This is a genomic window from Massilimicrobiota sp. An134 (genome assembly GCF_002160815.1).
GTDB classification, from domain to species: domain Bacteria; phylum Bacillota_I; class Bacilli_A; order Erysipelotrichales; family Coprobacillaceae; genus Allocoprobacillus; species Allocoprobacillus merdigallinarum.
In genome coordinates, this window is the sequence record NZ_NFLH01000003.1 from 57,672 (window position 1) to 115,342 (window position 57,671).

Here is a 57,671-nt window from a genome sequence, read left to right on the forward strand (position 1 = left end):
TAAACGTCTAAATGCAGCTTCACGAACAGTCGCAAAAGCCTCAATTAATAAATCATCTAAAGTTTCACCATTTTGTAGACGTTCTTTAAAAAGATCAGTCTGATGAGCTAATTCTTCATCACTCATTGCCTGATAACGAGGCTCTAAGTCCATAATTTGTAGTGCCTGCTTTTCTAACTTCTTTAATATTTTATTATCTTGTGAAAAAGCCTTTTTAATAGAACCTAAAAAACCTTTCTTTTCCTTTTGTGGTGTTGTATTAAATTCAATCGGTTGTGATGGTTTTTTCACCACATCATCAAATGTTTCTACAACAACATCTTCATCTAAATCATCGTTTAAATCCACGATTTCGGCATTAGGATTCAATCCAAGTTCTTCTAATTCTTTGGCTTCTTTCTTTTTTAATTGCTTTCTAATTTCTTGTTTTTTACTTGCCATGAATAAATCTCCTTTCATGCATACTGAAACATTTCACATTATAGCATATAATCTTAAGAAAACAAAGTAAATATCATGTAAAATTCATGAACAAAAACAAAAAGAGATATGCTTTCTACATATCTCAATTTCATCAAATTTTTACAACATGTCTGGCTTGCAAACCACGTTCTGTTGAATAAAGCTCAAACTCTACCAGTTCACCTTCATTTAAAGATTTATATCCATCTTGTATAATTTGACTATAATGAACAAAAACATCTTTTCCTTCACCACGATCAATGAACCCAAATCCTTTTTCAGCATTAAACCATTTTACTTTACCTTGCATATTCACAACTCCTTTACTTCATGGTTGTGTCTATTATAAATGATTGATTTTAAAAAAGAACGCAGATCCTGTCGATGAATTTTATTTTTCTTTCTATCAAAGTTTATCTTTTTTATAGTCATTTCCCTGGAAATTATATTTTTTTAGCGAATAAAGTTTGTATGAACTGTTTCTTCTTTTTCTGGCAATCCTAGCTGCTTTTTACCTAACTGAATACTTTTGATAAGAAAAGCCATATTCTTACCTAAAGTACGCATCGTTTGTAATCCTTCCAAATCTTGTTGGACTTCTTCAGGTGTATTGCCGTGCACCATATTCCAATATTGACTAGAAACAATTGGCATTTGAGAAATTGTAAAGTATTTATTCAATTCATCAAAAGTAGCTGTTGTTCCAGCACGTCTGGCACTGACAACGGCCGCTCCAACTTTCATTGTTTTATCTGCCAAAGTACTATAGAATAAACGATCTAGAAAAGAAATCAGAGTGCCATTAGCACTGGCATAATACACAGGACTGCCAATGACAATACCATCACTTTCAGCAAATTTCTTTGCGACTACATTGACTTCATCATCAAAAACACATTGTCCATTTGTTTTGCATTGACGACAACCAATACAACCACGAATATCTTTTTGACCAACTTGAATGATCTCTGTTTCAATACCTTCCTGTTCTAATGTTTTTGCAACCTCATTTAATGCTGTATAAGTACAACCTCTTGGACGAGGACTACCATTAATTAAAAGAACTTTCATTGTTTTCATCTCCTATTCTGACTCTATTATAATACTTTTTCCTCATATAGAAAATGATGAAAATGTACACTTCTTTATAAGAAATGTACATTTATATTGTTTGAAAGCTTTTTGTTGATAAGACTAATAATTCGATGCATTGAGGATGGCCTGTCTTAATGAGAGATAGACAAGCTGTTAATGTTGATGATGATGTAATCACATCATCAAAAATTAAAACTTTTTTCCCTTGAAGTTCTTCTGGATGATGAATACCTATTTTATGAACAACATTTTTTCTCTCTTCAAATGATAACCCACTTTGTTTATATGCTTCTTTTTTATATAATCCTGTAAACACATGTTCTGAAAATGTATGGGCTATGGTTTCCATTGGAGCAAAACCACGTTTTTCATTTTCGACTGATGAACTCGGGGCTACTGCTATCAAATATTCATCATATTGTGTTTTGAACTTGGATAAATACGTACAAAGAAACGCATCTTTGAGGGCATAATCATAGAGTCCTTTATACTGATAGAGAAGTGTTCTAAAAAATTCATTGTATTCATAAAGAATCCTTAAAGGATAGTGATGAAAAGTTGTCTGGATATCAAGAACATGAAATTGTGATAAGCAGTTTTGACAAAGCGGTAATGGGCAAAGAAGATGAGCTAAAGATATTTGTTTCAGGAGTGGCGCATGACAAATCAGACACTCATCTGATTGAGATTTTTGATTGTATGAATGCATTGTCTAATAGAGGAGGTATGTTCATTTGATAATATGTAAACATGACCTTGAGGATGAGAAATTTTACGCCCCACGCGTCCTGCTATTTGAATCAGTGTTCTTCGATCAAATAAATCATGTTCACCATGATAAACAATAACCTGTACATCTTCTATTGTGATTCCACGTTCTAATAATGTTGTAGAAACAATCACATCAATATCGCCATTTTTTAAAGCCATCAGATTATCTTGATTATGTTTGTGTATAGATGATACACCACGAACTCTTAAATGTGTATAAGATTGTAATTGACTAGCCAGTTTATCCACATCTTGAACGAGTGGTACAAAAACAATGACTTTCTTTTTCCATTTCTTAAGCAAAAATGAAATCAATAACACTTGTAAACAATGAGGACAAATGATCAGTTGAGGTACTGGAAGATCATAGCCATGGTATCTTCTATTCATAATTAGTAATTCTTCACCATCAATATCCTCTTTGACAAATGTAGCACTTAACTTAACATAATTTCCTATACAACAACGCATAAAAATTTGTTGTAAGACAGGATTGCCATAAAATGGAAAGGCATCCACTTCATCAGCTATCATCAAATGAAATCCACTTTTTTCAAAACGATAAAGCTGGTGCATAGTACATACTATCAATTGCGCATTGATATTTTCAATATGTCCACCATAAACCAGACCAATATCTATTTGATGAAAAGCTTCTTTTATTCTTTGATAAAGCTCTTTAACCAATTCTTTACGTGGAATACAGAAACATACACGATCACCTCTTTGTAAAGCATATTGTATTAATTCAAAAACAATTTCGGTCTTGCCAGATCCACAAACTGCCAAGACTAAGGAATGATAATGATTTTGATAATTGTAAACCAATTGTCTAGATATATCCTGTTGGGATTTTGACAATTCAAAATCAAGAGAATATCTTACTTTTTGTGGAGGAAAACGTGTATGATCTTGAGTATATGGCTCATCTACCCAAACACGATGAAAAGCTATACATTGTCGGCAATAATACTTACCATGAAGCTTATATAAACGTTTGACATTTTGATTATGGCATCTTGGACATTCCACTTTTCATCACCCACCTGTATCATAGCATAGATCTATCATTAAAAATCTCAAGTTTGTCTTCTTTTTTTCTCTGATTTGTTTCATATTTTTTAAATCCATTCATACATTGTATGGGGTGAAATCTATGTGTGGTATTATAACAATCTGTAATTATTCAAAACATTTATTTGATTATGATGAGAAAATCATGACAATGACAAAGTTACTGCAAAAACGTGGTCCTGATCATATCGGCTATATGATGACACCACATTGTTTAATGGGACATACACGTTTAGCAATCATTGATTTAAAGAATGGCAATCAGCCTATTCTCTATACTCATCATGAGAAAACATATCGTATGACTTATAATGGTGAAATCTATAATATGACTCAAATCAAGAATCATCTGATTGAACTAGGTTATACTTTTCATACAATGAGTGACAGTGAAGTTGTTTTAGCTGCATATATTGAATATCAGGAACACTGTCTGGACTTATTTGAAGGTATTTTTGCGTTCGTCATTGATGATGGACAAAAGCTTTTTGCAGCCAGAGATCCACTAGGTGTCAAACCACTTTACTATACCTTACAAAAAGACACACTTGTCATTGCCAGTGAAATCAAAAGTCTTTTAAGCTATATTGGAAAAGCTGTCGTGGATGAAAATGGGGTGAAAGAATTATTAGGACTGGGACCAAGCTTAACACCAGGATTAACACTTTATAAAGATATATACGCTTTAAGACCTGGCTACTACTTATATTTCCAAAAAACACTGCATATTCAATGTTATTGGAAGCTTCATGATGAATCACATGATGAAAATTTAACTGAAACTATCCAACACGTTCGTCATCTTGTCATTCAAAGCATCCAGCATCAATTATTAAGCGATGTTCCATTATCAACCATGTTATCTGGTGGACTGGATTCTAGTATTATTACAGCCATCACTTCACAATATGTACGTCCACTTTCGACTTACAGCGTGACTTATGAAGACCAGGATAAATATTTCCATGCCTATGATTATCAGACAACAATGGATGATAGTTATATTCAACAGATGGTATCACGTTATGCAACACATCATCATTCTATTGTTTTAAAACAAACTGATTTAATAGAGGCTTTAAGGGAAGCACTCATTGCCAGAGATATGCCAGGTATGGCGGATATTGATGCAAGCTTTTTACTGTTTTCTAAAGCTATTTCAAAAGAACATAAAGTCACATTATCAGGTGAATGTGCTGATGAAATCTTTGGAGGATATCCATGGTTTTATAAAGAAGAACTCTACAACCAGCCTTATTTCCCTTGGATGCGTGATTTAGATCAGAGATTAAGTATGTTTAATGAAAAGGTTCAAAAATTAAATCTTAAAGACTATATTATTCAACGTTATCAGGAATCTTTACAGGAAATTCATACTGACAATCGTAAAAAACAGCTTATCTATCTCAATACACAATGGTTTATGCAAACACTTTTAACACGTGCTGACAGTCAAACCATGCGTGCTTCATTAGAAGTCCGTGTTCCATTTGCTTCAACTCAAATTTTACAGTATCTCTATAATATGCCTGAAGCCTATATGTTTGATCAAGGTGAAGAAAAAGGTATTCTTCGTCAGGCATTTGCTGATTTTTTACCAGATGATATTGTGCATCGAAAGAAAAACCCATATCCTAAAACTTATTCTCCACTATATGAAAAACTAATTGAAGACAAATTAAAAGAATCCCTTAAGGATCCTTCTAATCTCTTATTTCAATTCTTTGATATTCCAAAACTGGAAAACTTCATTCAATCACATGGTCAAAGCTTCACTGCACCATGGTTTGGTCAACTCATGATGGGTCCACAACTTATGGCTTATTTCTATCAAATTTATTTATGGGGAAAAATTTATCATATTCAACTTGAATTTTAAGCAGGGTATCCTGCTTTTTCAATATCTTCATAATAATAAGAATATGGATGTTCTTTGAGATATTCATCAATTGCTTTTCGACCTTTATCAGGATAATTGGTAATCAGTCCACTTACTCCCATATCTAAATACTGTTTCATTTTCTTACCATTATCTACCGTCCATATATAAATAGGAATCATTTGAGATGTTGCCTTTTGGATTAGAGATGTACTCGCACGATTCTCTTCAATCGCTAAAAAATCTATATCCATATCCCAAATACTATTATCTATATCACCAATACTTCCATAAATACAATAACCAACCCACCACTTTGGATACAAATGCTGTAAATAAGCAACACTTTGATAATGCAGTGACATAAAGATAGCTTGTGATTCAAAATGATATTTTTGTATAATCTTGACAACTTCATCTACCATTTTTCGATAGTTGTCATTGGTTGGCTTGAATTCAATCAGTAATTTGACATCTAATTGTTGTTCCTGCATTTTTTGAATCAGATGTTCTAAAGAGATAGGACTAGCCGTTAATCTCTGGTCATGTAAAGATAGATTTTCAAATTCCTGAGCCGATAATTTTGAAACGGGTGAAGAAGAGTCAGATAATCGAGACATCGTTGTATCATGATAAACAACAGGAATTTGATCTTGTGAAAGCTGAATATCAATTTCCGCAAAATCACTGCCACACTGATTGGCATTTTCAACAGCTTCAAAAGTATTTTCTATGACATATCCTGAACCTCTATGCCCGATCACATAAGGCTTATGTAATCTTGAATCTTGATGCAAATAAACGAAGCTTCCAACAATCACACAGACAATACAAATCAAACGAATCGTTTTTTTATAAGTCTGAATCCATTGAATTTGAAAAACACGCTGTTTTATTTTTTCAATCAATGATGTGAAATGATTTTGAATATTAGCTAATGTCTGTTGTAAACGGGTTGTATCCATCTGAACATCCTGAATTGTCATAAAATGCGTTTCATATTGACAAAATAGAGATGCCAGAAATCTTAAAAAGAATATCATTGCAATCACGGATAATAAAAAGACAATTATATATTGAATCACACTATAACGAAATGAAGCAAAATGAACAAAATATTTAATCAAATAAATATTAAAATCTCGATTATGTAACAATGGATAAGGCAAAAGACTCATCATTATATTTTCTATGACTACCCATACGACAATCCATAATAAAATCTGTATTTTTTGATGAAAAGTTATTTGTTTAATCATCTGATAGCTTTTCTTAACCGCTGTGATCAATGAATCATGTTCAATAACCAAATAAAATGGTACAAAAATCATAATTATGAACAGTCCATAATAAAGCATATATATAAAAAAGATCAGTATTTGTCCTAGCCCTGTTAACTGTAATTCTTTAAAGATAAAAGGAGGTATATTCCATCTAGGAATATAGTTATTCAAATACCCAACATGAACTAATGGTAATAATAAAATAAGGTATAAACCACTCAGTATAAACGTTGGTTTATGTATATTTTTTAAATCTTGAAAGCTTTTTAAAACAATATCTTTTAAATGATAAGATTGCTTTCGATATTCTAATATAACAATTTGTATCACAACATAAAGATTATAATAAACAAGAAGCATTATTGCTAATAATAGTACCAGTAAAATGATGATTCCAGGAATAGATAAAAAAACATCAATCATATTTTGATTAAAAGCAATACTGACTGAAACTTGACTCAAATATTCTTTTAAAATAAATCTTAATAAAGGACTAAAGAAAAAGAGAATCATGAGTTTATAGAAGATTGAAAACTGTAAAACATTTTTTATTAAAGCATCATATTTTTTATCTTTAAGCACCATAACTCCCCCTCTCTTTTTCTTTATCATACACAATCTTGTGACTTTGTCAAATCCATTTTTTGAAAATAATATCTATAAATCAAAAGGGTTGCTATCATACTCATCACAGCAATATAAAACTCTGGATTACACCAATCAAAGCTTAATGCTAAATTAAAAGAACCAGAAATGGTGAGGATATGCCATGTTAAAAACTCATAAATTTCCATCATCATAATACCTGTTAAACCAACATAGATCAGCATATAACTCGTTTCACCATAATGTGTCCATATACCAATCAATGTTAAAATCATACATGCCACTGCAATAGGATTATTTAATAAAATGAGTCCAGAAATATCCTGAACACCTCGCTGTCCACCAAACCAATCCATCAACATTGTTGATAAACTTATGATAAAGATCACTGTCATTAATAATTTTCTTTTCATATTAACCACCCATTATCAGTATAATGTTTCACTTCTAAAATTTTCTTAAAAAATTCTTAATATTTCTTAAAAATAAAAGAACAAGATCATTCAAGACCTTGTTCCTTCTTTAATCTTTCTTGTTTATTTTTTTGTGTTTTGATGACTTTTTGACGAGAGAACTCTTCTCTATCTTTTTCATCTAAAGATTCACTAATGAATTTCACTGTTCTTTCAAATTCAGGAATAGAAATGTTTTGCAAGGCATTAGCACGTTTTTGTGTTTTACGAATAGCATTGGCTAAACGATAAACAGCATTTTCTATTTCTGCTAATTTCACAGTTAATTCTTTAACATGATAGAAACATCTATATGCATAATCCACTTTAGAGTTTGCTCTTTCAAAACCATATCCTAGACGAAGAGGTGTTTTTTCATAACTCACTTTTGGAATTTCGACTCCCATGACGCTTCGATAAGTCACACTCAATCCTTCATCAATAGGAACAGCTTCTACAATATCACTGATAATACCAAGTGACATGTTCGCTTCCTGAAGAGCATAATAAGCTTTCTGATAAGAATCTGTAATATCATCTCTGATCAATTTGACATCATCTAATAAATTCATCATTTCCTTGATGAGAACATTTCTTTTTTTATCCATCAAGTCATAACCCAAATATGCGAGTTCTAATGACTTTTTGGTAGCAATCAAATTCCCTTTTGTTGGAAAGACCTGATTAGCCATTATCTACTGCCTGCTGTAACTCTTTAATCATTGTATCTTCTTGAAGATCAAATTGAGCTACTGCCTTTTCATGATCATAGAATTGTTCTAACACCGCATTATCAATACGATCTAATTCATTCTTAGGAAGAACAGATAATAAAGTCCATCCTAAATCTAATGTTTCTTCAATAGATCTGTTTGTATTGAAACCTTGGTTAAGGAAATGTTGTTCAAATAAACGTCCAAATTCCATATATTTTCTATCAACAGGTGTTAATTCATCTTCACCAATAACTGATGTTAATGATTTAACATCCTGAACATGTGCATAAGCTGCAAATAACTGGTTAGATACATCTGAATGATCAGCTCTTGTATATCCTTCACCAATACCATCTTTCATCAAACGTGAAAGTGATGGAAGCACACTGACAGGTGGATAAATACCCATTGAATTCAATTCAGAATCAAGTGTAATCTGACCTTCAGTGATATATCCAGTTAAGTCAGGTACTGGGTGAGTAATGTCATTGTTAGGCATTGTTAAAATTGGAATTTGTGTCACTGATCCTTTTGCTGATTTAGAAATACCAGCTCTTTCATATAATGAAGCTAAGTCAGAATATAAGTATCCTGGATATCCTTTACGTCCAGGAATTTCTCCCTTACTTGAAGAGAATTCACGTAAAGCTTCACAATAAGAAGTGACATCAGTATAAATAACCAAAACATGCATATCATGTTCATAAGCTAAATATTCAGCTGCTGTTAAAGCACAACGTGGTGTTAATGTACGTTCAATGATTGGGTCATTAGACAAGTTCAAGAACATAACAACTCTTTGCATAACCCCAGCTTCTTCAAAAGAACGTCTGAAGTATTCAGCAACGTCATTTGTAACACCCATTGCCGCAAAGACAACTGCAAATCCACTACCATCATCATCTTTAACTTTGGCCTGTTTAACGATTTGTACAGCTAATTGATTGTGTGGTAAACCTGAACCTGAGAAGATTGGTAATTTCTGTCCACGAATCAAAGTTGTTAAACAGTCAATAGATGAAATACCAGTGTTAATATAGTTTCTTGGATAAACACGAGCAACTGGATTTAATGGTTGACCGTTAATATCCATAGATTTTTCAGCATAGATTTCTCCAAGACCATCAATTGGTTTTCCTGCTCCAGAGAACACACGTCCTAAGATTTCCTTAGATACAGGAAGTTCCATTGGATGGCCTAATAATCTTGTTTTTGTATTGGCAAGAGATAAAGAGTTTGTCCCTTCAAAAACCTGTACAACAACTCTTTCTCCTTCAATTTGAACGATACGTCCTAAACGAGTTGAACCATCTTTTAATTGTAATTCGACCATTTCGTCATATGAAGCATCTTTAACATGATCTAATACGACTAATGAACCATTAATTTCGTTCAACCCTACATATTGTAGACTCATCACATTTTCCTCCTTTAGTCAATAGATGCAACTGCTTCATCAATTTCTTTATAATAATCATCAAATAAAGCTAAATTATTGTTAGGAACATCATATTTCATTTTGACAACTCTATCAAAAATACCTGTTTCCAAAATCAAACGAATTGGTTTTCCAGCACTAACAACTTCTTTACCACGTTTATATAAGTATAAGATGACTTCCATCATCTTTAATTGTTTTTCTAATGGTACATAAGTATCATCTGGATGGAATGCATTTTGTTGTAAGTAACCAACACGTACTAATTTAGCAACTTCAATCACTAATTTCTGATCATCTGGTAAAACATCAGAACCCATTAATTTGACAATTTCCATTAATTTTGTTTCTTCAGCTAAAATACTTGATAATTCCTGACGATCTCTTAAGAATTTTGGATCAACATTTTTATTGAACCATCTTTCAAGATCAGGAATATATTCACTATAACTTTGATTCCAGTTAATCGCAAAATAGTGACGTGCATAAGCTAAAGCTTTATCCAATGCCCAGAAAGTACGTACGAAACGTTTTGTATTTTGAGTGACTGGTTCAGAGAAGTCAGAACCTTGTGGTGATACAGCACCAATGATTGTGACTGAACCTTTTGTTCCATTTAAGTTATTCATATATCCAGCACGTTCATAGAATTGTGATAAACGTGATGGCAAGTATGCTGGGAATCCTTCTTCAGCTGGCATTTCTTCCAAACGTCCAGAAATTTCACGTAACGCTTCTGCCCAACGAGAAGTTGAATCTGCCATGATGGCAACATGATATCCCATATCACGATAATATTCAGCAAGTGTCACCCCTGTATAAATAGAAGCTTCACGAGCCGCAACTGGCATGTTAGAAGTATTAGCAATCAATACTGTTCTATCTGTTAAAGGCTTGTTAGATTTAGGGTCAATCAATTCTCTAAATTCTTCAAGAACCTGAGTCATTTCGTTACCACGTTCTCCACAACCTACATAAACGATAATATCGGCATCACACCATTTGGCTAATTGGTGCTGAGTCATTGTTTTTCCAGTACCGAATCCTCCTGGAATAGCAGCTGTTCCACCTTTAGCAATTGGGAACAATGTATCAATAACACGTTGTCCTGTCACTAATGGCATTGAAATTGGTAAACGTTTTGTAACCGGTCTTGCCTGTTTGATTGGCCATTTTTGTGTTAATGTACATTCCACAATTTCACCATCTGCCGTTTCAATTTTCATGACAACATCATCAATTTTGTATTGTCCAGATGGAGCCACTTCAATAACTTTTCCGTTTGTATATGGTGATACCATACATTTATGCGTGATTAAGTCAGTTTCGGGAATTGTAGCATAAATATCTCCACCTTTGACTTCATCACCGACTTTTGCAACCATTGTCACATCCCATAATTTATTTTTATCCAATGGATCAACATGGCTACCAGTTGGAATGAAAGCACCAGATTCTTTTGCAATTTCTTCTAGTGGTCTTTCAATACCATCAAAAATATTTCTTAAGATACCAGGACCTAAAGTAACAGAAATAGGTTGTCCAGTTCCATACACAGGTTCTCCTGGTTTTAATCCTGTTGTTGTTTCATAAACCTGAATTGTTGTTAATTCTTTTTTGATAGAGATAACTTCTCCAATCAATCTCGCATTACCAACATAAACCATTTCTAACATAGAAAAGGCATCTGTATCTTTGACTGTAACAACGGGACCATTGATTGAATAAATTACATTTTCATTCACACTCATACCTCCCGTTTCTATCTAATAATTAATCCAGAATTTTTATTAAACCAATCTTTTTGATTATTTAAAGCAAAATCTAAAGTTTCATCAACAACTAAAGAAGATGCTTTATTTTCAAGAATAAATCCACCAATTTGAATATCATCACTTGCTTGAACTTCAATATCAGTTCCAAAAGCTTTCACAAACGCATCTTTGTTTTTGAAATCATCATGAGATACATACATGATAGACTTAGAATCTTTAAAATCAGCAGCAACTTTCTTGATTTTTGCTTCTACAAAAGGTAAATATTCATCACTTTTGACAAAAGCTTTTAATTCATCACGTGCCTGATCAAAGATGTTTTTCACATATTCATCTCTTTTTTCAATTAATTTTTTTGTTCTTTCAATATGACTTTCAGAAATTTCTGCAGAAGCGTTAGAACTCATTTCTTCTTCTTCCTGTTTCAATTTTAAATCAGCATCTCTTTTTGCTTCTGCTTTCATAGATTCATAAGCTTCATCTTCAAGAGCTTTCACTTCATTTAAAATTGCCTGTTCTTCGCTTTTTGCCTGTCTTTCAATTTCATCTTTCATATAGAGAAATACTTGATCAATATTTTGCATAATCTATCTCTCCTATAATTTCACTCCAATAGCTTCAGATACATAACCGTCGATTGTTTCACCAATCTTAGAATTTCCATGACGGTCAGGTATTTCTGTAATGAGTGGTTTTTGTTGTTTTAATTTAATCTCTGATATAATATCTGGACACATATCAACTAATTTTGTAGTCACTAAGATAATGGCAATGGATGAATCTCTCATCTTTGACTGTAAAACTTCAAGAAAATCTTTTCTTGTATGCACAACCACACCTTCAATACCTACAAGTCTTAGTCCCATTAATGTATCAATATTATCGCTGATTAAGAAAAATTTCATATAATCAGACCTTTCTTATAAAAATTATAAAGCGTTGATAATTAAGATTGAAATCAATAACCCGTAAATGGCAACCCCTTCACCTAAGGCAACGAAAATCAATGCTTTACCGAAGTTGTTATCATTTTCAGAGAAAGCTCCAATAGCAGCAGGAGCAGCAGCAGCAACGGCAATACCTGCACCTAATGCAGAACATCCAGTTGCTAATGCAGCAGCTAGAAATCCCATACCTTGAGCTACAGTACCAACAATAGAAGCACCTTCAGCGGCAAATGCAGAACCCATTGATAAACATAAAGTTAAAGCAACAGCTCCAAAGAATCCTCCAATATGAGTCATTAAACGCCATTTTGCACTTTCTTTGCTTACTTTAGAAGTAAACATTCTCACTAATGGTAAAGATAATAAAACAACAGCAATAGCAGGTAAAATAAACATAACTAAATTCATAATTTTTTTCCTCCAAATATTTCTTTTTTATTTTTCTTGAATTGATTGAAAAGGTTTTCCCTTTCCTTCATAGTAACGAGAGAACATTTCATAGAACTCTAGACGTAATACCTGAATACCAACAATCATACCTTCCAAACACATAACGAAGATATTACCAATAATAGCGACTAAGATATATCCAAAGTTAATGATACCTGGTCCCCCTGCAACCATTTTAGCTAATGTGTAAACAACCATCATCATTCCAGCATGTGATAAAACGAATCCACCAACACGTAAGAATGACATCGTATTGGCAATGAATGTCAGCATAACTTCAAATAATTCAAAGAACGCTTCTGTAAAGAATGCCCCAAACCCATATGGGAACATCTTTTCTCCTTCAAGTTTATGACATAATGGTTCTTTTAAGAAAATCATCACCACTGGCATTGCGATTAATAATGCGATATAGACTGGTCCACCAAGTGGTAAATTCATTCCTACAAGCATATTGGCAACTAATAATAGAACTGATACGTAGAATACAAGTCCAGCTATACCATTTTGAGAGAATAACATTTCTCCCCAGTTTTTCTTCTTAAGATTTAAGAAGATATTAAATGCGATAGAAATAATAATCAATACAACCCCTGTCGCAATGGCCGACATTAACAATGTCATCGTATTGTCTGGATCCATTGGCAAGAACATTGGTTCCATAAAATGTTCAAATAATTCTTCACTACCAAAAACAGAACCAAAGACAAATCCAAAGATCGTACTTGAAATACCTAAACGCACTCCTACAGCTCCTAGCTGCATACCTTTCCATTTATAGAAGAAGTATCCAACCAGCGATAAAACAATCCCTTGTCCAACATCACCAAACATCATACCAAATAAGAAAGTATATGTAATCGCAACTAAGTTTGTTGGATCAAAGTCGGTATATGATGGAATACCATACATTTCAACAAACATTCTAAATGGTCTTGAAAACCAGTTATTTTTGAGTTTTGTAGGTGGTGTCAAACGAGAATCACTCATTGGTGAACTGATTTCTACTTTGACATCATCTAACTTTTCAAATTCTTCTTTGATATTCTTTGCATCTTTTTCTTCAGCAAAACCATAAACGGCAGCATTTTTACCAAAGACAACAACATATTTTTGAGCATCATATGTTTCATTTAATTTCTTAGAAATAGAATAAATATGATTCATTTCTTCCATATTTTCACTAAACAATTTTTCAATTCTTGAATCAAGAACCTGAATATATTGTTTAGCTGTGTCATCTTCTTCTTTTAAAACTTCTAATGCTTCGCTAGGTTTACCATGTACGAATTCAGGAATATGAATACGTTCAAAATATAATGAAGAGAAAATGTTATCAATTTCAGGAGCATTATCAGTTGTTGAAATATAACTACAATAAGTTTCTTTTGTTCCTTTATGTAAAACTTTAAATAAAAACTTCTGTTCTCCATAATATTTTAATTTATCTAAATTCATTGTTGGTAAACGACCAAAACGAATCTGTAAATATTTACAAGAGAATAATCTATCAAAATCAATATTTGCATCAATCATATGCTCTAATTGAGAGATTGTTGCTTCATTCTCTTGAATCATTGCGAGTAAATCTTCTTTGACTTTTTCAATCTGTGCAGCTTTTTCTAATACATTACAGAAAAATGTATCAGCTTGAATAATATTCATACGAACATTATCAACATCAGCACATTTTAATTGAAGATGATATTTATCCCTTGCTTCTTCCATTCTTGCAATCAAATCAGCATATGGATTTTCACGATTTAAAACCGATAACCCTTGTACTGAATCAGCAAATTTTGAAGCTGGCTCGGGATGAAAATTATCAAGATTAATGAGCTTTAATAACACGGCATCATACTGCTGTGCTGGAAATTCAATTTCCAAAAGCTTTAATTTTGCTATTGCCATATATTTCTCCCTTCCTTATTCTGCTTTTTTCTTTAAAATTGACTTTGCCAAAACAAACACAAGGCAAGCAACAATCACAATAGCAAATGGCATGATTGGTAAATTAATATGTGCTTCATACACACAACCAAAATACACAAGAAGTGCATAAACAATAATCAAACCACAAATTCCCTTCATGGAAAGGACTTTCTCCATTGTTGAATCTTGTAGATACATTTTCTTAAATGCACCAATTGTAAAAGTTCCAACAATCAAAAGAATAATTCCATCAACAAGTTTATAAACTGTTGACAATGGTAATGCTATGGCTGGATAAAGACTGATTGTATAGAAAACATCTCCATAAATAAGTCCTCCAAGCAATGCTGCTACACCAAGTGAAAGAAATAAATTTCCCATTTTTTTCTTTCTCATAAGAAGTCCAAGCAACGCAAGTATAGCTCCAACTCCTAAGTCCCCCAAAAAGATAATAAAGACTGCATAATAAAGTACTGCAATAGCGATTGTTGTATCAATCTTATCTGATTGCTTCACTTTACTTAGCATTTCAAATGGTTTGACAATTTTCGCATTGTGTACAACTGTTGGAGCCACAACTTGCTGATGATCTAAAATATCAGCTGGTAGTTCCTGATACTCCATACCGTTGATATGTTTTAACATATCTTTGAATTCCTCAATCATACGTTTTGGAATAAATCCATAAATTGCACACTTACTTTGGAAATCCACAACAAAGATTTTAAATGACTCTATTCTTTGTAAGAATAATCCTGTTGAATAAAGTTTCAACAAATCAACTTTGTGTGTTTCTCTTAAAATTGTCATCTTTTGATCCATGCGTAAGATATATTCAGTCATCGCATGAACTTCTTCTTCTAATTCCTTTTTTGCATCATTGACTTTCCCATGTACAAATGAAGGAATCACTATTTCTTCAAATCCTAACGCTTTAAATATATTGTCTACTTCCAGCAATAAGTTATTTGTAACAATATAACAACAATATACATACTGACGATCTTCACCTAATTTATTAAATATAAATGGTCGACCTTCATAATATTTAATTTTATCAAGATTTTGTCTATGAAAACGTCCAAATCTGGCTTTTACATATTGACAATTCAATAAATGATCAAGATCTACATCACTCAATGTTAATCTTGTCAAGATTTCTAATGTTTTTTCATTTTCATCTTTTTCAGTAATCAATTGATCTTGAACATCTTTGATATTTTTAATTTGAGCTTCTAAATCACTTAAATATTGATCTGTCTGATCAAGATTTAATGTTTTATCAGGAGCCAAATCTTTATTCAAATCCAACTTCATATCAGATGCAACCTGAATCAAACGATCCAATAATTTTGTATAGGCATTATCTTCCTGTAATGCATGTACTCCTTTAACATTATTGACAATCTTTGAAGCAGGTTGAGGATAAAAGTACTTGGAATCTTTGAGTGTAAATAAGACCTGATCCAAATCATGACGATCAAAAGTCATATTTAACAATATCATTTCTTCTATAGCCATATCTTGTCCCCCTAATAGATGAGCATCGCTTCAATCTGACTCGGTGCCTCTCCATATCTTAAACCTTCAATAATATGTTTAAGATTATCAATTTCTACTTGATATACAATTTTATATGTCATATAAACCAATGCACTGTCTGTTGAAAATCTCATGAAACGTCTGGCTAAATTATATCTGATCTTTTCTGTATAATATTCAATATATACAAATTCATGATCATCTACATATAATTTATATGGTGACTCAGCTAGTTTTCTTAAAAACTCACTGGCATCCTTTGTTTCAATCAGTTCATACATAACACTTTTTGGAATACGGCTATATTCCATAAATAATGTTTCTCTAATTTGATCTGGCGTGGCATTGAAATATTTCTTTAGACGATATATCTTTGTAATATTCTGTAATTCTATAGATGTATTGATCATTGTTAATAAATCTTTACGTTTTTTTCCTCTATACAGCTTATTAACGACATCAACATACTGCGCATAATAAATATGCTTTAATTCTAACTCTAACATATTAGAATCAAATCTTTCATCATCTTCAGGCTTATATTTGAGTAATGCATCATAATACTTTGTTCCTTTTAATAAAAATAACAAACTATCATAATCATTAATAGCCAATAAACCATATAGATCAAAGCTTGCATATTTATTCAAATATTCTGGAATTTCAATTTCATAACCTGTGTAATAATCAGATACAATCAATCTTGCTTTTGTTAAAATCAATTGAATCTCTAATTCCATAACACCTAAGCGATAAAATTCTAATTCCTTTTTTGAAGCAAATCTCATCAAACGATCAAGTCTTAAAAAGATTTCTTTATTTAATAAAGCTTCTAACTGACCACGATGAATATTCACTTCTTTTAAATCAGCTAATATACCACTATAAGCTGTTTCACTTTTTAAATAAGCAACTAAATCATTAATGCTTCTTCTTTTTAAAAGCTCTTCATAATTTTGTTCAGTTAATCTATGTGAATACATAGAACGAGCTTTGGCAAGAATAGCATTTGATGAAAAAGAACTCATACGCTCACCTCTTCTCTATATTTCTTTACAACGATTAACAATGGTAGAAACCCACTCATCTTTATTCTTTTCGTAAAGACTAGAGAGCTGATTTAGTGATTCTTTGTACTCTTGTTCATTTTTGACTCTTGTTTCTTGAATCTTTGCTTCTAATTCTTTTTTATGAGCATCAATTTTCACTTGATATTCTTTGACAAAAGAATCATAGATTTCTTTTTTCTTAGCATTCATATTGGCTTGAACATCTTGTTTTTTCTTCTTAGCTTCTTCAACCCTTTTTGAACACTCTAAATCTACTGAAACAATATCATCAATAATTTTGTCCAAAATAATCCCTCCTCACTTTAATCATTTATTCTCACATAGTTTACTCCTATTTTTTTAACATTTCAAGCAAAACAGTACTTTGTAAAAAAGAATAAAAAACAGTTATATCTTATCAATTTTTCTTATTATGATAAAAAAGTTATTCAAGTTTATTTTTCACTCATTTCATCAACATTTTTTAACTTTCCTATCATATATGATATTTTCATTAAGCCTTAGAATAATGAACATGTTGTCGTTTCCATTGTTAATTTTCTTTCACAATCACCTGTGTTTCTAGGCCTTGTATTCCATCAAGCTCACGGGTATCTCTTTTGATACATTGTGTCTGATATTCAAAAACAACAATAGCCATAGCATCATTGATATGATAAACGTTTACTTGCTTTGTTACTCATTCAATAGATAAATATGATTTTTGAATTCTATCAATCAAAAAATTCTGATAGATACTTCCATCCCTTCATAAACATTTGCAATAGAAATGAAACAACATTTCAATTCACTTTTAATCATAAAAAAACTGTAACATGTCTCAAAGTCCTGTTACAGTTTTTATTGTATTTATTTTGTTTGAGGTGTTCTAAACATAATATAAATAGGTACAGCCAATAAAACACTACCACCTATAATATTTCCAAGTGTTGATATGAGCATATGTAGTGGAAGCATTGACCAGTCAATTGTTGAACCTAGCTGTGTGATTCCCATTGTAAAAATACCACCATTTGCAATACAGTGTTCAAATCCTGGTAAAACAAATGTCATAACCAAAATCATAATCACAATTAATCTGGCTGTTTCATCTTTAATCTTAACTCCTGAATATGCTGCAACACAAACAATGAAGTTACACAAAATTCCTTTGATTAATAAATCAATGACATCAAAATTTAACTTAGATTCCATAATTCCCTTTAAATAAGGTTGCATAATCACTTCTTGAGCACCACTTTTAATAAATAAGAAACAAATCAAAGATATACCAATCATATTTCCTATATAACAGACAACCCACATTGGCATAATCTCTTTTAATTTCATGTCACCTCTTAATACAGGCATGATTGTTACAAAACAATTTCCAGTAAATAATTCAGCCCCTAGATAAACAATAGCTACTAAACCAATTCCAAAAGACGCAGCCACAGCGATCTTTCCAACAACACTATGGTCACTTAACATAGCTCCTAATGTATAAGATAAAATAGCAGCCAATCCCAAATATGCCCCTGCCATAAATGCTCTTACAAAGAAACGTTTTGGATCTGTTTTCATTAAATTGATTTTAATATTTGCTAATTTACAAAGTGTTTCAATATCACCAATCATAGTCCCTCTCCTTTAAACCAAAAACATTATATAAGATACGACAAAAAAAGGCAAAACTTTTTCCATGTTTTTCTAAAAAGTTCTTTCTTTGGCTTCAATGTAAATATTTTTTTAAGTTTATGTTAAAACTTTACATAAACTTAACATAATATATATGTAATATTAACGATAGTTTACAAGAAATTTGTTAAAGTATGAGTGATTAAAAATAAAGGATGGAATCAATAATGAAAAAGTTTGGAATATTAGTTATAGTCTTTATGGTTTGTTTAGCATTTCTTGGATTTTCAGCCAATGCTGATATAGAAACACAAAAAATCAGTTTAAATGGTTCAACATCTATGGAAAAAATGATTAATGCTGTTAAAGAAGGCATTGAAGAAAATTATCCAGAATTATCACTTGAACCACAGTTCACTGGTTCAAGTGCTGGGATTGAAGCTGTTCTCAATGGAACTGCTGATATTGGTAACTCTTCTCGTTATCTCAAAGATGCTGAAAAAGAAAAAGGTTTAACAGAAAATATTGTAGCCATTGATGCGATTGTGATTGTGACAGATACACAAAATAAAGTCGATAACTTAACAACTCAACAGTTAATAGATATTTATAAAGGAAAAATTCGTAACTGGAAAGAAGTTGGAGGAGAAGATCTTCCTATTGTTGTGATTGGGCGTGAGTCTGGTTCTGGAACACGTAGTGCTTTTGAAGAAATATTGAATATTGAAGAACAATGTCAATATGCCAATGAAGTCAATGAAACTGGTCCAATCATTGCAAAAGTTCAGTCTATTCCTGGGGCTATTGGTTATGTATCATTAGATGTTATTGATGAAACAGTAAAACCTCTATCTATTGATGGTGTTCAAGCCAGTGAAGAAACAATTCAAAATGGACAATATTCTTTACAAAGACCATTTGTGATGGCAACTAGAGGAGCTATCAACCAACAAAATGAAAATATTCAACATCTTTTCCAATTCATTCAAAGTGAAGACGGACAAAAAATCATACGTGCTGTTGGTCTTGTTCCTGTCGTTGAATAAAGAATCAATAAGAAAGTCTTATTTTCAATATTGAAGATAAAACTCTCTTTTTTTATTTTGTCATTAATAAAAGAGGTAGTTATGATATTGACACTTTTATTTATCTTTTATATACTAAATATCGTTCATACACTGGTTCGAGAGCCAAACCCAGTATAAAAAACTAAGGAAAAGAGATGGCTCACCATCTCTTTTCTGGCTTCTAACTGTTTTTTAGAAGAAAGGAAAATGAAATATGAAAAAGAAAACAAAAATGCAAATGGTTATTGTCATGGGAATTGTTTTCAATGTTATGGGAGCATTCATTGCTATGACACTCTCTATTCCATTTTATATGGATTCTATTGGAACCATATTGGTGGCCGGACTTTTAGGTCCTAAATATGCCATGTTAACGGGTGTATTAGGAAGTATAACGAGTGGAATCACTTTTGATATCTATTCCTTCTATTATGCTCCTGTGCAACTGTTCACAGGCTTCTTTGCTGGATTACTCTATCACGGCAAATGGCTCAAAGGATGGCGTACACCTATTGGTTCATTATTAGTTGGTATTCCAACATCATTATTGAGTGCCTGCATTACAGCTGGTTTATTTAACGGAATCACTTCTGGTGCCAGCAGCACTTTTGTTGTTGTCTTTCATCACTTAGGATTACCATTAGTATTCAGTATCTTGCTTGTTCAAGTTTTTACTGATTACTTGGATAAATTCTTTGCCGTATGTCTGACAAAGGCGATTATTGAAAGAGGACATCTTTATGAGAAATGGGGGATAGCATGGAAAGATACAGCCGCATTGAAAACAAGCACAAAAGAGAAATCGTTCTTTTAAAAGCCAGACCATGTGCCTGGTCAAAATGCACATTTTGTGATTATATTGAAGATAATTCTACATGTACAGAAGAAATGATCAAAATCAATCAGGACGTTTTAAGTCATGTCACTGGTGAATATGGTGTTTTAGAAATCATTGACTCTGCTAGTATTTTTGAATTACCTCAAGCAACACTATCACTGATTAAACAAATTATTCATGATAAAAATATTCACACACTCTTTGTAGAAAGTCACTGGATTTATCATCAACGTATTCAGGAAATCAGAGATTTCTTTGGTATTGATATGATTGTAAAAATTGGTGTTGAATCTTTTGATGATGATTTTAGAAATCGTGTTCTCAATAAGAATGCGACTTTTTCAAGCATTGAGGAATTAAAAAAATATTTTGATTCACCTTGCCTGATGGTTGGTATTCAAGGACAAACAAAAGAAATGATTCAAAAAGATATGGATATTTTAACTCATCATTTCGATTATGGAACAATCAATATTTATCGTAATAATTCAACACCTATCAAAAGAGATGAATCTTTAATTCAATGGTTTATGCAAAACTATGCCTATTTACAAGATGATCCACGCTATGACTTTTTATGTGATCCTACTGATTTTGGTGTAGGAGATTAATACAATTGAAATATACAAAAAAATGTACGACACACACATCGTACATTTTTTTATACCCATCACAATATTTATCTATATCCGTTTCCAAAAAATACCCATTCACCTTGAGAGTTTTGAACACATTCATATCTATATCCTGACACAGATGCATTTTTCCCAAATTCAGGTGGTGCCTGAAAAAAGCCTGTATGAAAATCTAAATAAACAACTATAGCATCCTGATACCCATCATGAATCAGATTCTTTTCAAATGTCTGACTTTCCATTCCATCATAATAGACATCTGTTACTGTTATACCATCTTGATCCATATTGGCAAGTGCCTTATCCATAACCAATCGAATATCCTCTCTTTTATGGATTGTATTATGACGAATTTCTCTATTAACTTCAACTGGCTGATTACAAAATATAACAATGAGTGCTATCACAACAACTATCATGAATATAATGCCTTTTGTTTTCTTTTTCATATTGATGAGCTCCTTACTTATCTTTGAAAATATAATAGACTTTTATTATATATATTATATAAAAAAGATATGAAAAACCTGTGAATATACAATTCCAATATTTTGGTTCTAAAAAAAGGATGCACATGCATCCCTATTCCATCGACTCATATCAGGTAAGTCAATACTCTATTCATCAAATACCCAATAAGAATAAGTTGTTGATAAAGTCATATTTAATTTTCTTTGTAAAGCTAATGATGCCTCGTTTCCTACGACAACCTGACAATAAGGGACTTTCTTTTGTTTCAGTAATTCATTCATCAAATAGCTTTCCAACAAAGAACCATAACCGCGTCTTTGATATTCTTTTTTGATTTCTAAAATGCCCATGCTTCCTTCTCGATGCATACCAATAAATCCAGCTAACTGGCCATCATGAAACAATCCCCATAATGCTTTCTTTTCAATACGATCTTTTATATAATCTCGATCACTCATATGATGATAAATATGATAAACATCATCAAGATAATCCTGAGTCAACAAGCGTATAGAAACATGATCAGGGATTGTGAATTCTATTGGCTGAGTTGCCATATAAACTGCCTGATAACAGGCAAAATAATCTTTTTTATGATATTCATTGATCAGTAAATCAACAACTTCTTTTTGTTTGACATTATATAATTGATATTGATCTAAATGGCATTGACTCCATAATCTTTTGAACTTGTCTATATCAGTCATAGAAATCATGATGGACTGACTTTCTCTTTCCAGCATAATCAAGCCATCATCTTCACGATAGAAAACATCTGTCATATTTAAACGTAATGGCTCAATAAAATCAATATCATCAATTGAATCTAATATCATCATTCTACCCTCCTGTATTGATTATATCATGGCAGATGACGAAAGGAAGAACGAATTGATCTTAATAATGCATAACAAATCACTAAAGCAACAATCAATATCATACATAAAATATAGACATTTGATAATTGTATAGGTTGTTCAATCAGTAATAGATAACCCCATGTAGCTGGACAAAGTTTTCCAATGGTTTCTAAAAAAGAAGGTAATAAAGAAACAGGAAACATAATACCAGATAAAATGATGGATGGTAAAAAGATGATTTGACTGACCATAGTCAGCTTGGCCTGATTATGAACTGCTAATCCTAAAATACAAGCTATACTTAATGATACCAAAACAAATAATATCAACATCACAAAATATAAAACTGGATGAATAGGACATGTTGCATCAAAAAGAAGAGGAGATAAAATATAAATCAGACCGCTCATCATCATTAAATGAATAAATGCTGATAAAAATAAAGACAAAACTGCAAAATATTCAGGTATATGATTGGCCATATACATTTTCTTAATATCTGTTCCATAAATTTCAGCAATAGATGGTGGTAAACCAATATATGCCCCCATCGAAACACCCATGACTGTCATAGATGCCATCAATGTTTCTTGAGACTCAGGCATGATGGATGTAAAAACACTGCCCATCATTAAGAAAAAGAGTAATGGCACTAAATAACATGTGATTAATAATGAACGAGAACGGATATCCATTTTCCATTGTAAATAAATCCCATAACCTAATGCTTTCATATTTCATTTCTCCTTGCGACTTCTAAAAAATGCTGTTCCAAAGTCCCACGATTGACTGTCATATCTAAAATATCGAGATTTTGTTTTTGATAGTCCTGACAGATTTGCATCAATGTCTGTTGAATATGTTGTGTCGTATAAACTTTTTCTCCTTCTTGACTATTGACCTTAATATAATAATATCGTCCAAGTTGTTTTGCTAATTCTTCTACTGTCCCTATAAAAGCCATTTTTCCTTGCCTTAAGATCCCAATACGATCACATAAGCTTTCTACTTCATTCATATCATGACTCGTCAAAACAATCGTCATTCCCTGTTTTTGACATTGGATAATATTTTCATGCAGGGCTCTACGTCCAGCGACATCTAATCCTGCAGTTGGTTCATCTAGAAAAAGCAGATCAGGATGTCCCATCAAAGCCAATGCCAGATGAAGACGACGTTGCTGTCCTGTCGAAAGTTCCCTATATGTCTGATCAGCTATTTCTTGAATACCTAATGCCTTGACTATATCTTCATCTAACTGTGCATGCTTCCATTTTGAAAACAACTTCATAGCTTCTTTCACTTTCATATAAGCAGGTAAAGCTGAAGATTGAAGCTGAATGCCTATTTGACCATGAATTTCAATCTGTCCCTCATCATATTTTAAAAATCCTTCCAGACATTCTAAGATTGTTGTTTTTCCAGCACCATTCATTCCTAATATGCCAAAGATTTCTCCTTTTTTCACATCAAAACTGACATCCTTTAAAACCTCAAGTGTCTGATACTTCTTTTTCAAATGTGAAACGTGCATAATCGTATCCATCATCATTCCCCCTCAAATGGATTATTTCCTAATTTTTGAAAATAAATTTCTAATGCCGGTTTCAAATAATCATTGACTTCATTTTGTTTTTGAATCCATTCCTGATTTTGTGCATCAGTTAAATGATCAAACTTCATTAAACGTGGTAATAAACTCATATCCCCTTGCGTAAATTCCATAATCAAATTCCAAAACTGACCAGTCATCTGCTGGACCTGTTCATCTTCTGGAGGAAGATGTTTTGCTTTCAGCTTTAAGATGTCTTCATTGAGCTGATGAAAACGTTGAATAAATTCCTGACCACTATCTTTATCAAACTGTTGACGAATATGTTCCAATGTTTCATTATCAAAATGTTTAATTAACCAATAATACTCATTATCCATTTGAAGATTCACAATGATATCTGCATATTTTTTAAAATCAACTGTTTGCATTTGATTGACTTCAACCTTTAAGGCTTTAATGGCTGATAATGTATTTTGAAGCTGTTTGATTTTTTCTTCAATCATGACTTCCTGTTGATGAAGGGCATGTTCTACTTTTTGAGGTGTATCTAAAACTTCTATTCTATTTTTAATATCATCTAAAGTAAAACCTAATGATTTTAAAGATTGAATCTGATGAAGTAAAATCATATCCTGATAAGTATAAAGACGGCGGCCTCCTTCACTTTCACTGCTAGGATGTAACAATCCTTTTTGATCATAAAACTGTAATGTGCGAACAGTTGTTCCCATCTTCTTTGCAAGTTCTCCAACTGTCATATATTTGTGATTATTCATTTTCCATCCCTCCTGCTTTTATTATAATTCATAACGTTACGTCACAAACAAGCATTTTTGTCAAAAATATATGTATAATCTCTTTGTATTTCAATATGAATTCCCCTATAATAAGATTTGGGGTGAAAATATGAAATTACTTGCTAGTGATTTTGATAATACATTATGGTTTGAAGATCATATGAAAGATGAAGATGTCAAAGCCATTCATGAATTTCAAAAACATGGACATCTGTTTGGTATTTGTTCTGGGCGAAGTTTGAGTGGTATTTTACGTCCTTCAAAACCTTATGATATTCAGTATGATTTTTTTATTTTATTAAGTGGGGGACTCATTTTAAATAAGGACTATGAACCTATTTTTGAAAGTCAGATTCCTATATCTTTAGTTAAAGACATCTATGAATTTACCGGCAAACAAAATATGTCGATTGTTCATAATGATGTGACATATCATCTTAATACAAAATTTCAAGATCATATTTTTGATCATGAAATTCATTCTTTCAATGAGCTTCCTTTTACACATATTCAGGCTTTTTCATTTCACTATCAAGATCATGAATTAGTCCTGGCTCAAAAGATGACACATCTCATTATTGACAAATACGGTCATCAAATTGAAGCTTTTCAAAATAATCAACATATAGATTTAGCAATGAAAGGCTGTTCAAAAGGAAAAGGTATTCAAATCATTGAAAAATATTTCCACTTATCACATGATCATGTTTATGGAATTGGAGATAACTATAATGATTTACCTATGTTAGATGCCATTCAACATAGTTATTCTTTTGATTATGCTCCCTTACCAGTTCAAAAGCATGCCAAGACAATTGTTTCACAATTGTCCAAGTGTATTTTAGATATTGAAAAATAATTTTATTTTTAATAAAAATAAAGCATCTTTTTTCGCTTATTTCAAAATTATTTATTCATAAATTGACAAATGTATACAAAAATGATATTATCAATGCAATAACAAAGGAGGACATTTTCATGCGGATTTATAAACATGAATATATCATAGCCGATCATATGAGAGTGTCTAGATTGTTGTCAAAGAAAACCATATCTCATGAAGAATGAGATTTTTTATTTAGAGGGGGTATCATATGAAAATTGGTGTTATTGGTCTAGGAACTGTTGGGTTTGGCGTTGTAGAAATCTTAACACAACAAAAAGAAAGATTAGAAAAGCACATTCATGAAGAAGTGACAGTTAAATATGGCTGTGCTTTAAATGAAGTGACTTTACCAGATGGTATCATCTATACCCAAGATTTTCATGATGTTTTAAATGATGATGAAGTTGATGTTGTGGTAGAATTAATTGGTGGAACAACAATTGCTAAAACAATCATTTTAGAAGCCTTAAAAAAAGGGAAACATGTTGTCACGGCAAACAAAGCATTGATTGCACATGATGGTCAGGAAATCTTTGAAACTGCAGCCAAATATCATGCTAAAATCTATTATGAAGCTGCTGTGGGTGGTGGTATTCCTGTCGTTGTTCCAGCTAAAGAAGATTTAATTGCTAATGAGATTGAAAAAATCGAAGGTATTTTAAATGGAACAACAAATTTCATTTTAACATTAATGGAAACAGATAATTTGGATTTTCAGGAAGCTCTCACAATAGCTGATGGCTTAGGATATGTAGAAGCCGATGCCAGCTTGGATTTAGATGGGATTGATGCTGCACATAAGATTTGTATTTTAACTATGAATGCTTTTGAGATTTTCTTTGATTTCAATAAGATTCAATGTACAGGTATTCGAAAAGTCACAAAGAAAGATATAGACTATGCTAAAAAATTAGGATACCGTATTAAGTTGATTGCACAGGCTAAAAAACTTGATCATGGTTATGGAATTGATGTTTCTCCTACCTTAATTGGTATAAAAGACATTGTTGCGAATGTGAATCAAGCATATAATGTAGTAGAAATCACTTGTAATTATTTAGAAAATGTGATTTTCTATGGTAAAGGTGCTGGGCGTTATGTCACTGCCAGTGCTGTTGTGAGTGATATCATCAAAACACATCAACCAACAATATGGCAACATCAATATCAATATGTAGAAGAGATTTATCCAATTACATATTCTAAATATTATATCAGATGTGATCATCCTCTAGATATTGACTATGAAATGTATTATTCTCAAGATCATGATCATATCTACATTACAAATCCTATTGAACTGAATGAGTTAAAACAACAACTTCAAGATGAAACCTATAATTTATTGAAAGTAAGGGGTTAAAATAACATGAAAATAATTGTTCAAAAATTTGGTGGAACCTCAACACGTAGTATTGAAACACGTGAACATATGTATAAAAATATTATTCGTGAACACGATAAAGGCAACAAAGTTGTTGCTGTGGTCAGTGCGATGGGGCGCTATGATGATCCCTATGCAACAGATACCCTTCTATCCATTGTTCATACAGATCAATTGACAGATGAAGAAATTGATCGTTTAACAAGTATTGGAGAAACGATTTCAACACTTGTTGTTAAAAGTGAACTGGCTAAAAAAGGCTATGTTGTAGATACGGTAACAAACGGAGAACTGGGTATTTTGACAGATTCACATCATCAAAATGCAACGATTACAACCGTAGAGGGAAAACATATTTTAGATAAACTTAAAAATGCTGATATTGTGATTTGTCCAGGATTTCAGGGATATTCTCAAAATGGAAAAATTACCACTTTAGGTCGTGGTGGCAGTGACTTATCTGCCGTTGCTATTGGTGTTGCAATAGATGCCAATGAAGTTGAAATATATAGTGATGTTAACGGTATTTATACAGCTGATCCTCGTATTGTTCCTGATGCGATGAAATTAAATTATATCAGTTATTCAGAAATGCTGGAACTTTCTAAAAATGGCGCTAAAGTTCTCAACCATCGTTGTGTACAATTGGCTGCCAAACATGATATTGTAATTCATGCAAGAAGTTCTTTCGATGAAAGTCAGGGAACATATGTGTTAGGAGATGAAAAAATTATGAAAGATCATTTAAATCAATTCATTATATCTGGAATTACTGGTTCACAAAATGAAGCGAGAATTACTCTCGTTGGTGTTGATGCCAAAGTCAATGGTGCTGGTGAACTCTTTGAAAAAATTGCTGATGCTAATGTCAATGTCAATGTCTTCAGTCAGGCATTAGTCGGTGGCGGTAGAATGGATATTTCTTTAATCATTAATGATAAAGATGTTCCTGCTGTCGTTGAAGTCATTAATGATTTAAAAGAAACATTGCAGGCTAAAAAAACGATTGTGCGAGGAAATATTGGAAAAGTGGCTGTCATTGGTGTTGGTATTAAAAATAATAAAGGTATGTTCCAAAAAGTTTATAATACACTCATGAGTCATGATATTAATGTGGAAATGACTTCTTGTAGTGAAATTAATATTTCTTGTTATATTGATCGAGATGATGTCAAAAGAGCACAGGTTTTATTACATGAAGCATTCTTAGGTTAGGAGGACTATAAAAATGAAAAAATATAAAGTTGCAATTGTTGGAGCTACTGGTGCAGTGGGTAGAGAAATGTTAAGATGTATTTTTCAGTTTCACTTCCCATTTGAAAGTTTAAAATTATTAGCTTCTTCCAGAAGTGCTGGAAAAGTGATTGAATATGAAGGACATGAATTTGTTGTTGAAGAATTAACTGAAAATTCATTTGAAGGTATTGACGTTGCTTTCTGGAGTGCTGGTGGAAGTATTTCTGAAAAATATATGCCTTATGCTGTTCAAGCTGGTTGTATCAATATTGATAATACTTCTCATTTTAGAATGGATCCTGATGTTCCATTAGTTGTTCCAGAAGTCAATGCCTATGCATTAAAAGAACATAAAGGAATTATTGCTAATCCAAACTGTACAACGATTCAAATGGTCAGTGCTTTAAATCGTTTAAATGAATATTTTGATATTGAAAGAATTATTGTGTCTACTTATCAGGCTGTTTCAGGTGCTGGTGTTGCTGGAATGGAAGAATTATATCGTCAGTCACAAGAAGTTTTAGATGGTCAAGAACCTGTAGCCAAAACATTACCTTGTGCTTCTGATAAAAAACATTATCCAATTGCTTTCAACTGTATTCCTCAAGTGGATAAATTTGATTTAGATAATCATTTTACAAAAGAGGAAATGAAAATGGTGAATGAAACAAAGAAAATCTTTAATAAAGATATTAAAGTTAATGCCACTTGTGTCCGTGTTCCAGTACTCAGAGGACATAGTGAATCTGTTTATATCGAAACAAAAAAACCAATTGATATGGATAAAGTCTTTGAATTATTATCAAATTCTCATGGTGTTGAACTCTATGATGATATTGAAAATCAGATTTATCCTATGGCAACTCTATTTATTGGTGATGAACTTGTCCATGTGGGGCGTGTCCGTCGAGATTTAGATAATGATCATGCTTTAAGCTTATGGATTGTGGCTGACCAGCTTATGAAAGGTGCTGCTTACAACTCTGTTGATATTGGCTTAAAGATGATAGAGATGGGATTGTTATAATGAGTCATAAAGTCTTCCAGATGCCCTTTTCTCAAATCTATTCTTTACTGCTTCAAAAAGCATTGAAAAAAGGACGTAACCAAGAAGAAGTTGATACAGTCATTCAATGGTTAACAGGCTATTCTCAAGATCAGATTCACGCAATGTTGGAAACACCTATAGACTATGAACATTTCTTTCTTCAGGCTCCAAGTTTGAATGAAAAAAGATTTTTAATCAAAGGTAGTATCTGTGGTGTTAAACTAGAAACCATTGAAGATCCCATGATGCAAAATATACGCTATCTTGATAAACTGATAGATGAACTGGCGAAAGGAAAAAGCTTAGATAAAATATTAAGAAAATAACGAAGTGAATTTTGTTTCACTTCTTTTTTTATTCAAAAAAAGAAGATGAACATTCATTCATCTTCTATTAATTCTTAACAATACGATAATATGTTCTTGATGTAAAGACATAGACAATCGCATAAACAATCGCCACAATAATGACTGAGATGATTGTACATGTAATAAACACCTCTGTTCCACTCAAAACAATATAACTAAACATCAAAGTTATCAAATGGAAAGCAAATGCCATGTGAATAACTGAAGCTATCAGTGGTAAAAAGAAGAAGATTAAAACTTGAGAACGAATAGTCTGTTTCACTTCTTTTGTACTCATTCCAACTTTTTGCATAATTTCAAAGCGTTTTTGATCTTCATAACCTTCTGATAACTGTTTATAGTACATAATTAATATTGTAGCCATTAAAAATAAGATGCCTAAGAAAATACCTAAGAAAAATAAACTTCCATACAATTCCATCAACATGATTCTGACTTCATATAATGAAGAACGATAGAAAGAAATGCCTCCCTGTTCTGTCTCTGTTTCTAAGGAAAAGTTATCTAAACACTTTCTTAATATGTCTTCAGCTTCTTTTTCTTGAGACTGATCCTGATATACAATAGAAAGATTTTCTGTTGGCTGGATAGTATCTCCAAAGAAATACGACATCATCTCTTGAATAGCTTCTTCATCTTTCATAATGACAATCAGATTTCTTTGGGCAGTAGGATTTTCATTAGGTAATAAATAGGGTTGATGCACAACTTCCTGAATTGGATATTTTTGTTGATCTATGTCTAAAGTATCTCCAAAGTCAAAGAAATTACTGCTCACTAAAATATTCTGACCACTTAATTGAACATTTTGATGATAGGCACGATTATATTCATCCTGTGTCATCCCTACCAAATATCCCACAACAAAATCTCCAGATTCGTCTTCTGCTAAAATATGGTCATTTCCAAAACGTACACTGACTGAATATCTTTTGGTATGAATAAAACTATCAATACCAATATCATGATTCTCTAATTCAATCTGCATTTGTGAATAAAACTTTGCAAACTCCTGATCACTTGGCAACGTTCCATCATCATAGCCATAAACTTTAAGCTGAAAACTATCCTGCTGATAAGCTGTAATTGTATCTTCAATTCCAAAATAGAGTGAGACTGTACTTGACAACATAACCAATATACATGTACATAGAATACAGATACTTGCCAATCCTACAGCATTTTGTTTCATACGATAGATTAACTGAGACACAGAAGTAAAGTGTTTTGTCTGATAATAGAAATGCTTATTTTTCTTTAAAAGTTTTAAAATCGTAATAGAACCTGCAGTAAATAAACAATAGGTTCCAATAATAACCAAGATAACAGCTACAAAAAACAAGAGCATTGCTGTTGTGGGATCATCAATCGTCACTGCAATATAATATCCTAATCCAAGTGTTACCAAACCAATGATTGTCATCAGCCATTTGGTCTTCGGTTCTTTTTCACCACTTTGAGAACCTCTTAATAATTCAATAGGGTTTGATAATTGAATTTGAATCACATGAATGAGATAAGAAGCCAAATAAATAGGTAAAAAGACAATAACGGCAACTAGAAAAGATGACCATGAAATATGAAATGTCAAGGTTGTAGATAGTCCCATTAAATGAATCAATACTAATGAAACCAGCTGACTAAAAATAATACCAAAAAGAAATCCCATAACAAATGAAATCAATGTTGTGATGATGGTTTCACACAACATCATAATCATAATGTGTTTCTTTTCTAAACCTAAAATATTGTATAAAGCTATTTCTTTTTTTCGACGTTTCATTAGGAAACTATTCATATAAAATAAGAAAATGACAGAAAAGATAACCATCACAATAATTCCTAAATTCAAGATGATCTGCATTGTACTTGAACCCGTTGCCATTTGTTCTAAACCTTTATGTGATGCTAGATAATTAATTAAATAAAACATCATAACAGTAAAGGAACTTGTTAATAAATATGGAAAATATAACTTAGAATTCTTTTTGAGATTGGTTAATGCCAGACGGGGATAAAAGAAAGATTTCATTTTATTTCCCTCCTGTCGCAAGTAATGTTAGTGTATCTGAAATACTTTGATACATTTGCTGATTCGTTTGATTTCCTTTGTAAATTTGATGGAAAACTTCACCATCTCTAATAAATAAGACTCTTGAAGCATAGCTGGCTGCTTTGGTACTATGAGTCACCATTAAAATGGTTTGCCCTTCCTGATTGACTGTATCAAAAATTTCCAACAATTGATCCGTTGACTTTGAATCAAGGGCACCCGTAGGTTCATCTGCCAGAACAAGTTGAGGATGTGTGATAAGTGCTCTTGCAACAGCGACTCTTTGTTTCTGTCCACCAGATATTTCATATGGATATTTCTCTAATAAATCCTCAATACCCAGTTTTGGTGCTAAAGCTTTTAATTTCTGTTGCATAACAGGATAAGGTTCTTTAGATAAGACAAGTGGTAAGAAAATATTATCTTTAATAGAAAATGTATCTAATAGATTAAAATCCTGAAATACAAAACCAAGATTCTTTCTTCTAAACTGTGAGATTTCTTTTTCCTTTAAATGGGTAATATCTTGACCATTTAATAAGACCTGTCCACTGGTTGGCTGATCTAATGAAGCCAGAATATTTAATAAAGTTGTTTTCCCGCTTCCAGATTCACCCATAATCGCAACATACTCACCTTCTTCGACACTAAAAGTGACATTGGATAATGCCTGTACCTGTTGATTGGAAAAACGTGTTGTATAAATTTTCTTTAAATTTTTAACTTCCAGTAATGACATTTTAACTCCTCCTTTGTACACTTATAGTTTATAAAAAAAGAGAAATATGTACCATTGATTTATCTTACAATTTCTCTGTTATAACTTACATTTCTGTAAGATTTATTCAACTTGTAAATCCTTAACATGAAAATCAATCATCACTGTTGTTCCCACTCCTTGAGTTGACTGGATATGAATAGGATGTCCTAAATACTTTAATATGCGAGCACATAAATATAATCCTAGACCACTTGCTTTTTTATCCATTCTTCCATTATATCCTGTAAAGCCTTTTTCAAACAGTCTTGGTAAATCCTCCTGTTTAATCCCAATACCTGTATCTTCAATATACAAAACTTCATCTTCAACAAAAATATGAATGCCACCTGTTTTGGTATATTTCAATGCATTAGATAAAATCTGTTCCAAAACAAAGGACAACCATTTGGCATCAGTCAAAACCTGTAAATCTATTGGATCAATTTTTAAAGTTAATTTCTTTTGAATAAAAAAAGTGGCTTGTTTTTTAATAACATCTTGAATGAGCTCATTTAAATCATAACGTTTGATACGTAAATCAGAAGAAATCTGTTCTAATTTCATATAATGTAAAGCCATATCTACATATTGTTCAATTCTTAAAACTTGTAAAAGCATATCGTTTGTTGAAGCATTTTGAGATGTAATTAAAAGTCTTAATGCAAAAATAGGTGTTTTGATCTGATGAACCCATAAAGTGAAATAATCTAACATATCCTGATTATGTATTTCATGTTGTTCTTTCATTTCTTTTAATAAATGATGGATCTGATGAATCAATAATTGATATTGAGTTTCAATATATCCAGAACTTTGTGGTAAATCTAATAAAATCATATCTTCTAATTGAAAGATTGATTCTAAATTATTCGTTTTTTGATAATAGAAAAAATAATCAATCGCAAAATAAACAATCAATAAAACCAGACATAAAATAGTCGCATAGATGACAGCTTCAATGAAAACATTATATAAATAAAGAATCAGACAAAAAATACCAATGCATGATAAATAGAGAATATAAAAAGCTTTTTTATCATAAAAATAATGCAGTAATCTATTCATAAGCCAGCTTATAACCTAATCCTTTTTTTGTTTGAATAAGATGTTCAATATGAAAATCATCTAATTTCTTTCTTAATCTATTCATATTCACACTTAAAGTATTATCATCTATAAATTCATTGCTTTGCCATAATGCCATCATTAAATCATCACGTGATACAAATACTTCTGATTTTTCAAAGAGAACCTGTAAAATCTTTAATTCATTTTTCGTCAGTTCAATAGTCTGATGATGATAAGAAATAGTTGCATCTAAGATATTTAAAACCAAATCTTTATATGTTAAAACCTGCATAGATTTAGAAAAAGAATATGTACGACGAAGTAACGCCTGAATTTTCGCTGTTAAGACATGAAAATCAAAAGGTTTTGTGATAAAATCATCTGCTCCCATAGAAATAGCCATGACAATATTCATATTCTCATTAGCAGATGAAATAAAGATAATAGGCACTGAAGATACTTTACGAATCTGTTCACACCAATGATATCCATTATAAAAAGGTAAGGAGATATCTAATAAAATAAGTTCTGGCTGTTTTTGAAGATAAAGATCTAAAACATGTTCAAAATCATCCACAACTTCAACTTCATAATTCCATGTTTCTAAATGTTTTTGAATTGCTAAAGCGATGACTTCATCATCTTCGACAATCATGATTTTTTGCATTTTCATCACCCACTCCAATTCTATTATAACATATCTTGATAAAGGTTGTGCATAGCTTTTATACGGGACTTGATGTCATCATGTAGATACTGTGGAGAAATCACTTTAATTTGAGTTTGCATCATCATAATCCAGCCAATCAATCCTTCTGAAATAGAAACATCTTCAATTGTTAATAATAAACGTTCCTGATATAAACGCTGTACTCGCATATTCAATCCAAAACGTGATACCATCTCTCTTAACTGTTTATAATCACATTCAATAACCAATGTATCACGATGATGAGATATAAACATATTCATCATCTTTTCAATTTCATTTTGGATATCAAATTGTTCCTGAACATTGATATATCCTTTATTTAAAGTCTGAATAGCACGCATACGATCAATACGATAATTGGTTAATTGTTGGGGATGTTTTTCATTATAGGCAATCATATAATAATGATTATTTTGGGAAGTTAAAGAATAAGGAGAAACAATATATTGATCATCTTTATTCCCTCTTTGTGAAGCCACCTCTATGAAGTGATGATTTTGAATATCATAGTCAATATATTGAAAAGAAATAGCTTTTTGATGTTCAATCGCTTTCATAATAACTGTTAAATTGATAAATAGAGAAAAAGAATGCTGACGTTCACTTGGTTGAAATAAGACAAGACGTTTTTGTTGATGAAAAGAAGATAGGGTGAGAAGTTTCTTTTGTAAATGTTGCTGATCTTCCCTATTTAAATCCTGATGAAAGGCAATCTGATCTAATAGAAATTGTAATTCACCATCCTCAAATATATCTTCATCTATCCTATAACCTAATTTATGATAAGAGATAATCAAATCTCTACCTATCCAACCATTAAAAAAATCATTGATTTGTTTGATACAAGAATAAACAGTTTTAATATCAATCTTCATATCCTGTTTCATTAAAGCTTCCTGTATTTCTAAAGCTGTAATGGCTTTATTTGGCGTTTGTAAAATCATCTTCAGTACATAAAACATTCTTTTTCCCATAATAGACTCCTAATGACTCATGACAAGCTGATAACTTTTCTTCCTGTTGTAATGACGCATTAATGAAAGATAATCTTTCATGCTGTAGCTACAAAGCAAATCTAAGACAACTTCATCCTGGCAATCATCTAGCTTCAATAAATATTGATAGGCTAAATGATATTCATCTTCCAATAGACATATTTTAGCACAATCCAGTGTATCTACATGATATTGATGTTCAAGAATAGAAATGACTTGAGAAAAAGACATATTCTCAAAAGGAATCAGATATCGGATCACACAATATTCTTGTAATGTTATTGTTTTTTTAGCTATTTTTTTAAAAATATCTTCTTTCAACAACAAATAATCCTGATGTGAAAACAAACTATTCATCATCATTAAATCATTTTCCATATCCTGATAATTCTGCGCCTGATATAAATGTCTTAAAGCAGCTATAAAAAGCTGTTGATAAAGTCTTTTATCATGTAATAAATGACTCAATTCTTTTTCATGTAAACAACTGGCAAATAACTCCAATACAGATGAATCTTTCATAATTTCTAATACATAATTTTTCTTTTGAACAAAAGTGATCATTTCTTGTTTTTGATAAGTTTTTTTCATATATGTCATCTCCTTGTATTATCATTATACCCATTTTATGATTTTGAAGATGACTTTATACCTATTTTAACACCTAAAAAACGGAGTTAAAACACTTTTTTTGTTTTTTTATATATAGAAAAAGATTTTGCTTTATACAAAATCTTGTCCAAATGATTGATAAATACCCTGGCCATAATAAGAAGATGGCTCATAAAGTATAGGATAGATTTTCCAGTTATCCTCAAGAATACATTGAAACCATTGTCCCTGATATGTAAAACAATATACACAATAAAGCATACCTTCTTGATATTCCATGGCTTCTTGGTAGCGTGATGAATGAAACTTATTTTTAACAAGATCTAAAATCACGGATGGACTCAATATATGATCTGTCATCCCTAAGACTTTGAATAACACTTGACAATGTTGTTTGGATATCTGATGTTTTCTTAATAAAGAATACCCCTCTTCATATGACATCTTGGATAAAGATAAAATGTTTTTTTGAATGGTCTGCCACTGTTTATAATCTTTCAATAATTCATATAATAACTGACAGTCAGGATAAGATAAATAAATCACTGTTTTTATCCATAATGTGCCTTCATTTTTAAACACAGGCATATCACTTTGATAAATCCAATAGCCACCCAGCTCCTGTTTTTTATGTTTATTCCCAGCCAAAATATAATCCTCAATATTCAATGAGAAATCTTTATATTCTTGGCCTGCACCATTTAAAGCATAACTGACTTTATGATTTTGTTCATCAATCATCTCTTTCCATAGAGGAGGTAGAGTGTTTTCATCAAGAATATAAGGATGTTCCACCGTTCCATTTCCATCACGTATTGTATATTTCAGTTCATTAAGAATTTGATTATTTGGATTGACAGCTCTTCTTTTTATAAACAAAACAATGGCTAAAACAAGTAAAAACATCATCATGATAGAATCAAAGATAATACAAACAGGCTGTGGATTCGTTATTATCCCTATGATTAATGAAAGACATACACTTAAAGCCATCAAAACATTCAACACACAATAGAAAATATGTTCTTTAAAATAAAGAAATACTCCAAAATAAATGATCCACAATAATAAATGAATACCATTCATATATGAAAATTGATATTCAACGTTAGCCATAAATGCACATATAAGAGCTCCTACGTACTCTAAAAAATACCATTTTCTATTCATATATACTCATCCTCTCTTACATTATAACAAAGATTTTGATGACATAAAAACAAAAGTTGATATTAAAATAATTTTTTATAATTTATTTATAATAAAAATATTTTTAATAATTAATTTCTAGTTCTCCTTATAAAAAAACAATGAATATCACTTACAATACTCATTGTTGCTTTCTATTGAAATATCTTTATTAAATATTGATTTTATTATACGATTATTTTTCAAATGGTTGATAAGTACCCTTTCCATAATAAAGAGATGGTTCATAAAGAGTTGGTTTCACTTTCCATACGCCTTCTCTCATTTGTAAAAACCAGTTATCATAATAATAGATACAATAAGCACAATAAATCATTCCATCCTGATGTTCCATTGCTTCCTGGTAATCTTCTTTTTGAAAACTGAATTTAATAAATGACTTTATGATATCTTGATCAAATATATTATCTTTTTGAGCAATAACTTTCAACAAACTCTTGGCAGCATCTTGTGGAATCTGATTGTCTATTAAAAATTGATAACTCTCTTTATAGGATAAGTTTAACACATGTGATATATTTTCTTGAATCATTTGCCACAGATGATCATCACAAAGCATCTGATATATATTTTTGACATCATCATGCGAAAGATAAACGACACCTTTCATCCAAAGGATTCCATTTTCCTTTAAAGCAGGCATATCACTTTCATATTTCCAAAAACCACCATAATCTTGTTGGAGATGTTTTTTTCCTACCAATACCTTATCTTTAAAACCAAATGTTGAATATTCATATTCTTGACTTCCACCATTGAGTGCATACATCACTTTATGATATTGATGTTCTATTTCATCGTTGATGGTAAGCGTCTGATCAATATCTAATCTATATGGATAAGATATTGTTCCATCTCCAGGCAAGTTTTTGTGCTGAATATCTTGAGATAATTCCATATTTTGATTTTGACGATTCCATCTCCTTTTAAAAAGCATGATGATAAAATAAAGAATAAAAGATAGGGATAAAATACTATCAAAAATAATAGGAACTGTAGAAGGATTATTGATGATTCCCTGAATTAAAGAATAATCAATACCTATTCCCGTTAATAAGCCTGATATGGGATAAAGGATACTTTCTTTAAAAAAGAATAAACAAATGAAAAAGAAGATAAAAAGAAACGGCTGTATAGTATTCATATAAGTGAAATGATATTCACTATTTAAATTCATTATACAAAAAATTCCACCAATGCATATAGCCAAGTTTCTCATCTTGATATTCATACATATCACCTCTACTTTCATTATATCAAAAAAAGCTGAGTTTTCTCAGCTTATTCGTCTAGTAATTGTTTTAATTCTGCAATTTTTTGATTATATTCTTCAATATGACGATATATATCCATGACTTCTTCATCAACAACACCTAATGTCTGAATTTGTTGATAATAATATTTTCCTAAATCACGAAAAACATCATCACGATCAGATTCTAAATTTTTCATTTTAAGCTTCAATTTGGCAGTACCAGCTAATTCCTGTGTTTTATCAATAGCCTCTTCTGTCAATTTCGCTGCTTTTTTGTGAGATCATCAAATAAAGGCATTTGTTCATTCTCCTATCCTGTATATTTTTTGATATATTGTACACCAATACCTCCAACTCCCATATGAGCACCGACAACAGCTGGAAGTTCTCTTAACTCTAATTCAACATTTCCAATTTTTTCTAAAACCATCTGTTTCACTTCTAAAGCTGAACTTTCACATAAGACATGTTCAATTGTGACTTTATATTCCTTAGCATTGACACCTAATTCAACCATACGATTCACAAGTGTAGCTTTGGCTTTAGATAAGGTTCTGACTTTTCCAAGTACATCTATTTTACCACCCAAGTCATAATTTAATTCCATCACTGGAACAATTTTCAACATGCTGGCAAGTAATGCCACTGCTGGCGTAATACGACCACCTTTCTTTAAATGTTCTAAGTTAGGGGCCATAATAATCGTTCCAGAATGTTCAATCATGTTTTCAAGAATATCTTGAATTTCACTAACACTCTTACCTTCTTGAATCAATTTGGCAGCAGTGAATACTAAATATTTTTGATTGCCTGCAGTTCCTTTTGTATCAATTAAAGTGATTGGAATACCCACCATTTCTCCAGCAACTTTCATCCCATTTAAAGTTGATGATAATCCTGTCGCAATGGGTAATCCAATAACTTCATCATAACCAGCATCTTTGATTCTTTGTAAAATATTCACCAGTTCCCCTGTTGCAGGCTGAGAAGTCATGACCATGATATCCTCTTTTTCCATAGTTTCAAAAACTTCCAAACTGGTAATGTCTTTTTGATCTAAATACGTATGATTTTTCATCGTAATACATAAAGGCACAATAAATATACCTTGATCTTCATATTGATTTAATTCTATTTGACAGCCACTATCAGCTAATACTGCAATTTTAGCCATCTCAATCCCTCACTTCCAAAAGTTAATTTTTCTCTCATTATTATAACACTTTTGACAATAAAATGAAATCATATATAATAAAGAAAGAAAGGTGTGACATCATGATTTCTATTGAAGATTATACAAGCCATACATTAGTTATTAAAAAATCTGAATTCATTTGTCATTTGATTCCCTGTAGTCAAATTGAACAGGCTAACGATATGATTACAAAATATAGCGATCCACAAGCTACACATAACTGTGTTGCCTATATTATTGGTCCTCATGAAAGAGCATATGATGATGGTGAACCATCTGGAACGGCGGGTATGCCTATGTTAAATGTTTTAAAAATGCAAGGTTTAACAAATATGATAGCGATTGTGACCAGATATTTTGGTGGCATTAAACTTGGCGCTGGGGGATTAACACGAGCATATAGTCAAAGTGTAGCTGAAGCTCTTAAAGTCGCTCATATCGTTGAAAAAGAACTGGTTGATTTATATAATATAACAGTTGATTATACATATACACGTAAACTTGAGCATTTATTAAAAGTTCATCACATCAAGTGTATAGATATTCAATATCAGGAACAAGTTTCTTATCAATGTTATTTACGTAATCTTGATTTTCTGGATATGATTCAAGATTTCACAAACAATCAGTTTCAAGCTAAAAAAATAGGCAGTGACTATATCCCAAAAGATGTTTGACACTTATATGCAAAGTTGTTATAATTTGAATATGATGAAAACAATAAGACTTGTCTGTACGCTCAACAGTCATGTCTTTTTTATTACAAGGAGGACGTATGGGGTTTTTAGAAATATTGATCATTGGTGTAGGATTATCCATGGATGCTTTTGCGGTGAGCATCTGTAAAGGGTTATCAACACGCACGCTTAAACTCAAACACGCTTTGATTTGTGGTGGTTATTTTGGCTTTTTTCAAGGCTTTATGCCCTTTTTAGGATATGTATTAGGTATTCAGTTTAAAGATAAAATTGAAAGTATTGATCATTGGATTGCTTTTATTTTATTAGCTTTAATTGGAATCAATATGATTAAAGAAGCTTTTGAGGATGAAGAAACATGTAATACAGAATTTTCACCTAAAGTCATGATTCCTTTAGCGATTGCTACTTCCATTGATGCTTTAGCTATTGGTGTTACTTTTGCTTTTTTAAATGTCAATATTTTATCAGCCGTTTCTATCATTGCCTGTACAACTTTTGTGATTTCAATGATAGGTATGAAAATTGGACATGTCTTTGGTATGAAATATAAATCTAAAGCTGAAATTGCTGGTGGTATTATTTTAATAGGTATGGGTATTAAGATTTTATTAGAACACCTTCATATTTTTGGTTAATCATTCAAATTTTATTCATATTGAGGTAAGATAATAGATAAGAGGTGAAAAATTATGAATGATGTCGCAAAATTATATCAAGTCTATATCAATAGAGAAATTCAAGTCGCTAAAAATGAAATATTAAACACAACAAGAATCAATCAAAAAATCTTATCTTTTTTACATGATTTATCTGAAGTTGCACTTGAATCAAGATGTTATTTATTTTGGGAAAAAGAAGAACCTGTCAATCATCAACAGTTATTAGAAAACTATCTTGAAGGTTTAACGATGTTAATGTCTATTGGTTATGAATTACGTATTGATAGTATTAAAAATCATACAGAAATTCCTGAAAATCAAGATCTTTATTCTTTATTTTTCAAGATTTATCAATCTATTTTAAATGTTCAAAAACAATACTCTAGTGAAGACTATCAAAATACTATTGATGATTATTTTACATTAGGTTTTAAATTAGGTATTGATATTGATGAAATCATTGACAATTATCAAAATGATTAATCCTCATTCTATGAGGATTTTTTTATATGAAAAAGCAATCACTGATGCTGTGATTGCTCATCCATTTTCTTTAATTCATTTAATAATTCTATTGTATGTGGTAACCATTGACCGATTGTTTGAATCATAATCACAATTTCATTTTTAATGTATTTTAACTGTGGTTTATCAAATAAACGATTAACCAATTCAAAAAGCTGATCACCTGCAATATGGGCTGAAAATTCCTGTGTCAACATAATTTGTACATGTCCACCTGCATCTTTGACTTCATCAATGAAAGGCTGTGTACATAAAATTTCATATTTTCTTTTCAATACAATATTATTCACTTCTCTAGGCAATGTTCCATATAAATCTTTTAATTCTTTTTCTAAAGATTGTAACTGTGTTAAATGTTGCGCTTTATATATACGTTGATAAAGATTTAATTTTTCCATATCATTTTCTACATAATTTTCAGGAATATAACCATCAACATTGACATTTTGAACAGGCACTTCTTTTTCTTCTTTTTTCTCCCCCGTTTTTTCTTCAATAGCCTCCTGAAGAATCCTCATATACATATCAAAACCAACTGTATCAATAAATCCAGCCTGTTCTCCTCCTAGTATATCACCAGATCCACGAATAGATAAATCACGCATAGCAATCTTATATCCACTACCTAATTGTGCAAATTCTTTAATCGCCTTTAAACGCTTCGTTGCTTCTTCATTCATTTGCTTGTTCTTTGCATACAATAAATATGCATAAGCCAAACGTTCACTACGACCAACACGTCCTTTAATCTGATAAAGCTGAGACAAACCAAAACGATCAGCATTTTCAATAATAATGGTATTGGCATTAGGAATATCAATACCGGTTTCAATGATCGTTGTACAAACCAGAATATCATATTCTTTATCTACAAAAGCCTGCATCACCTTTTCAAGTTCATCTTTGCTCATACGCCCATGTCCAATACCAATTTTTGCCTGTGGAACCAATCTGGCAATTTCATTAGCCACACTTTCAATATTGGCTGTCTGATTATGTAAATAGAAAACTTGTCCTTTTCGCCCAAGTTCACGTTCAATCACCTGTTTGACAAGCTGATTGCTTTTTTCCATGACATAAGTCTGTACTGGCAAACGATTTAACGGTGGTGTTTCAATTTGTGATAATCCACGAATTCCCATTAAAGACATTTGTAAAGTTCTTGGAATTGGTGTAGCAGTTAAAGTTAAAACATCTATTGTCTTTCTGATTTCTTTAATTTTTTCTTTCTGTTTAACACCAAAACGCTGTTCTTCATCAATACATAATAATCCTAAATCTTTAAAAACAACATCATTTGATAAAATACGATGTGTCCCAACTAATAAATCAATCTTTCCTTCCTTTAAATCACTTAAAATCTGTTTTCTTTGTTTCGTCGTTGTAAAACGATTTAATAAAGCAATAGTGACTGGAAAATTTTCAAAACGAGTAACCATCGTATGATAATGCTGTGAAGATAAAATCGTTGTAGGACATAGAAAAGCCACTTGCTTACCACCTAAAATAGCCTTAAAGCAGGCACGTAAAGCCACTTCTGTTTTCCCAAATCCAACATCTCCACACAACAATCTATCCATAGGACGTGGCATTTCCATATCAGCTTTAATTTCTTTGACAGCCTCTTTTTGATCTGGTGTCAGTTCATAACCAAAACATTCTTCAAACTGTATTTGCATAGCATCATCTTTAGGAAATGCAAATCCTGGCTGTTTCATTCTTTGTGAATATATTTCAATTAAACGATCTGCCAAATCATCAACTTTGTTTCTGACTCTTTGTTTTGTTTTTTGCCACTCTGTACTATTTAAAGAATGAATTTTTGGAACTTTTCCATCTCTGGAAGCATATTTTCGTACCAGTTTAAAATTTTCTACGGGAATATATAAAGTATCATTTCCTTTATAGGCAATATACAAGTAATCTTTTTTCACACCTCTGACTTCCAGTGTTTTAATACCCATATATTGTCCAATTCCATTGACATCGTGAACAACATAATCTCCAATATTTAATTCCGTATAGTCATTGATGACTTTTGCATCTTTATATTTAATGTAGCCTTTTTTCTTTTGACTGTTAACCTTAAATAACTCTTTTTCTGTCAACAGGATCACATGTTCTTCACAAAAATCTATACCTGTTGATAAATCACCCATATAAATATTAATTCCCTGATAAATATGATCATCATGACCTACCAAGGCATAAGAGAGATGATATTGATCCAATAAATCTGTCATCATTTGAATCTGATGACTATTTTCAAGACACATAAGGATTTTATTTTGAATGAGATAATCTTTGATTTGTTGAATCAATTGATTTTCATTCAATAATGGTAATTGAATTTCTCTTGTTAAAAAGGAAATTTGTTTGTCATTCGTTCTAAAATCAATAAAGTCAATATCTGTCTTTTTTAATAATGAATCTAAATTTTGAAATAATGACAATCCTTTCACCATTTTCCCCATGTCTTGTAATTCATGAGAATAGTAAAATGTTTCTTCTACGTACTGATTATAGACTGATTTTATTTTTTCTTGACTTGATGTTACAATCAGCACATCATCAAAATAACAACGTAATGACGTTGATGATGAAAACAATCCCATGTACTGATAAAGACGAGATGAATAATCATGATTCTTAATAGATTCTATATCAATAGAAATTTCTTCATCCAAATCATCCTGATAATCAGGACACTGCGTTTGACTCTGTAATGTTTCAATCTGTGAAATCACATGTTCTATTTCCTGATCATCATAAAGCAGATCGGTCGCCGGTAAGATTGTGACTTCCTGAACATTTTCTAAAGAACGTTGTGTATTTTTATCAAAGAAACGTAAACTTTCAATTTCATCATCAAAAAATTCAATACGAATAGGATTCTCATATTGGATAGAGTAAACATCTATAATCCCACCACGTTTTGAATAGTAAAATGGTTCATCAACACGTTGTATCATCTGATATCCACTATGGATAAGTTTTTCTCTTAATGTCAAAGGATCAATGGTCATACCTACAGATAAATGTAACTGAGAACTTTCAAAAAGAGAAGGATGTGGTATATAACGTAAATAGCTTTGAGTATGACAAATCACAACGATTGGCTGATGTTGCAGTAATAATGACAAAGTATGAATACGTTCTCCAACTAATTCCTGAGAAGAAGCCAAAGCTTCTACGCGTAATGATTCATCGCATGGAAAGAAAGTGACTTTTTGATGCAACAAAGGATACAGCTCCTGATATAAAAGCTGTGCCTGATATAAGCTATCTTTAATCACCAGCATTGTTTTGGGACAAGCGAAAAAAGCACTAGCAATGAGAATCGCCTCATCGCTAGCGTGAGATACAACAATCTCGCCTTTTCCTTTTTTCATTGCAAGATATGCTGAATTATTTTTTAAAATCTGAATAATCTTCTTCATATCTTTTCATCTCCTAATTAAAAGCATTCATTGCGGCTACAAAATCTTTATCAAGCATCATCTGAACAGCTTGCGTGGCTTTTTGAATACCATCTTCAATAAGTGGCTGCTGCTCTTTGGTGAAACGCCCTAACACATAATCCACCACAGGTATTTGGGGATGTTTATCAATACCCACGCGAATACGTTTAAAATTTTGTGTACCTACATGAGCAATAATACTTTTCACTCCATTATGCCCTCCAGCACTTCCACTTTGTCTTAAACGTAACTTGCCTGTTGGCATATCCATATCATCATAAATCACCAGTAAATCATCGACATCAATTTTAAAGAAGTTCATGACTTGACTTACGGCTTCACCTGAATTATTCATATATGTCATTGGTTTGAGTAAAATAATATCTTCCCCTTGATATTTTAATTTGACATATTCACCTTTAAATTTTTTTGTATTTATAGACACATGAAAATCATCTGCTAAACAATCCATCACCATAAAACCAACATTATGTCTTGTTTTCTCATATTCTTTACCTGGATTTCCTAATCCAACGATTAACTTCATATATAACTCCTATCTTACTAATATCGCTAGACAAACTCCATTCACATCTAATTGATGATCTAAAATTTTACCTTTTTCACTATGATATAAAAGTTGGAAACCATCTTCTACTTCAACCTGAAGTGTTTCTAGAGAAGCATTAAAGTATATGATAAAATCCTTATATTCTCCTTCATTTTGATGTAATGAATATTTAATCATGCGATGATTAATATTTTCTGTTTTCACATTTTTACGTATCATATCATAACTTCCATATCTAAAACAAGGATTATTTTTTCTAAGGTGAATTAAAAACTGTACAAATTGAGTTGTATCAATTTCCATATCTTTACGATTCCAATCTAATGCATTAACCTGATCACCAGCATTATATGTATTAGAAAGTCCACCTTTTGTTCTAAAGAATTCCTGTCCACTATGCAAGAAAGGAACACCTTGCGATAAAATCACTGCGGCCATCATCAGACGTGAACGTCTTTTTCTAATCTTTTCAGATTCATCATAATTCGAAATCTGTAATTTATCATAACATGTCGCATTATCATGACATTCTACATAATTAATAGATTGTGTAATTTTCGCAAACATATCTAAATTACAAATAGCTTTCATCGCATCATTTGTTTTATACGTATCACCAGAAAAATAACCTTTTGTTTCCATCTGATTCGTACCTCTTAATGTATCTCTAAAGAAATCATTAAAGAATCCAATATATGGTGTTTTCAAATTATTTTGAATCGTTGTACGCATCTCTTCATCTAAAGCTGTAGGCATATTCCATCCTTCACCATAAACAACAAATGAAGGATCTAAAGCTTTTCCTTGTGCATCTACAAGTTTCATTGTTTCCTGGTCAATGATACCCATTAAATCAAAACGGAATCCATCAATACCATACAAAACCTGCCAGCGTCTACACATATCTAAAATATATTTACGACACATCAGTGCTGTTGTATTTAAATCATTACCACACCATGAACCATTAGAAAGGCTACCATCTTCATTTCTTCTAAAGAAATAATAAGGCACTGTTCTTTCAAGAGCATTGATATTGACATCATGCATATGATTAAAAACAACATCCATCACAACACGAATACCTCTAGAATGTAATGCTTCAACCATTCGTTGTGCTTCAGTAATACGCATATAACCATCGTCTGGATCTGTCACATAGCTTCCTTCTGTCACATTATAAGCTAATGGATCATATCCCCAGTTATATAATTCCAATGGATTCTTTTCATCCACTGTCGCAAAATCAGCAATAGGCATGAGCTGTAAATGGGTAATACCTAAACATGATAAATAATCTAATCCCGTTGGATTTCCACTATCTGTTGATGTATTTAATTCTGTAAAAGCCAAAAACTTTCCTTTATTTTTCATCCCACTGGTAGAAGACATAGAAAAATCTCTAACACTTGTTTCATAAATTACCATATCAGTCATTTTCTCTAAAATTGGTAAATCAAACTGACGACATGGCACTTTTTCTAAATCCACAATAATGCTGGCACGTCCATTTGATGATGAAGAATAAGCATAAGGATCTAAAGTCACTTCATAACTGTTTGTATGTCTGATTAAATAAACATATTGTTCCAATTCTAAATCTTCGCAGACTTCAACAAAATAAACACCTTTTTTTTGCCTTTTCATTGGGAACAATTCTGTTTCTCCATTCCATTTCATGACTTTCAAAATAACACCAGTCGCAAGTGGTGCCCATACTTTGAATGTTGTTTTCTCTTTTGTATATTGATTTCCTAAATCATTATGATCATAAAAATATAATTCATCAAATTCTTCACACATAGATAGTTTTGAAAAATCTAAATAACAGCTTAAACCATAGGCATCAACAACCTTATAAACTTTTCCCATTGTAAAATTGGTATGAAATACATATTCCTGAAATCCGTCCTGACTACTATTATTCAACGAATCTCCATTCAATGGTATCAATTCATCATTTTCAATATTTTTAATATAAAATTGGCTACTAATGCCATTATAATATCCTTTAGATAAGTAAACTCTAATCTCATCAAAAGCAACTGCATAAGCTTTCATCCTTACTGCACTTTCTTCCATATAACCATCCTTTCTCTTTAACACGACTATTAACCATTCCAAGTATAACATAAACAAATCTAAAAAACTATCAAAGAATGTAACCCCTTTACTTTTCTTGTTTAGGTTTGATACTTTATATCAATTGTCATATAAAAAAACAAATATACCTTTCAATAGGTATATCTGCTTTTTATTGATGTTCTATCATCTTCATAGCTTTCATTGCTTCTCTTGCTTTATAGAAACCTTCGGCTATGTTCAATCCATGATCTCCAATTCTTTCAAAATCTGTAAGAATTTTTGTATAGACAACACTGTTCTCTGTTGTACATTTTTTATCTTTTAATCTCTTAAGCTGATTCACTGTAAACTGATGATGTGTCTTGTCTATGTTCTCTTCTATTACATCAACTTTGTCTACAATGCTACTGAACTCATCATAATTCATGATTCTCAGCTCATCTAGTATATTGACACAAAGACTGCTCATGATTCCTATCTCATCCATAGCTTCATGTGAGAATCGTCTGTCTTCACTTTGAAGTAGCTCGGCCCTTTGGGCTATATTCACCGCATGATCTCCAATTCTTTCAATGTCTGATGATATCTTCATGAATAAACCAATAGCCTGTGATCCTTCTACTGGAAATTCTGTTGAAATCGCATTTGTTGTAAAGTCTACAATATTTTTATTGAGATAGTTGATATATTCTTCATTCTTTTGTAGCTTTTCATATTTGTCTTCCTTGAACTCTATCAAAAGTTCAAATGATTTACGAACATTGTCTATTGCAACATCTAGCATGTTCTGTGTTTCGTTGAACAACTGCGTATTCGCAATAGCACTTGTTCCAATATGATAGTCGTTTGTAAAAATACCAAAGTCTAAGTATTTTAACTGCATCTTTCCTTCCAATTCTGGTTTTTCTGGTAAAATAATGAATGATAAATCGACTAGTTTTGTTCCAATTGGCAACAAGATGATTGTTGTCACAACATTAAATACTGTATGTACATTGGCAATTTGTGACACGACATTACCTGGTGTCAATGACTCCATAAACGCAGCAAATGGTGTCAGCATACTAATAATAACAAAGATAATTGTTCCTATAATATTGAATGATAAATGAATAATGGTTGTACGTTTGGCATTACGATTAGCACCAATGGAAGCCAATACAGCCGTAATACATGTTCCGATATTTTGTCCAAATAAAACATAAATGGCTGATGGTAAAGTTACAACTCCACTCATCGCTAACGCCTGTAAAATACCTACTGATGCTGATGATGACTGAATGATGGCAGTAAAGACTGCACCCACCAAAATACCAATCAATGGATTTTCAAAGTTTGCGACAATATTCGCAAATTCTGGTGAACTTCTTAATGGTGCCATAGCACCAGACATCATTTCCATTCCCATAAATAAAATACCTAAACCAGCAATAATTTCACCAATTGCATCAAGTTTCTTGCTTTTGAAAAAGGCAATCAACACAACCCCAATAAAAGCAATAATAGGTGCTAAAGCTGTAATATCCAAGGCAATCAACTGTCCTGTGATTGTTGTCCCAATATTGGCACCCATGATGACCCATACAGCATTTTTTAATTGCATAAGTCCTGCATTGACAAATCCTACTGCCATAACTGTTGTGGCAGAAGATGATTGCATGATTGCTGTGGTTAAAGCTCCTACCAGCGTTCCTAAAAAACGATTTGTTGTCAATTTTTCCAAAATTGACTTCATCTTATTCCCGGCAGCCAGCTCCAAACCAGTTGACATCATTGTCATCCCATAAAGGAATAAAGCTAGCCCACCTAGCATAGAGAATATGTTTGTCAGTTCCATCTCTTCCTCCTATTTACACACAAAACAAACTTAACATAATCTTTACATAATGTAAACATGAATTTTACAAAAAAAGATTTGATTTTATCAGCTTTTGTTAAAAAATCTTAATAAAAAAATATCAACAAAGATATTCTATCCATCAAGACTCTTTATAAATAACTATTATTCCCTATTTTCAATTTTAAATGCGTAAAAAAACCAATGAGATCTAATTCTCATTGGTTTCCATTTTTTTATCTTTTCACTCTATCTAATTTCCAGATATCCTTAACGTATTCTTCAATTGTACGATCTGATGAGAAATATCCAGATTTTGCGATATTGACAAGACACATTTTAGACCATCTTGAACGATCACGATATAATTCATCTACTTTTGCCTGAGCTTTTAAGTAAGCTTCAAAATCGGCAAATAAGAAGTATTCATCATTACGATTCATCAATTCATCAAAGATCATTCTGAATTCTTCACGTGATTCATGGAATGTTCCATCAACTAATGAGTCAACAACATGTTTAATACGTGGATCATTATTATAATAATCCCATGCGTTATATTGACCATTCCATCTTAATTCATTAATTTCATTATCTTTTAATCCAAAGATAATTACATTGTCATCACCAACACGTTCAGCAATTTCCACATTAGCACCGTCAAGTGTTCCTACTGTGACAGCACCATTCATCATAAATTTCATATTACCTGTACCACTTGCTTCTTTACCAGCTGTTGAAATCTGTTCAGAAACATCTGCAGCAGGCATAATCTTTTCAGCAATTGTGACACCATAGTTTTCAATAAAGACAACTTTTAAATATGGATTTGTTTCAGGATCATTATTCACAACATCTGCAACACTATTAATTAATTTGATAACTTTCTTTGCGAAATAGTAAGCAGGAGCTGCTTTTGCACCAAAGATAAATGTTCTTGGATAAATCTTAAATTCAGGATTCATCTTCATTTGCTGATATAAATAAATCACGTGCATGATATTTAATAATTGTCGTTTATAAGCATGTAATCTTTTGACTTGAATATCAAAAATACTATTCACATCAACTTTAATACCATTGTGTTTATAAATATAATCAGCTAAAACTTGTTTTCTTTGTTGTTTGACATTGTAGAATTTACCTTGAACAATAGAATCATCAACATAATCCATTAGTTTTTCTAATTCTTCTGGATGTTTAATCCAATCATTTCCAATTGTTTCATTTAATAATGATGATAATTCAGGATTTGAATAAGCTAACCATCTACGATGTGTAATACCATTTGTTTTATTGTTGAATTTCTTTGGATATAAGAAATAGAAATCTTTCATTTCCTGTTCCATTAAAATTTGTGTATGAAGTCTAGCAACACCATTAACACTAAAACTTCCTACAATGGCAAGATGAGCCATATGTACTTGTCCATCTTTTAAAATCATCACACGATTTAATAAATCTTCATCATTATCACTGATATGTTTCACATATCCAATAAATCTTCTATTGATTTCTTCGATAATCTGATAAACTCTTGGAAGTAATGCCTGCATTGTTGAAATTGGCCATTTTTCCAAGGCTTCTGATAAGATTGTATGATTTGTATAGGCACATGTTTGTGTTGTAATATGCCATGCTTCATCCCAATCCATATCATATTCATCAATTAAGATTCTCATCAATTCAGGAATCACCAATACTGGATGTGTATCATTTAACTGAATAACATTCTTTTCATGGAAATTAGATAATGATGGATAAACTCTTAAATGATTTTTAATAATAGCACGTAATCCTGCTGATACAAAGAAATATTGTTGTTTTAAACGTAATGTACGTCCAGCAAGTGTTGAATCATCAGGATATAATGTCTGACAGATATCTCTGACTTCTTGAGCATATTGTCTAAAATCTTTATTAGATGGAATTTCATCACTTGGTTCTGAAGACCATAAACGGAGTGTATTTGTGACAGTTGTATCATTACCAACAATTGGCATATCATAAGGAACAGCCTTGACACATTCAGCATCAACATGATCCCATTTACCAGTTTCTTCATTCCATACAACATGTCCCCAGAATTTAACATCAACAGCATGTTTAGGTTTTCTCACTTCCCACATATTTCCTAATTTTAACCATTGATCAGGAACTTCAACTTGATATCCATTTTCAATTTTCTGTTTAAATAAACCATATTCATAACGAATTGTATTTCCAAATGCTGGATAAGAAAGTGAAGCTAATGAATCCATGAAGCAGGCAGCAAGTCTTCCTAAACCACCATTTCCAAGTCCTGCGTCAGATTCTAATTCTTCCAAATCATGGATATTAATTCCATAATCTGCTAATCCTTCTTTGGCAATCTCATAAATACCTAAATTCATCATATTGTTTACCAATAAACGTCCAATCAAAAACTCCATAGAGAAGTAATGAACTTGTTTTTGGTAATTTGTTTTTGTAGCCATTTTTGTCATAGCCCAATTGACAGATGCATAATCACGAACCATTCTTTCAAGTGTCATGAACTTTTCTGTAATGTGTGATTCTTCTACTGTACGTCCGTAAGATTCAATAATTCTTCTTGAAAACTCATATTTAAATTCTTCTTTTGTCTTAAACATATCTCGTCTCCCTCAACTATTTTCTCTTCAATTCAAATATCATACTCGAAAATGGTGCAATGTCAACCAAAATTGAATTTTCTTTGTTGACAGCGTGTATTTTTTGTGATTTGATAGCACGTTTATTCGTGAAATTGCTTCCTGTATAGTAGTCCGTATCCGTATTAATAATCTCTTTATAAGTTCCTGCTACGGGAACTGGAATACGATAACCATGATGTGTATTTCCTACAAAGTTCATCACGCAGACAAGCACTTCCCCATCTGGTGCATAACGTGCATAAGCAAAGACACTTTGTTTCATATCATCAACAACGAGCCATTCAAATCCTTCTGGATAATAATCATACTGATATAAAGCAGGATGTTTTAAAATCAGATGATTTAAGTCATGAAAATATCTATGGAAAGAATCATGTTGTGGGAATTTCAATAATACCCATCCTAAAGCTTTCTTTTCATCCCATTCTTTATATTCAGCCAGCTCATTTCCCATAAAGTTCAATTTCTTACCAGGATGTGTCATCATATATAAATACAAAGACTTACATTGCGCAAACTTCTGGTCATTATTTCCCCACATTTTATCTAGAATTGTTCCTTTACTATGAACCACTTCATCATGTGAGAATGGTAAAATATAATTTTCACGATAGAAGTACATCATAGAGAATGTAAGTTTATTATGGACATCTGGATATTGTCGATAAATTGGATCCTTTTTAAAATAAGCCAATGTATCATTCATCCAACCTAAATCCCATTTATAATCAAATCCTAATCCTCCAGATTGTGGAGCTGTTGTAACATTTGGATAATCTGTTGAATCTTCCGCAATCAACATGACACCTGGGAATAATCCATTCATATGTGAATTCATACGTTTCATGAATTCAATAGCGCCATCATTAACGCCACGTTCCTTATTTCCTTTCCAGTAAATCAAATTACTGATCGCATCAAAACGAATACCATCAACATGGAAGTAATTTGCCCAGAAATGAACAGAAGACATCAAGAAACTACGAACTTCTTCTCTTCCTAAATCAAAATAACAGCTATCCCACTCCGTATATCTTAAATTAATATCAGGATATTCATAAACAAAACCACCATCAAACTGATGTAACCCATGTCCATCTTTTACAAAGTGTGCTGGAACAAAATCCATAATGACACCAATGTTATTTTTATGGCAGGCATTAATAAATGCCATTAACTGTTTTGGATTTCCATAACGGCTTGTTGCACTAAAATAACCTGTTGCCTGATATCCCCATGAACCATCAAATGGGAATTCAGTCAATGGCATCAGTTCAATATGTGAAAAACCATTTTCTACAACATAAGGAATGATCTGATCAATCATTTCTTCATAGCTGTAATATTCACCATCTTCTTCATCCGTAAAATCCTTTTTCATTTTCCATGAACCAATATTGGCTTCATAGATATTTAAAACTCTATCAAAATTCTTTGTACGTTTATTTAACCAGCGTTTATCAGCCCATCTAAAGCCATCAATTTTATAAACTTTAGACGCTGTTCCTGGTCTTAATTCACTAAAGAAAGCATATGGATCTGCACGATCAACCCAAGATCCATTGGGTGTTTCAATACGATATTTATATGTATCATATTGTTTGATTTTTGGAATAAATAAAGTATAAATACCCCCATCAGTATATTTTTCCATATAATGATTTTCGCCATTCCATTGATTAAAATCACCAACAACCTGCACACTTCTTGCATTTGGAGCATAAACGGTAAATCTTACACCCTTTTGTCCATCTAATTCCTCAAAATGCGCACCAAAAACTCTATACATCTCTAAACAATTTCCCTCATGGAAAAGTTGTATCAAAAAGTTATCCAATTGTGCCATATTAAAACCCCTTTCATAGTTTTTATTATACATGAAAACGCTTGAAAAAGCACCCATTATTTGTCAAATGAGGATTTTTAATGAGCTTCTATCTCCTATTTTCTATGATGTTTTCTACATATATTGAATATAAAAAAAGACAGATTACTCTGCCTCTTTGATAAATTCAATAACGTCATTAGGTGTACAATCTAATGCTTCACATATTTTTTCTAAAGTATATGTTGAAATACCCTTTCCATGTTTAATATTATGGATTGTTCTTGAATTAATTCCATATTGATGGATAAGGGCATATGTTGTTATAGATTTTTCCTTCATTGTCTTAAATAATGGTGCATAACTAATCATCCTATCACAGCCTCTATTTTATTATGCCCATTTCTTAAGATTATGAATATATTGAAAAATGTAACTATAATGACATGTACTAACCTTCTGTCAATGAAAAAGTATGACTCAAAAATGCTTCTTCTATCTTCAAATCATACTTCTTGTTTGAATATTATTTGACAATAACTTCACTGACATCTTTCAATAAAATAGAATATGTTCCATCTTCCTGTTTCACTTTTTCTACCTTATCTCCAGATAAGTATTCTTCTATTGGTAAGCTAATTTCAATATCATCATCTAACACTAGCTTACATTTATCCATTGATGTTAAAGATAAGCTTTCAATACGATCTTCTTCATCAATGCCTAAATCTTTCATCATGATTTCACTTTCTTCCTGTGCCTGACCATCAGATTCCAATACTTTTTTCACAATTTCCAATGGTTTAACAGGTTGATTTGTATCAATTCTTTCCTGAATTTCATGCTTCATTAAAGGTAAAGCTTTTCCATCATTGACATTATAAGTATCATCCATCTTTTTCACAACTTTTTTCATTGTTGACATTTTTTGTTTATCCGTCAACTTTTCTTCACCTTTAATCCACTGTGCATTCAAATAGAAATCCATTCTTCCATCAATCATATATTTCTTTTCAATTAAAAATAATTTTTTAGCATCCACATTCACAACAATCGCTTCATCCACAGGAGAACCCATTGTTGGTAAAACCTGTTTTTTGGTAATACGAATGTTTTCTTCATCAATCACACTCATAGGAATATAACGATAGTTGAGCTTTAAGGCTGCCACATATCTTTCCCCATTTTTATAACAATCCACAAACAGCACATTGCTGTTAGGCATTTCTTCTATAACTGAACCTAACGCAAATAATTTGTCCGTCATTTCATGTGCCTGTTTGATAAATTCTTCATCACTTTCAATCATCTTGTCACTTCTTAACATCATTTCATGTAAAGAACCAACTGTTAATTCTTTGAGTGAAGAAGAATTTAAAGCTTTTTCTACTTTCTTACGATAATAATCAATAGATGTTTCATTCATATCGACAAAATCAGTAGAATGATAAATCTTACGATGTTCAAAATCTAACATATGCATTAAAATTTTATTTATGACTATTGTATTCATCTTACCACCCGCAAAGATTATAACATATTTCTTTATCTATGACATTAAATACTTTATAATAATCTCGAGGTGAAATTATGAAAATTGTCATTGCCCCAAGTAAAACAATGAAATATCAAAAGATTCCTTTTGTTGGTAGTAAACCTTTATTTCCAGAAGAAACACAATATCTTACAAACATTTTAAAACAATATAATGATGAACAGTTATGTCAGCTCATGAAAATATCTTATAAACAGGCGGCTCAAGTGTATCAGTATTTTCATGAAGAACAGACTGCTCATCCTGCTTTAGCTTTTTATCAGGGAACTGTTTTTAAACAACTTGAATTAGCATCTTACATAAATCACCATGATTATCTCTTAGAACATTTACGTATTTTAGATGCTTACTATGGTGTTTTAAAATACAATACTTTGATAACCCCTTATCGTTTAGATATGACAATGAAACCTGATCATATTAACTTATATGATTATTGGTATACACCTTTATATCAACACTTTGAACAAGTTGATTTCATTATTTCTTTAGCATCTAAAGAATTTACAAGTATGTTAAGACATCCTCATATCTATTTTATAGATTTCATGATCAATGATCAGGGGAAAATGAAAAGAAACGCCATGATTATTAAAAAAGCCCGTGGTCAGATGTTAAATCAGATGGTCTTAAATGAAATTTGTACATTGGATGAATTGAAAACACTCAATATTGATGGTTTTACATATCAGCCAGATTATAATCAAGAAGGTACTTTAGCATTCGTCAAAGTCCTATAATATAAAAAGGATATTAGTATGTTAAAAAGTGAAAAAGTTATTGTTATTGGGATTGGATCTTTTATAGGGTTGTTTATCTTGAACTCTTATTTTTTATCTTATATTCTATCATTTCTTATTGTAGGCGGAGATGACTATGTGCTTTCATATCTGATGCCAATATACAGTGGTATTGCACTGATTGGAGCCATTATCATTTGTTGTAGCTACATCATTGTCAAAAAAATAAATCAACTAAGAGAGGAAAGAAACAAATGATTACCATTCGTCATGAAGAGAAAAAAGATTATATGACAGTAGAAAATGTTATTAGACAATCCTTTTATAACGTTTATATGCCTGGATGTTATAAACATTATTTAGCACATATCATTCGTAATCATGAAGATTTTATTCATGAATTAGATTTTGTTTTAGAAAAAGATGGAAAAATTATTGGGAATATCATGTATACCAAAGCAAAGCTTATAGATGAAAATAAAAATGAAAAAGTTGTTCTCACTTTTGGTCCTGTCTGCATTTTACCTGAATATCAAAAACAGGGTTATGGAAAAAGACTGATTGAACACTCCATGAAAGAAGCCTATCAGCTTGGATATGATACTATTGTCATTTTAGGCAATCCTGGAGCTTATGTTCGTTTGGGATTTCAAAGCTGTAAAGACTTTCATGTCAGTCTAGAAAATGGAAAATATCCAACAGCATTGCTGGTGAAAACTTTAGTTCCTCATGTTTTAGATCATCACTCATGGACTTATTATGAAAGTCCAGCTATGGCATTTGATCCACAAGTTGCGAAAGATTTTGATGATTCCTTAGAAAAAATGGAAAAGATACATCTTGCCAGTCAAGATGAATTTGCGATTATCAGTCGCTCATTTATAGAATAAATATGCAAGTTACCGTGACTATTGATCGTCCTAT

At 31.6% G+C, this 57,671-nt stretch carries 57 protein-coding genes and 1 riboswitch (2 of these 58 cut by a window edge); of the genes, 16 read left to right on the forward strand and 41 right to left on the reverse strand.

Annotated elements, in window-relative coordinates:
• The 5 genes from secA to B5E79_RS02265 all read right to left on the reverse strand — a co-directional run.
• Positions 1 to 441, reverse strand: the 5' end (the start) of a protein-coding gene (gene secA, locus B5E79_RS02245; RefSeq protein ID WP_087296810.1) for a preprotein translocase subunit SecA. Its footprint begins 2,208 nt before the window's first position; only the first 441 of its 2,649 coding nucleotides appear in the window; it begins with the start codon at positions 439 to 441; its stop codon lies off the left edge, out of view.
• A 133-nt stretch (positions 442 to 574) separates the two neighbouring features.
• Positions 575 to 772 carry a cold-shock protein gene (locus B5E79_RS02250; protein ID WP_087244131.1) on the reverse strand — a complete coding sequence of 66 codons (198 nt, stop codon included), beginning with the start codon at positions 770 to 772 and terminating at the stop codon, positions 575 to 577.
• A gap of 143 nt (positions 773 to 915) precedes the next feature.
• Positions 916 to 1,533: a flavodoxin family protein gene (locus B5E79_RS02255; protein ID WP_087244130.1), complete on the reverse strand. Its 618-nt coding sequence runs from the start codon at positions 1,531 to 1,533 to the stop codon at positions 916 to 918.
• 91 nt (positions 1,534 to 1,624) lie between these two features.
• Positions 1,625 to 2,266, reverse strand: a complete 642-nt coding sequence (locus B5E79_RS02260) for a ComF family protein (protein ID WP_087296811.1) — start codon at positions 2,264 to 2,266, stop codon at positions 1,625 to 1,627.
• Complete coding sequence (locus tag B5E79_RS02265) at positions 2,224 to 3,360, reverse strand: helicase-related protein (protein ID WP_087296812.1); 1,137 nt, start codon at positions 3,358 to 3,360, stop codon at positions 2,224 to 2,226. Before B5E79_RS02265 ends, B5E79_RS02260 begins: the two co-directional genes overlap by 43 nt.
• A gap of 124 nt (positions 3,361 to 3,484) precedes the next feature.
• Between B5E79_RS02265 and asnB the strand changes: the two genes are divergently transcribed.
• Positions 3,485 to 5,281, forward strand: a complete 1,797-nt coding sequence (gene asnB / locus B5E79_RS02270) for an asparagine synthase (glutamine-hydrolyzing) (protein ID WP_087296813.1) — start codon at positions 3,485 to 3,487, stop codon at positions 5,279 to 5,281.
• Here asnB and B5E79_RS02275 read toward each other — a convergent pair.
• The 13 genes from B5E79_RS02275 to B5E79_RS02335 all read right to left on the reverse strand — a co-directional run bounded on the left by B5E79_RS02275 (position 5,278) and on the right by B5E79_RS02335 (position 19,109).
• Positions 5,278 to 7,149, reverse strand: coding sequence for a glycerophosphodiester phosphodiesterase family protein (locus B5E79_RS02275; RefSeq protein WP_087296814.1), 1,872 nt, complete (start codon positions 7,147 to 7,149; stop codon positions 5,278 to 5,280). The genes asnB and B5E79_RS02275 overlap by 4 nt on opposite strands.
• A gap of 23 nt (positions 7,150 to 7,172) precedes the next feature.
• The gene (locus B5E79_RS02280; RefSeq protein ID WP_087244125.1) at positions 7,173 to 7,583 is read right to left on the reverse strand and encodes a hypothetical protein; all 411 of its coding nucleotides are present in this window, start codon (positions 7,581 to 7,583) and stop codon (positions 7,173 to 7,175) included.
• An 86-nt stretch (positions 7,584 to 7,669) separates the two neighbouring features.
• The gene (locus tag B5E79_RS02285) at positions 7,670 to 8,314 is read right to left on the reverse strand and encodes a V-type ATP synthase subunit D (protein ID WP_087244122.1); all 645 of its coding nucleotides are present in this window, start codon (positions 8,312 to 8,314) and stop codon (positions 7,670 to 7,672) included.
• A complete protein-coding gene (locus B5E79_RS02290) occupies positions 8,307 to 9,755 on the reverse strand; it encodes a V-type ATP synthase subunit B (protein ID WP_087244121.1) in 1,449 nt (482 codons plus the stop codon). Before B5E79_RS02290 ends, B5E79_RS02285 begins: the two co-directional genes overlap by 8 nt.
• A gap of 14 nt (positions 9,756 to 9,769) precedes the next feature.
• Positions 9,770 to 11,521, reverse strand: a complete 1,752-nt coding sequence (locus tag B5E79_RS02295) for a V-type ATP synthase subunit A (RefSeq protein ID WP_087296815.1) — start codon at positions 11,519 to 11,521, stop codon at positions 9,770 to 9,772.
• A gap of 17 nt (positions 11,522 to 11,538) precedes the next feature.
• Positions 11,539 to 12,135 carry a V-type ATP synthase subunit E gene (locus B5E79_RS02300; protein WP_087296816.1) on the reverse strand — a complete coding sequence of 199 codons (597 nt, stop codon included), beginning with the start codon at positions 12,133 to 12,135 and terminating at the stop codon, positions 11,539 to 11,541.
• A gap of 12 nt (positions 12,136 to 12,147) precedes the next feature.
• Positions 12,148 to 12,456, reverse strand: a complete 309-nt coding sequence (locus tag B5E79_RS02305) for a V-type ATP synthase subunit F (protein ID WP_087244118.1) — start codon at positions 12,454 to 12,456, stop codon at positions 12,148 to 12,150.
• 24 nt (positions 12,457 to 12,480) lie between these two features.
• A complete protein-coding gene (locus B5E79_RS02310) occupies positions 12,481 to 12,906 on the reverse strand; it encodes an ATP synthase subunit C (protein ID WP_087296817.1) in 426 nt (141 codons plus the stop codon).
• Positions 12,907 to 12,933: 27 nt separating this feature from the next.
• Positions 12,934 to 14,859, reverse strand: a complete 1,926-nt coding sequence (locus B5E79_RS02315) for a V-type ATP synthase subunit I (protein WP_087296818.1) — start codon at positions 14,857 to 14,859, stop codon at positions 12,934 to 12,936.
• Between the two features lie 15 nt (positions 14,860 to 14,874).
• Complete coding sequence (locus tag B5E79_RS02320) at positions 14,875 to 16,401, reverse strand: V-type ATP synthase subunit I (RefSeq protein ID WP_087296819.1); 1,527 nt, start codon at positions 16,399 to 16,401, stop codon at positions 14,875 to 14,877.
• Positions 16,402 to 16,412: 11 nt separating this feature from the next.
• Entirely contained in the window at positions 16,413 to 17,450 is a 1,038-nt protein-coding gene (locus B5E79_RS02325) for a V0D/AC39 family V-type ATPase subunit (RefSeq protein WP_087296820.1), read from the reverse strand.
• A 15-nt stretch (positions 17,451 to 17,465) separates the two neighbouring features.
• Positions 17,466 to 17,777 (reverse strand): hypothetical protein, encoded by a 312-nt coding sequence (locus tag B5E79_RS02330; RefSeq protein WP_087244114.1) that lies wholly within the window; start codon positions 17,775 to 17,777, stop codon positions 17,466 to 17,468.
• A gap of 564 nt (positions 17,778 to 18,341) precedes the next feature.
• Positions 18,342 to 19,109 carry a formate/nitrite transporter family protein gene (locus tag B5E79_RS02335; RefSeq protein WP_087296821.1) on the reverse strand — a complete coding sequence of 256 codons (768 nt, stop codon included), beginning with the start codon at positions 19,107 to 19,109 and terminating at the stop codon, positions 18,342 to 18,344.
• Between the two features lie 227 nt (positions 19,110 to 19,336).
• On the opposite strand from B5E79_RS02335, the gene B5E79_RS02340 reads away from it, so the two are divergent.
• The 3 genes from B5E79_RS02340 to B5E79_RS02350 all read left to right on the forward strand — a co-directional run bounded on the left by B5E79_RS02340 (position 19,337) and on the right by B5E79_RS02350 (position 21,625).
• Positions 19,337 to 20,155: a phosphate ABC transporter substrate-binding protein gene (locus B5E79_RS02340; RefSeq protein WP_087296822.1), complete on the forward strand. Its 819-nt coding sequence runs from the start codon at positions 19,337 to 19,339 to the stop codon at positions 20,153 to 20,155.
• Between the two features lie 126 nt (positions 20,156 to 20,281).
• Positions 20,282 to 20,328: riboswitch (PreQ1 riboswitch) on the forward strand.
• A gap of 62 nt (positions 20,329 to 20,390) precedes the next feature.
• Positions 20,391 to 20,990, forward strand: a complete 600-nt coding sequence (locus B5E79_RS02345; protein WP_087296823.1) for an ECF transporter S component — start codon at positions 20,391 to 20,393, stop codon at positions 20,988 to 20,990.
• Positions 20,936 to 21,625 carry a radical SAM protein gene (locus B5E79_RS02350; RefSeq protein ID WP_087296824.1) on the forward strand — a complete coding sequence of 230 codons (690 nt, stop codon included), beginning with the start codon at positions 20,936 to 20,938 and terminating at the stop codon, positions 21,623 to 21,625. Before B5E79_RS02345 ends, B5E79_RS02350 begins: the two co-directional genes overlap by 55 nt.
• 68 nt (positions 21,626 to 21,693) lie before the next feature.
• Here B5E79_RS02350 and B5E79_RS02355 read toward each other — a convergent pair whose 3' ends face one another.
• The 5 genes from B5E79_RS02355 to B5E79_RS02375 all read right to left on the reverse strand — a co-directional run bounded on the left by B5E79_RS02355 (position 21,694) and on the right by B5E79_RS02375 (position 25,311).
• Entirely contained in the window at positions 21,694 to 22,098 is a 405-nt protein-coding gene (locus tag B5E79_RS02355) for a hypothetical protein (protein ID WP_087296825.1), read from the reverse strand.
• A 168-nt stretch (positions 22,099 to 22,266) separates the two neighbouring features.
• The gene (locus tag B5E79_RS02360; protein WP_087296826.1) at positions 22,267 to 22,959 is read right to left on the reverse strand and encodes a GNAT family N-acetyltransferase; all 693 of its coding nucleotides are present in this window, start codon (positions 22,957 to 22,959) and stop codon (positions 22,267 to 22,269) included.
• 23 nt (positions 22,960 to 22,982) lie between these two features.
• Complete coding sequence (locus B5E79_RS02365; RefSeq protein ID WP_087296827.1) at positions 22,983 to 23,714, reverse strand: ABC transporter permease; 732 nt, start codon at positions 23,712 to 23,714, stop codon at positions 22,983 to 22,985.
• Positions 23,711 to 24,526: an ABC transporter ATP-binding protein gene (locus B5E79_RS02370; protein ID WP_087296828.1), complete on the reverse strand. Its 816-nt coding sequence runs from the start codon at positions 24,524 to 24,526 to the stop codon at positions 23,711 to 23,713. The genes B5E79_RS02365 and B5E79_RS02370 overlap by 4 nt, the downstream gene beginning before the upstream one ends.
• A 2-nt stretch (positions 24,527 to 24,528) precedes the next feature.
• On the reverse strand, positions 24,529 to 25,311 hold the full coding sequence (locus B5E79_RS02375) for a MerR family transcriptional regulator (RefSeq protein ID WP_087296829.1): 783 nt from the start codon (positions 25,309 to 25,311) through the stop codon (positions 24,529 to 24,531).
• 130 nt (positions 25,312 to 25,441) lie between these two features.
• Here B5E79_RS02375 and B5E79_RS02380 point away from each other — a divergent pair, with 130 nt between their 5' ends.
• From B5E79_RS02380 to B5E79_RS02400, 5 genes are all read left to right on the forward strand, one after another.
• Positions 25,442 to 26,191, forward strand: coding sequence for an HAD-IIB family hydrolase (locus B5E79_RS02380; protein WP_087296830.1), 750 nt, complete (start codon positions 25,442 to 25,444; stop codon positions 26,189 to 26,191).
• Between the two features lie 235 nt (positions 26,192 to 26,426).
• Positions 26,427 to 27,581 (forward strand): homoserine dehydrogenase, encoded by a 1,155-nt coding sequence (locus B5E79_RS02385; protein WP_087244103.1) that lies wholly within the window; start codon positions 26,427 to 26,429, stop codon positions 27,579 to 27,581.
• Between the two features lie 6 nt (positions 27,582 to 27,587).
• Complete coding sequence (locus B5E79_RS02390; protein WP_087244102.1) at positions 27,588 to 28,817, forward strand: aspartate kinase; 1,230 nt, start codon at positions 27,588 to 27,590, stop codon at positions 28,815 to 28,817.
• 13 nt (positions 28,818 to 28,830) lie between these two features.
• Complete coding sequence (locus B5E79_RS02395) at positions 28,831 to 29,865, forward strand: aspartate-semialdehyde dehydrogenase (RefSeq protein WP_087296831.1); 1,035 nt, start codon at positions 28,831 to 28,833, stop codon at positions 29,863 to 29,865.
• Positions 29,865 to 30,212, forward strand: coding sequence for a DUF2200 domain-containing protein (locus B5E79_RS02400; RefSeq protein ID WP_241147428.1), 348 nt, complete (start codon positions 29,865 to 29,867; stop codon positions 30,210 to 30,212). Before B5E79_RS02395 ends, B5E79_RS02400 begins: the two co-directional genes overlap by 1 nt.
• 67 nt (positions 30,213 to 30,279) lie before the next feature.
• Here B5E79_RS02400 and B5E79_RS02405 read toward each other — a convergent pair whose 3' ends face one another.
• From B5E79_RS02405 to B5E79_RS02450, 10 genes are all read right to left on the reverse strand, one after another.
• Positions 30,280 to 32,286, reverse strand: coding sequence for an ABC transporter permease (locus B5E79_RS02405; protein ID WP_087296833.1), 2,007 nt, complete (start codon positions 32,284 to 32,286; stop codon positions 30,280 to 30,282).
• A 1-nt stretch (position 32,287) separates the two neighbouring features.
• A complete protein-coding gene (locus tag B5E79_RS02410) occupies positions 32,288 to 33,046 on the reverse strand; it encodes an ABC transporter ATP-binding protein (protein WP_087244351.1) in 759 nt (252 codons plus the stop codon).
• 102 nt (positions 33,047 to 33,148) lie between these two features.
• Positions 33,149 to 34,132 (reverse strand): sensor histidine kinase, encoded by a 984-nt coding sequence (locus tag B5E79_RS02415; RefSeq protein WP_087296834.1) that lies wholly within the window; start codon positions 34,130 to 34,132, stop codon positions 33,149 to 33,151.
• Positions 34,125 to 34,808: a response regulator transcription factor gene (locus B5E79_RS02420; protein ID WP_340640774.1), complete on the reverse strand. Its 684-nt coding sequence runs from the start codon at positions 34,806 to 34,808 to the stop codon at positions 34,125 to 34,127. The genes B5E79_RS02415 and B5E79_RS02420 overlap by 8 nt, the downstream gene beginning before the upstream one ends.
• A 17-nt stretch (positions 34,809 to 34,825) precedes the next feature.
• Positions 34,826 to 35,821 (reverse strand): helix-turn-helix transcriptional regulator, encoded by a 996-nt coding sequence (locus B5E79_RS02425; protein WP_087296835.1) that lies wholly within the window; start codon positions 35,819 to 35,821, stop codon positions 34,826 to 34,828.
• A 9-nt stretch (positions 35,822 to 35,830) separates the two neighbouring features.
• Positions 35,831 to 36,433, reverse strand: a complete 603-nt coding sequence (locus tag B5E79_RS02430) for a hypothetical protein (RefSeq protein ID WP_087296836.1) — start codon at positions 36,431 to 36,433, stop codon at positions 35,831 to 35,833.
• Between the two features lie 132 nt (positions 36,434 to 36,565).
• Positions 36,566 to 37,624, reverse strand: a complete 1,059-nt coding sequence (locus B5E79_RS02435) for a hypothetical protein (protein WP_087296837.1) — start codon at positions 37,622 to 37,624, stop codon at positions 36,566 to 36,568.
• A gap of 214 nt (positions 37,625 to 37,838) precedes the next feature.
• On the reverse strand, positions 37,839 to 38,894 hold the full coding sequence (locus B5E79_RS02440; protein ID WP_087296838.1) for a hypothetical protein: 1,056 nt from the start codon (positions 38,892 to 38,894) through the stop codon (positions 37,839 to 37,841).
• 50 nt (positions 38,895 to 38,944) lie between these two features.
• On the reverse strand, positions 38,945 to 39,178 hold the full coding sequence (locus tag B5E79_RS02445) for a hypothetical protein (RefSeq protein WP_241147429.1): 234 nt from the start codon (positions 39,176 to 39,178) through the stop codon (positions 38,945 to 38,947).
• A 50-nt stretch (positions 39,179 to 39,228) separates the two neighbouring features.
• The gene (locus B5E79_RS02450; RefSeq protein ID WP_087296839.1) at positions 39,229 to 40,092 is read right to left on the reverse strand and encodes a DegV family protein; all 864 of its coding nucleotides are present in this window, start codon (positions 40,090 to 40,092) and stop codon (positions 39,229 to 39,231) included.
• 101 nt (positions 40,093 to 40,193) lie between these two features.
• Here B5E79_RS02450 and B5E79_RS02455 point away from each other — a divergent pair, with 101 nt between their 5' ends.
• The 3 genes from B5E79_RS02455 (at position 40,194) to B5E79_RS02465 (ending at position 41,956) form a co-directional block, all read left to right on the forward strand.
• Positions 40,194 to 40,790, forward strand: coding sequence for a YigZ family protein (locus tag B5E79_RS02455; protein ID WP_087296840.1), 597 nt, complete (start codon positions 40,194 to 40,196; stop codon positions 40,788 to 40,790).
• 98 nt (positions 40,791 to 40,888) lie between these two features.
• Entirely contained in the window at positions 40,889 to 41,449 is a 561-nt protein-coding gene (locus B5E79_RS02460) for a manganese efflux pump MntP (RefSeq protein WP_087296841.1), read from the forward strand.
• 54 nt (positions 41,450 to 41,503) lie between these two features.
• Positions 41,504 to 41,956, forward strand: a complete 453-nt coding sequence (locus tag B5E79_RS02465; protein ID WP_087244340.1) for a dUTP diphosphatase — start codon at positions 41,504 to 41,506, stop codon at positions 41,954 to 41,956.
• A gap of 38 nt (positions 41,957 to 41,994) precedes the next feature.
• Here the strand turns inward: B5E79_RS02465 and mfd are convergent, their stop codons facing one another.
• The 8 genes from mfd to B5E79_RS02505 form a co-directional block, all read right to left on the reverse strand.
• The gene (gene mfd, locus B5E79_RS02470; RefSeq protein WP_087296842.1) at positions 41,995 to 45,438 is read right to left on the reverse strand and encodes a transcription-repair coupling factor; all 3,444 of its coding nucleotides are present in this window, start codon (positions 45,436 to 45,438) and stop codon (positions 41,995 to 41,997) included.
• Between the two features lie 13 nt (positions 45,439 to 45,451).
• A complete protein-coding gene (gene pth, locus B5E79_RS02475; RefSeq protein WP_087244338.1) occupies positions 45,452 to 46,006 on the reverse strand; it encodes an aminoacyl-tRNA hydrolase in 555 nt (184 codons plus the stop codon).
• A 9-nt stretch (positions 46,007 to 46,015) separates the two neighbouring features.
• Positions 46,016 to 48,112, reverse strand: coding sequence for a type I pullulanase (gene pulA / locus B5E79_RS02480; RefSeq protein ID WP_087296843.1), 2,097 nt, complete (start codon positions 48,110 to 48,112; stop codon positions 46,016 to 46,018).
• A gap of 172 nt (positions 48,113 to 48,284) precedes the next feature.
• Positions 48,285 to 49,952 carry a Na/Pi cotransporter family protein gene (locus tag B5E79_RS02485; protein WP_087296844.1) on the reverse strand — a complete coding sequence of 556 codons (1,668 nt, stop codon included), beginning with the start codon at positions 49,950 to 49,952 and terminating at the stop codon, positions 48,285 to 48,287.
• Positions 49,953 to 50,188: 236 nt separating this feature from the next.
• A complete protein-coding gene (locus B5E79_RS02490; protein ID WP_087296845.1) occupies positions 50,189 to 52,585 on the reverse strand; it encodes a glycogen/starch/alpha-glucan phosphorylase in 2,397 nt (798 codons plus the stop codon).
• Between the two features lie 16 nt (positions 52,586 to 52,601).
• Positions 52,602 to 54,473 carry a 1,4-alpha-glucan branching protein GlgB gene (gene glgB, locus B5E79_RS02495; RefSeq protein WP_087245702.1) on the reverse strand — a complete coding sequence of 624 codons (1,872 nt, stop codon included), beginning with the start codon at positions 54,471 to 54,473 and terminating at the stop codon, positions 52,602 to 52,604.
• 144 nt (positions 54,474 to 54,617) lie between these two features.
• On the reverse strand, positions 54,618 to 54,824 hold the full coding sequence (locus B5E79_RS02500; protein ID WP_087245696.1) for a helix-turn-helix domain-containing protein: 207 nt from the start codon (positions 54,822 to 54,824) through the stop codon (positions 54,618 to 54,620).
• Between the two features lie 154 nt (positions 54,825 to 54,978).
• The gene (locus B5E79_RS02505) at positions 54,979 to 55,965 is read right to left on the reverse strand and encodes a nucleoid-associated protein (protein WP_087296846.1); all 987 of its coding nucleotides are present in this window, start codon (positions 55,963 to 55,965) and stop codon (positions 54,979 to 54,981) included.
• A gap of 77 nt (positions 55,966 to 56,042) precedes the next feature.
• Here B5E79_RS02505 and B5E79_RS02510 point away from each other — a divergent pair, with 77 nt between their 5' ends.
• The 4 genes in view from B5E79_RS02510 to B5E79_RS02525 are tightly spaced (at most 18 nt apart) and all read left to right on the forward strand, a layout consistent with a single transcriptional unit that may run on beyond the window.
• Positions 56,043 to 56,747, forward strand: coding sequence for a YaaA family protein (locus B5E79_RS02510; protein WP_087296847.1), 705 nt, complete (start codon positions 56,043 to 56,045; stop codon positions 56,745 to 56,747).
• An 18-nt stretch (positions 56,748 to 56,765) separates the two neighbouring features.
• Positions 56,766 to 57,005: a hypothetical protein gene (locus tag B5E79_RS02515; protein WP_087296848.1), complete on the forward strand. Its 240-nt coding sequence runs from the start codon at positions 56,766 to 56,768 to the stop codon at positions 57,003 to 57,005.
• A complete protein-coding gene (locus tag B5E79_RS02520) occupies positions 57,002 to 57,637 on the forward strand; it encodes a GNAT family N-acetyltransferase (protein WP_087296849.1) in 636 nt (211 codons plus the stop codon). Before B5E79_RS02515 ends, B5E79_RS02520 begins: the two co-directional genes overlap by 4 nt.
• Before the next feature lie 14 nt (positions 57,638 to 57,651).
• On the forward strand, positions 57,652 to 57,671 hold the 5' portion of the coding sequence (locus tag B5E79_RS02525; protein ID WP_241147430.1) for an inorganic diphosphatase. 298 nt of this gene lie beyond the right edge of the window; 20 of the gene's 318 nt are visible here — the first part of the coding sequence; its start codon is at positions 57,652 to 57,654; its stop codon lies off the right edge, out of view.

Coding starts and splice junctions, on each gene's coding strand:
- B5E79_RS02300 (WP_087296816.1), bottom strand. CDS start 12,135: ATGCAAAATATTGATCAAGTATTTCTCTATATGAAAGATGAAATTGAA.
- B5E79_RS02350 (WP_087296824.1), top strand. CDS start 20,936: ATGGAAAGATACAGCCGCATTGAAAACAAGCACAAAAGAGAAATCGTT.
- B5E79_RS02290 (WP_087244121.1), bottom strand. CDS start 9,755: ATGAGTCTACAATATGTAGGGTTGAACGAAATTAATGGTTCATTAGTC.
- B5E79_RS02285 (WP_087244122.1), bottom strand. CDS start 8,314: ATGGCTAATCAGGTCTTTCCAACAAAAGGGAATTTGATTGCTACCAAA.
- B5E79_RS02435 (WP_087296837.1), bottom strand. CDS start 37,624: ATGAATAGAAAATGGTATTTTTTAGAGTACGTAGGAGCTCTTATATGT.
- B5E79_RS02460 (WP_087296841.1), top strand. CDS start 40,889: ATGGGGTTTTTAGAAATATTGATCATTGGTGTAGGATTATCCATGGAT.
- B5E79_RS02510 (WP_087296847.1), top strand. CDS start 56,043: ATGAAAATTGTCATTGCCCCAAGTAAAACAATGAAATATCAAAAGATT.
- B5E79_RS02320 (WP_087296819.1), bottom strand. CDS start 16,401: ATGGCTATAGAAGAAATGATATTGTTAAATATGACTTTTGATCGTCAT.
- B5E79_RS02400 (WP_241147428.1), top strand. CDS start 29,865: ATGAGTCATAAAGTCTTCCAGATGCCCTTTTCTCAAATCTATTCTTTA.
- B5E79_RS02485 (WP_087296844.1), bottom strand. CDS start 49,952: ATGGAACTGACAAACATATTCTCTATGCTAGGTGGGCTAGCTTTATTC.
- B5E79_RS02260 (WP_087296811.1), bottom strand. CDS start 2,266: ATGCATTCATACAATCAAAAATCTCAATCAGATGAGTGTCTGATTTGT.
- B5E79_RS02505 (WP_087296846.1), bottom strand. CDS start 55,965: ATGAATACAATAGTCATAAATAAAATTTTAATGCATATGTTAGATTTT.
- B5E79_RS02405 (WP_087296833.1), bottom strand. CDS start 32,286: ATGAAATCTTTCTTTTATCCCCGTCTGGCATTAACCAATCTCAAAAAG.
- B5E79_RS02395 (WP_087296831.1), top strand. CDS start 28,831: ATGAAAAAATATAAAGTTGCAATTGTTGGAGCTACTGGTGCAGTGGGT.
- pulA (WP_087296843.1), bottom strand. CDS start 48,112: ATGGAAGAAAGTGCAGTAAGGATGAAAGCTTATGCAGTTGCTTTTGAT.
- B5E79_RS02490 (WP_087296845.1), bottom strand. CDS start 52,585: ATGTTTAAGACAAAAGAAGAATTTAAATATGAGTTTTCAAGAAGAATT.
- B5E79_RS02255 (WP_087244130.1), bottom strand. CDS start 1,533: ATGAAAGTTCTTTTAATTAATGGTAGTCCTCGTCCAAGAGGTTGTACT.
- B5E79_RS02385 (WP_087244103.1), top strand. CDS start 26,427: ATGAAAATTGGTGTTATTGGTCTAGGAACTGTTGGGTTTGGCGTTGTA.
- B5E79_RS02345 (WP_087296823.1), top strand. CDS start 20,391: ATGAAAAAGAAAACAAAAATGCAAATGGTTATTGTCATGGGAATTGTT.
- B5E79_RS02250 (WP_087244131.1), bottom strand. CDS start 772: ATGCAAGGTAAAGTAAAATGGTTTAATGCTGAAAAAGGATTTGGGTTC.
- B5E79_RS02365 (WP_087296827.1), bottom strand. CDS start 23,714: ATGAAAGCATTAGGTTATGGGATTTATTTACAATGGAAAATGGATATC.
- B5E79_RS02520 (WP_087296849.1), top strand. CDS start 57,002: ATGATTACCATTCGTCATGAAGAGAAAAAAGATTATATGACAGTAGAA.
- B5E79_RS02515 (WP_087296848.1), top strand. CDS start 56,766: ATGTTAAAAAGTGAAAAAGTTATTGTTATTGGGATTGGATCTTTTATA.
- B5E79_RS02380 (WP_087296830.1), top strand. CDS start 25,442: ATGAAATTACTTGCTAGTGATTTTGATAATACATTATGGTTTGAAGAT.
- B5E79_RS02430 (WP_087296836.1), bottom strand. CDS start 36,433: ATGAAAAAAACTTATCAAAAACAAGAAATGATCACTTTTGTTCAAAAG.
- B5E79_RS02305 (WP_087244118.1), bottom strand. CDS start 12,456: ATGAAATTTTTCTTAATCAGCGATAATATTGATACATTAATGGGACTA.
- B5E79_RS02465 (WP_087244340.1), top strand. CDS start 41,504: ATGAATGATGTCGCAAAATTATATCAAGTCTATATCAATAGAGAAATT.
- B5E79_RS02390 (WP_087244102.1), top strand. CDS start 27,588: ATGAAAATAATTGTTCAAAAATTTGGTGGAACCTCAACACGTAGTATT.
- asnB (WP_087296813.1), top strand. CDS start 3,485: ATGTGTGGTATTATAACAATCTGTAATTATTCAAAACATTTATTTGAT.
- B5E79_RS02410 (WP_087244351.1), bottom strand. CDS start 33,046: ATGTCATTACTGGAAGTTAAAAATTTAAAGAAAATTTATACAACACGT.
- B5E79_RS02325 (WP_087296820.1), bottom strand. CDS start 17,450: ATGAGTTCTTTTTCATCAAATGCTATTCTTGCCAAAGCTCGTTCTATG.
- B5E79_RS02440 (WP_087296838.1), bottom strand. CDS start 38,894: ATGAATATCAAGATGAGAAACTTGGCTATATGCATTGGTGGAATTTTT.
- B5E79_RS02335 (WP_087296821.1), bottom strand. CDS start 19,109: ATGATTGGTGATATTGAAACACTTTGTAAATTAGCAAATATTAAAATC.
- B5E79_RS02315 (WP_087296818.1), bottom strand. CDS start 14,859: ATGGCAATAGCAAAATTAAAGCTTTTGGAAATTGAATTTCCAGCACAG.
- B5E79_RS02375 (WP_087296829.1), bottom strand. CDS start 25,311: ATGAATAATCACAAATATATGACAGTTGGAGAACTTGCAAAGAAGATG.
- B5E79_RS02275 (WP_087296814.1), bottom strand. CDS start 7,149: ATGGTGCTTAAAGATAAAAAATATGATGCTTTAATAAAAAATGTTTTA.
- B5E79_RS02310 (WP_087296817.1), bottom strand. CDS start 12,906: ATGAATTTAGTTATGTTTATTTTACCTGCTATTGCTGTTGTTTTATTA.
- glgB (WP_087245702.1), bottom strand. CDS start 54,473: ATGGCACAATTGGATAACTTTTTGATACAACTTTTCCATGAGGGAAAT.
- pth (WP_087244338.1), bottom strand. CDS start 46,006: ATGAAGTTAATCGTTGGATTAGGAAATCCAGGTAAAGAATATGAGAAA.
- B5E79_RS02450 (WP_087296839.1), bottom strand. CDS start 40,092: ATGGCTAAAATTGCAGTATTAGCTGATAGTGGCTGTCAAATAGAATTA.
- B5E79_RS02370 (WP_087296828.1), bottom strand. CDS start 24,526: ATGGATACGATTATGCACGTTTCACATTTGAAAAAGAAGTATCAGACA.
- B5E79_RS02500 (WP_087245696.1), bottom strand. CDS start 54,824: ATGATTAGTTATGCACCATTATTTAAGACAATGAAGGAAAAATCTATA.
- B5E79_RS02415 (WP_087296834.1), bottom strand. CDS start 34,132: ATGAATAGATTACTGCATTATTTTTATGATAAAAAAGCTTTTTATATT.
- B5E79_RS02355 (WP_087296825.1), bottom strand. CDS start 22,098: ATGAAAAAGAAAACAAAAGGCATTATATTCATGATAGTTGTTGTGATA.
- mfd (WP_087296842.1), bottom strand. CDS start 45,438: ATGAAGAAGATTATTCAGATTTTAAAAAATAATTCAGCATATCTTGCA.
- B5E79_RS02425 (WP_087296835.1), bottom strand. CDS start 35,821: ATGGGAAAAAGAATGTTTTATGTACTGAAGATGATTTTACAAACGCCA.
- B5E79_RS02455 (WP_087296840.1), top strand. CDS start 40,194: ATGATTTCTATTGAAGATTATACAAGCCATACATTAGTTATTAAAAAA.
- B5E79_RS02360 (WP_087296826.1), bottom strand. CDS start 22,959: ATGATGATATTAGATTCAATTGATGATATTGATTTTATTGAGCCATTA.
- B5E79_RS02420 (WP_340640774.1), bottom strand. CDS start 34,808: ATGAAAATGCAAAAAATCATGATTGTCGAAGATGATGAAGTCATCGCT.
- B5E79_RS02340 (WP_087296822.1), top strand. CDS start 19,337: ATGAAAAAGTTTGGAATATTAGTTATAGTCTTTATGGTTTGTTTAGCA.
- B5E79_RS02280 (WP_087244125.1), bottom strand. CDS start 7,583: ATGAAAAGAAAATTATTAATGACAGTGATCTTTATCATAAGTTTATCA.